Source organism: Thermomonas beijingensis, from assembly GCF_020034655.1.
Taxonomy (GTDB): Bacteria; Pseudomonadota; Gammaproteobacteria; order Xanthomonadales; family Xanthomonadaceae; genus Thermomonas; species Thermomonas beijingensis.
Window position 1 is genome coordinate 112,558 of sequence record NZ_JAIQDJ010000002.1, and the last position, 56,684, is coordinate 169,241.

The window sequence follows — 56,684 nt, forward strand, 5'->3', positions numbered from 1 at the left end:
GGCGGGGGTTGCCCGGCTCATGCCACAATGCCGGCATGTCCTATCTCGTGCTTGCCCGCAAGTGGCGTCCCAAGCGTTTTGCCGAATTGGTCGGGCAAGAGCATGTGGTGCGTGCGCTGACCAACGCGCTGGAAACCGGCCGTGTTCACCACGCATTCTTGTTCACCGGCACGCGCGGGGTGGGCAAAACCACGATTGCGCGCATTTTCGCCAAATCGCTCAATTGCGAGCGCGGCACCTCGTCTGATCCGTGTGGTGAATGCGAGACCTGCCAGGCGATTGATGCCGGCCGTTACATCGACCTGCTGGAGATCGATGCCGCGTCCAATACTGGCGTGGACAACGTGCGCGAGTTGATCGAAAACGCGCAGTACATGCCCAGCCGCGGCAAGTACAAGGTGTATCTGATCGACGAAGTGCACATGCTGTCCAAGCAGGCCTTCAATGCGTTGCTGAAGACATTGGAAGAGCCGCCCGAGCACGTCAAATTCCTGTTCGCCACCACTGACCCGGAAAAATTGTTGGTGACGGTGCTCAGCCGCTGCTTGCAGTTCAATTTGAAGCGTTTGGATGAAGCGCAGATTGGCGGCCAGATCCACAAGATTCTTGCGGCGGAAGGCATCGACAGCGAAGCCGATGCGGTGCTGCAGTTGGCCAAGGCAGCCGATGGCAGTTTGCGTGACGGGTTGTCGCTGCTCGATCAAGCCATCGCCTATACGGGAGGCAAGCTGGATAGCGCTGCTGTAGCGACGATGCTGGGCACGGTAGACCGCAGCAGGATTCAATCCCTGCTGATGGCGCTGGCCGAGTCTGATGGTGCGCGTCTTATGCAGGAAGCGGGGCACTTGGCGGAGTTTTCGCCAGATTGGGCCAGCCTACTGGATGCGCTGTCGGCGGCCTTGCATCGAGTACAGGTCAAGCAATTGGTGCCGGCTGTGGATGTGGGGCAAGACGCAATTGATGTGGAGGCGCTGGCGGCGCAGTTGCGCCCCGAACTGGTGCAGTTGTGGTACCAGATGGCGCTGAACGGTCGCCGTGATTTGGGCTATGCCCCCAGTCCGCGCAGTGGGTTTGAAATGACTTTGCTGCGGATGCTGGCGTTTCGGCCTGATGCACCCGCGCAAACTGCTGCGCCGCGTGCGGCCACACCCATGGCACCACCTATCAGTGCGTTGCCACAAGCGCGGCTAGAGGCGGCGGCCCGCGCCCGTGCGGCAATGGCCGAAGCGCCTGTTACTGCGGCAGAGCCAGTGAAGTCGCCGGCGGTTGTACCTGCGAGCCTGAGTGAGCCGGCACCTGTGCCTGGACCGTCGCGCCAAGCCAGCAGTACTTTGTTGGTGACGGATAGTGAACATTGGCTGGAACTGGTGATGCGCAGTGGCCTGAAAGGCGCCCCCAAGCTGCTGGCCGATAATGCTGCGTTCGTGGCACATGCCGATGGCGTGTTGCATTTGGCGTTGGCACCCGAACAGGAGCACCTGAAGTCGGCGAACCTGGTGCTGCAACTGAGCGATGCCATCGGACAACAGCTGGGGGGGGCGGTGCAGGTACGCTTTGAGATTGGGCAAGGGCGTGGCGAAACCGCAACCGTGCGCAATGCGCGTGAGCGTGATGTCCGTCAAGCCGATGCGGAAAGCGGCTTTGCTTCGGACCCTGGCATTCAACGGCTGGTGCAGCAGCATGGTGCGCAGATCGTGCAGGATTCGATCCGTCCGTTGGACACTCTCTGACCCATTTTTATTTTTGCATAACGGAAGACAGCACTATGCGTGGAAATATCGCCCAGCTGATGCAGCAGGCCCAGCAGATGCAAGAAAACATGCAGCGTGCGCAGGAACAAGTCGCCGCGCTGGAAGCTACCGGCAATGCGGGTGGCGGGATGGTCAGCGTGACCTTGGGGGGGCGCATGGATTGTCGCAAGGTGCGCATTGATCCGGCAGCCTTGAGTGACCCGGAAATGGCCGAGGATTTGATTGCCGCAGCGTTCAATGATGCGGTGAACAAGATCAATCTGGCATCGCAGGAAAAGATGGCCGGAGCGACCGCGGGCATGCAATTGCCGCCAGGCTTCAAATTGCCGTTCTGATGGCTGCGTTGCTTGAGCAATTGATCGACGCCCTGCGGGTACTGCCGGGGGTGGGTCAAAAATCCGCCCAGCGGATGGCCTACCATTTGCTGGAGCGTCAGCGCGATGGCGGCAAACGGTTGTCCGATGCCTTGCTGCAGGCGATGGAGCAGATTCGCCATTGCACGCGATGCCGCGACTTCAGCGAAACCGACGTGTGCGCCACCTGCGCCAGTGGTGCGCGTGATGCACAGCTACTGTGCGTGGTGGAAACCCCGGCAGATCGGTTGGCAATCGAGCAGGCCACGGGCTTTCGCGGCTTGTATTTTGTGTTGCAAGGTCGGTTGAGCCCGCTCGATGGCATTGGTCCACATGAGTTGGGCTTGGATCAACTTGCGCAGCGCCTGCAGGAAGGCGAGGTGCGCGAACTCATCGTGGCCACCAATCCCACCGTGGAAGGCGAGGCCACGGCGCATTATCTGGCGCAGTTGGCGCGTGCGCGTGGCGTGCACCCCAGCCGCTTGGCGCATGGCGTGCCGTTGGGCGGCGAATTGGAATATGTGGACCGCGGCACCTTGCAGCATGCATTCGGCAGCCGTATCGAAATTCCATCCGACAAATGACCGTGGAGGTTGCGTCATGGGCGACACCATTTTTCACAAGATCATCCATCGGGAAATCCCGGCCGATATCGTGTATGAAGATGCGCATATGGTTGCGTTTCGCGACATTGCACCGCAGGCACCGGTACATGTGTTATTCGTGCCCAAGCAAACCTTCGCCACGCTGAACGATGTGCCCGAAGACAGCGCGCTGGTGATTGGCCGCTTGGCCACCGCAGCGGCTCGCTACGCCAAGGCGCAGGGCTTTGCCGACGATGGCTACCGCATCGTGATGAATTGCAATGGCGATGCTGGCCAGACCGTGTTCCAAATCCACCTGCATCTATTGGCAGGCGCGCCATTGGGGCGGTTTGGCACGCCCTGAAATCAAGGCCGATGCCGGCGTAAATCGCGCAGCAGCCGGGTCAATGCGCCACGCTCATCCGCACTGGCGTAACGTGCATTCGATACCCGGCGTGCCAGTATGCCGAGGTGCTCACCCGCAGCGGGCTGATCGGCGGCTACTCTGGCGGCCCACACTTGCGCAGGCTCATGTACTGCGCGGCCATGGCCCAGTTTTCGATAGCGCGCCTCCAGCGCATGCCACGCACGCAGCAGTGGGTCGCGTTGGCGCTCGCCACGCGCAATCAGCCAGCTCATCCACAGCACGGCAAGGCCTGCGATCAATGCAAACAGTGCCACCAGATCACGCGGTTGCAGTGCATCGATGCCGAGTGGTTTGAGCAGGTCACGCTGGCGCTGGGCATTGAAGCCCAATACAAAATCATTCCAGCCCCGGCGTAGCCAATCGCCGGCATTGAACACCGGTACCAGCCCGCTGAAATTGCCAAACTGTCCTGGGCGGCGGTCCGCCAGGGTATCGTGTACGCGCTCGGGGGCGACGGCAGCGGTGGGATCCACGCGGACCCAACCGCGCTTGGGCAACCAGATTTCACTCCATGCATGGGCATCGGATTTGCGTACCAGCCAATAATTTCCGATCGGGTTGCGATAAGCGCCGCTATAGCCGGTGACAACGCGCGCCGGGATGCCGGCAGCACGCATCAACACCACGAATGAGGAACTGAAATGCTCGCAATAACCTGCCTTGCGGTCGAATAAAAAGTCATCAATTTCATTGCGCCCGGTCAGCGGTACGTTGAGGGTGTAGGTAAATTCGCGCCTGATCATCGCCAGCGCCCGCTCGGCAATTGCCGCATCGCTGCGACCTTGGCTGTCGCTGCCGGCTTCGCGCCGCCACTGCTTGCCCAGTGCAACAGTACGTGGGTTATAGCCTTGCGGCAGCAGCAGGGCGCGCATGCGCAAGGGATCTGGCAGATCCGCTTCAAGTGCGGCTACCGGTTGCGACTGCATGCGCCAACGCGAGACGTTGTACTGCGGTGACTCTGCCCACGGGGTGTAATCCAGACTGATGCGGGCCCCTTCGGGTAATTGGGTGGGGACATCCAGTGCAATCAGCTGCCGGTTTTCACTGGGCTCCAATTCAATTTGGTAATCCCAACGTGGGCCGCCGGCTTGCATCGGTGCGGGGCTGAAGCCTTGCAGGGCCATGGCCTGATGCCACGTGCGACCATCGAAATCCCATAGCACCGGGCCGCGCCAATACATCTGATCCGGACGTGGGGCGGGGCCAAAAAACTGCACGCGTGCAGCGGGGCTATCGTCCAGCAGCATGTCGATCATGCCGCCCGGGGTCATGCTGTCGGACAGGCCGGGCTTGGCAACACTGCGCTCGGGTAGTCCCCACAGCGGCGTGGGCAGGCGAGGAAACAGCCAGAACGCGGCCAGTGCCAGCGGCAGGCCCAATGCGAACAGGTGCAATACATTGAATACGGCTTGGCGTTGCCAATTGGTTGCATGAGCCGCGTCATGTCCTTGGCCTGCATCGCCCTGGTCTGGCATGGCTTGCCCTTCATCCATTGCCAAACGCTGCAGTGCCAGCAGCGCTAGCAGCACCGCTGCCAGTGCCAGCAGCAGGCTGACCGGACCTTGATCCAGCAGGAAGGTGGCGAACGGGCCAAACAGGGCAAACCCGACCAGGCTGCGACCATCGCGCAGACTTACGGTTTCTGCCGGCTTCAACGCCAACATCGCAGCTAACACGGCACAGGCACTGTCGCGGCCAATCCCCGGTGCTACCGCCAATACCGCGAGCAAGGCGGTTCCGCCCAGCAGCAAACGCAACAGCAGAGGCAGTGGTTTTCGCTTCGATGCGGCGGCCACTGCCAGCGCGCCCAGCCCATAGCCAATACCGAGTGACATCGGCAATTGCAGCAACAGAGGCAGCAAACACGCGGCTGCCGCCAGCAGCACATGTTTGCGGGCGTGGGTGGTCATGGCCGGCGAGTGGATGCGCTTAGCCATGCCGTGCCTCATCGGGCATCAGCGCGAGTGCACGCAGGCACAAGTGGCGATGCTGTGCCCCATGCCCAAAATCAATCCTGGGTGTTGCCGGCAGATGCAGGGCATAGCGTTGCCCGGCGCGTTCGGCATCGTCCACCCAGCGTGCCAGGCGGCGGATGCGCTGTTCATACGGCAGGCCTTGGGTGTGCTGCCAGTCCAATGTCAACTCGCCGCCGCGGGGCAATTCGTATTCGCGCACCAGTAGCGTGTCGCGGCGGGCCGACGCTTTCCACGCCACGGCACGGGGTGGATCACCTTGGCGATAACTGCGCAAATGGTGTGGATCTTCGCCCGTACGTGCCAATTGTGGTTGGCTCTGGCCACCGCTGGCGAAGGGTAGGGGCGGGGCTTGTGTTTCTGCTGCGGGATATACCAATACGCTTTGTGCGGGCCATACATAGCCCCATGCACGCGCCAGTCCGAGCGGTTGCACGGTGCGCAGTTCGATGCGTGAAAGCGCCAGCAAGCCACGACGCCGGGTGGGGACATGCAAAAGCGCGGTGCAGCCATGTGCATCCACGCGGGTATGCGTGATTGCAGCGTCTAGTGCAAGCCGCAAACCGCGGCGTACGCGGGTATCACTCGCCATCAATGCAATGCGCAATTGCAGGTTGTCGCCGACACTGCAAGGTTCGGCCGAAATCGCCTCGATGCGCAACCCGGACAATTGCAGGTGCGCGGCGATCAAGCTGGCCAGTGTGGTGCCAGCCAGCAGCAATGCCAGTAACAAGGCAGGGTTATTGTTGAAGTTGAGTGCACCCAACAGCATGGTGCCCAACAAAAGTGCGAAGAACAGCCCACTGGCGGTGGGCAACACGTAGATGCGATGGCGATCCAGTTGTACCGGCAGCGCTTCCGGCCCGCGTGGCCGCATCCACGCCTGCAAGCGCCGGCGCATGTTCGCCAGCATCGTCAATCCACCGCTACCGCGTGCAGGATCTGTTTGGCCAGTGCGGTGGGAGTGGCCTCGGCTTCGGTGACGAGGCGATGTTCTGCCACCGCCGGAAACAGTGCTTGCACGTCCTCTGGCAGTACATGCTCACGCCCCAGCAGCAGTGCGTGCGCGCGCGCCGCCCGCAGCAGCGCCAACCCGGCGCGGGGCGACAGGCCTACCCGCACGCCCGGGTGTTTGCGGCTGCGTGCCAGCAAGGCTTGCAGGTAGTCCAGCAGGGCATCGCTGGCGTGGATCGCTTGCACGGCTTGCCGTAGAGCCAAGATGTGCTGGGCATCCAGCAATGGACTGACCTGCGCGATCAGCTCGCGGCGGTCACGTCCGGCCAGCAGGGCGCGCTCGGCGACATCATCGGGATAACCCAGGCTGAGCCGCAGCAGGAAGCGATCGAGTTGCGAATCCGGCAGTGGATAGGTACCCGACAAATCCACCGGATTCTGGGTGGCGATCACCAGAAACGGATTGGGCAGGGCGCGGGTTTGGCCATCCACCGTCACTTGATGTTCGGCCATCGCTTCCAGCAGGGCGCTTTGCGTGCGGGGCGGTGCGCGGTTGATTTCATCGGCCAGCAAGACATGCGCAAACACCGGGCCTGGGTGAAACTCGAAATTGCGGGTCTGTGCTTCGTAAATCGACACGCCCAGGATGTCGGCGGGCAACAAATCCGAGGTGAATTGCACGCGCGAAAACCCAAGACCCAAGGTCGCCGCCATCGCGTGCGCCAAGGTGGTTTTGCCCAGCCCGGGCAGGTCTTCGATCAATAAATGTCCATCCGCCAGCAGCGCCACGAAAGCCAGCCGTACTTGTTGCGGCTTGCCCAGCACCATGCTGTTGACCTGCGCTTGCGCATCGCGCAAGGCCTCATGCAGTGCATCGGGTAGCATCGCGGGTTGTGTGGCAGGTTGCGTCGCTGTGGATGCAGACATGGCGGCCTCGATGAATTTTGAATCAGTGTAGCGGGGTGGGATGCGAATGCGGGATGTGCAGCAAGTGGATTCCGCAAAACGCGGGTTCATCATCCTGTGGCTGGTGCTGACACTGCTGAAAGTAGTGTTGGCAATGCGCCTGCCACTGTTTGTCGATGAAGCGTTCTACTGGCAGGAAGGGCAGCATCTGGCATGGGCGTATTCGGATTTGCCGGGACTGACGGCATGGCTGGCGTGGCTGGGTCATGCACTTGTCGCGGGCAGTGCCCTGGCGCTGCGGTTGCCGTTTTTGCTGCTGGGCGCGGCCATTCCGTGGGTGATGGTGCGGATGAGTGCGCGCGAATTGGGTGCGCGTGCAGGTTGGTGGGCCGGAAGTTTGTGTGTGCTGATGCCGTTAGCCGGCAGCCTGGGGGTGCTGGCGTTGCCGGATGTGCCGCTGTTGTTTGCCAGCGTACTGTGCCTGGATGCAGGTCTGCGGGTGTTGCACAGGGTGGATACGCTGGCCACCGCTGAGCTGGCATTGGGGCTGGCGATTGGCGGATTGACCCACTATCGGTTTGCAGCGGTGATCCTGGTGGGGTTGGTGACGCTGTTGGTGCTGTGCGAAGGGCGCCGAGCATTACGCTCCCCGCGGCTATGGGCCGCGATTGGGGTGGGTGCATTGGCATGGCTGCCGCTGCTGTGGTGGAACCTGCACAACGCAGATGCCGGCCTGAAGTTTCAGCTGGTAGACCGCCACCCGTGGGTACTTAGCCGGGGCGGCTTTGAACTGGGTCTGCTGCAGTGGCTGCCGACCACTCCAGTACTGTTGTTGGTGATGGCGGGCGTCGCAGTGCGTGGGTTGCGCGATACGCGCACTGCGGCACGCTATTTGGCGATCAGCGGCATGGCCATTGTGCTTGGATTTTTCCTGCTGGGTTTTTTTACCGACCAACAACGGGTCAGCTTTCATTGGCCGGTGCCGGGGTTCGTGGCCTTGTTGCCACTGGCCGCGTTATCGCTGATGAATAGCGGACGCATACTGCGTCACATCACACTGGCGGTGACGGCAATGGGCTTGCTGGCGGCACTAGGTTTTTTTGCCGTAGCCAGCGTACCGCAGTGGCGCACGTTGGCGGCACTGCGCGGGGTGCAATTGGGGAATTTTGCTGGGTGGGATGTGCTGGCCGATGCAATCCGCACGCAGCAAGCGCGCTTGCCTGCGGGTGCGCGCGTGTTGGCGGGAGATTTCAAGATCGGCGCGGAGATGGGCTTTGCCTTGGGCGATGCCAATCTGCCGGTGCTGGCGCATCCGTTGAACGAAAAGCATGGTCGTGCGGTGCAGTTGTCATTGTGGAATTTGTTGCACGCATCACGCGATGCTTTGGGGCCTGGCCCCTGGCTGCTGGTTGCCAGCCCGTCGCATGCGGGCTTTGACAGCGACCGCATCTATCAGGACAAGTTGCAAAAACAGCTCGGGCCGCTGCCAGCACCGCAGGTGTTGCAGGTGGACGGTGGTAGCAAGCAATACTGGCTGTTTGTGTTGCAGTAACCTGTGGGAATCCGGCTCAAGGCAGGTTGAAGCCGGCCTGGCGCAGCAAGCGCGCCGTGGCGATCAGCGGCAATCCGATCAGTGCAGTGGGGTCGCGATTGTCGATGGCATCGAACAGCGCAATCCCCAGGCCTTCGGATTTGAAGCTGCCCGCGCATTCCAGCGGCTGCTCGGTGTCGACGTAGCGCTCGATTTCAGCGCGACTCAGCGCACGAAATTGCACGCATGTCTCATCTCGATCGGCCCATTGACGGCCATCCGGATGCGCCAGGCACAGTGCCGTGTGAAACCGCACCAGGCGCCCCGACATGGTGGTGAGCTGGGCGATCGCGGCAGCGCGGGTGCCGGGCTTGCCCAAGGCGCGACCTTCGCATTCGGCGACTTGGTCCGAACCCAGCACCCAGCAGTCTGCCCCGATATGTAGGTCAGCGACCCCCCGGGCTTTGGTGGCAGCCAGGCGAATCGCCAGGGCTTGCGGCGCCTCACCGGGAAGCGCGGATTCATCTACCTCCGGGCGGACCACCGCAAACGGTAGCTGCAGGCGGTTCAGCAATTCGCGGCGATACACCGATGTCGATGCCAGAATAAGCAAGGTCACGGCAGTTGACCTGCGCGCGCCTGTTCGATTTTCTGCAGCTGAGCGTCCAGGCTGGCGCTAGCACTGTCTAGACTCCGGCGTACATCCTCCAGCTGCGCAAGGCTGGCCCGTTGCGCGTTGTCTTGTAACCACAGCCGCTGTTGCAGCAAGTCCTGCATGGCGGAACGCACCGGATTTACGTGGTCACCGGCAATTGCTTCGATTTCGCTGCGCACCGCGCGCAACCTGGCTTCCAGCGCATCCGCGGCATCCAGTAATTGCGAAATGACGCGCTGGCGATGCAGGCTGTCGCGACGCTGACGCAGCGCCAGCCACAGGCCGCCAGCGGCGAGTACTGCAAGAATGAGTAACGATGCAATTTTCATTTGTGCAGTCTGCGCGAGCACCGAATATGGCGCAATTCCCAAGCAGAATGCCGGGTTGGTGCCCTATGGATTTGGGGGCAGGTGTAATTTGACAGTGGGCGTGGCACTCTGTAGTATTTTTCGGCTTATGTCGAACCAGTTGACCAGTCAGGTTCCGGAGAGCTTGGATGCTTGGCGCATGGTCGCTGCATCATGCGAGTTCGCGGGGCGCATTCCGTTGCGGGCGATGACTCGGCTGCGCGGAAGCTTGCTGGATGGCGAGGGCGAAGTTCGCTATGTGTTGGGGTTCGGCACTGATGCGTTGCGGGTGCCGTTTGCCCAGCTGCAAATCGAAGCCGAGTTGCCGTTGGAATGCCAGCGCAGTTTGCAGCGATTCGTGCTGCCGGTGCGATTGCAGCAGCGCTTGGGTTTGATCCGCGACGAGGCCGATGAAGCGGCCTTGCCGCCGGATTACGAAGCCTTGCTGGTGCCTGCTGACGGCATGCTGCATCCGGCTGAGCTGGTGGAAGATGAGTTGATTCTGGCGTTGCCGGTAGTGCCGGTGTCGCCCGAAGCCGAAGCGGTGACGCGCGAATTTGCGCCAACTGCCGAGGAAGTGGCCAAGGCCAGCCCGTTCGCGGGGCTGGCGGGCCTGAAGACAAAATAAGTGCGACAATGTCGCGTTGAGTGTTGCTGCAATAATCTTTTGGAGTTGTTCCCATGGCCGTTCAGAAGTCCCGCGTTTCTCCGTCCCGTCGTGGCATGCGTCGTGCGCATGACGCCCTGTCTGCCAAGCAGTTGGCTACCGACCCGACCAGCGGCGAGACCCACCTGCGTCACCACGTCACTGCTGACGGTTACTACCGCGGCAAGCAGGTCATCGCACCGAAGAGCAAGGTTGCTGACGAAGAGTGATCTTCGAGGCGTTGATCCTTCGGTCGCATGTCGTGATCGCGGGGTCTTCGAGCACAATGCCATTGCCACGCATGACGTCAGGCCGCGCCACAAAGCGCGGCCATTGGCGTTTTGACGCGTGCCATTTTACGTAGCGCCATCGCTCCGGCCAGATCAATCCGGACTTGAGCCCAGATCGGCTACCCTTACCGATCTTGCTGACTGGTACTTGCCAGACTTGATCGTGGAGTTTGCAAACACATGATTCATACCGATAACCGCATCTTCGCCCGCATCGCCGGTACCGGCAGCTATCTGCCGCAGCAGATATTGACCAATGAAGACCTGGTCAAGCGTGGCGTGGATACCAGCGATGAGTGGATCGTCAGCCGTACCGGCATCCGCCAGCGGCATATCGCGGCCGCAGGCGAGCTGACCTCCGATCTCGGTTACCAAGCGGCGCTGCGCGCACTGGAAGCGGCAGGCGTTTCGGCGGACGAAATTGACCTGATTGTGGTCGGCACCACCACGCCGGATCTGATTTTCCCCTCCACTGCCACCATCATCCAGCGCAAGTTGGGTGTGGCCGGCTGCCCGGCCTTCGATGTCAATGCCGCTTGCTCTGGCTTTGTCTATGCGCTGACCGTGGCGGATAAATTCATCCGTAGCGGCGCATCCAGGACCGCGTTGGTCATTGGCGCGGAAACCCTGACCCGGATGCTGGACTGGAATGATCGCAACACCTGTGTGTTGTTTGGCGACGGTGCCGGCGCAGTGGTGCTGAAGGCCGACGACAGTACCGGCATCCTCAGCACGCATATGCACGCCGATGGCGGCAAAAAAGACTTGCTGTGGAATCCGGTGGGGGTATCGGCCGGCTTCAAGCCGGACGAGCCCAATGCCGGTGTGCGCGTGATGATGGCAGGCAACGACGTCTTCAAGTATGCGGTGAAGGCGCTGGATGCGGTGGTCGATGAAGCCCTAGTGGCCAATGGGTTGGACAAGACCGCACTGGACTGGCTGGTGCCGCATCAAGCCAACCTGCGCATTATCGAAGCTACCGCCAAGCGGCTGGATATGTCGATGGAGCGCGTCATCATCACCGTCGACAAGCACGGCAACACCTCATCCGGCTCGGTGCCGTTGGCACTGGACGAAGCCGTGCGCTCGGGCAAGGTGCAGCGCGGGCAGTTGATCCTGCTGGAGGCCTTCGGTGGCGGGTTTGCCTGGGGTTCGGCGCTGATCCGCTACTGATCCGGCGGCGGCTTGGTGGTCGTGAACGGGGTCAGGGGCCAGCCAAGTCCGAGGCTGGGTGCCGGTATTGAGCCTCTTCCATACGCCCAAGTACAGACAACCTAGAGTGTTTGCTCGTATCATGCTCGGCCCACTGCGGGCCGTTGGCCTGCGTCTTTTCAGTATGGTTTTCATCGCGTGAACGCAGCCAATCAACCCCACGCACTCGCCTTGGTGTTTCCCGGCCAGGGCTCCCAGTCAATCGGCATGTTGGCCGAACTGTCGGAATTGCATCCGTCGATCAAGGCAGCCTTCGAAGAAGCTTCGGACGGCGCTGGCGTGGATTTGTGGGCGCTCTCGCAGGCGGGGCCGGAAGAAATGCTGGGCCGCACCGAATATACCCAGCCGGCATTGTTGGCGGCGGGCATTGCGGTGTGGCGCTTGTGGCAGCAGCAGGGTGGCGCAACGCCTGCCGTGCTGGCGGGACATAGCCTGGGGGAATACACGGCTCTGGTGGCAGCCGGTGCGCTGTCGTTGAAAGACGGCGCACATTTGGTGCGCATTCGCGGCCAATTGATGCAGGACGCTGCCCCGGCTGGGGTGGGTGCAATGGCGGCCGTGTTGGGTGCGGACGATGCACTGGTGGAAGCCGTGTGCATGGAGGCTTCGGGTGCACAAGTGGTGGTGCCCGCCAATTACAACTCGCCGGGCCAGATCGTGATTGGTGGCGATGCGGCGGCGGTGGATCGTGCGCTGGCGCTGTTGGTTGAACGCGGCGTGCGCAAGGCCGTCAAGTTGGCGGTCAGTGTGCCCTCACACACGCCCTTGATGCGCGAAGCGGCGAACCGCTTGGCGCAGACCATGGTCGGCCTGGATTGGAACGTGCCGGCGCTGCCGGTGGTGCAAAACGTGGATGCCCAGGCACATGCCAGTGTGGACGCGATCCGCGACGCGCTGGTGCGCCAGTTGTATCTGCCGGTGCAGTGGAATGGCTGCGTGCAGGCATTGGCCGCACGCGGCGTTGACCGCATCGGCGAATGTGGGCCGGGCAAGGTGCTGGCCGGCCTGATCAAGCGCATCGACAAATCGCTTGACGCGCGTGCGTTGGGCACACCGGCGGATTTTGCCGCCGCCATCGAGGAATGGAACGCATGAATGGATTGTTGCAGGGCGAAGTAGTCCTGGTGACCGGCGCATCGCGCGGGATCGGTGCGGCGATTGCCTATACGCTGGCCGCACAGGGCGCAACCGTGATCGGTACCGCCACATCGGATGCTGGCGCGCAAGCGATCGGCGAGCGCTTGGCTGCTGCGGGTGGCCACGGCCGCCGTTTGAACGTCAATGAAGCGGGCGCAATCGAAGCGTTGGTGGAGGCGGTATCCAGCGAATTTGGCAATATCTCCATTCTGGTCAACAACGCCGGCATCACCCGCGACAACTTGTTGATGCGGATGAAAGATGAGGATTGGCAGGTCATCCTCGATACCAATCTGACCTCCGTGTTCCGTGCCTCCAAAGCCGTGCTGCGCGGGATGATGAAGGCGCGCAAGGGCCGCATCATCAATATCGCCTCCGTCATCGGGCTGACCGGCAATGCCGGGCAGGCCAACTACGCCGCGGCCAAGGCCGGCATCATCGCGTTTTCCAAATCGTTGGCCAAGGAAATCGGCTCGCGCGGGATCACCGTGAATGTGGTGGCCCCCGGTTTCATTGCCACCGATATGACCGCCGACCTGCCGGATGCGGCCAAGGACGCGATGCTGGGCCAGATCGCGCTGGGCCGCTTGGGCGAGCCGGCCGATATTGCCAATGCGGTGGCCTTCCTTGCCAGTCCCAGCGCCAGCTACATCACCGGCGAAACCCTGCACGTCAACGGCGGCATGTACATGCCTTGAGGCGTGCCCTTGTTTTTCACGCCGGGCGGGCGATGTTGCAGCGCACGGCTTTCACGTAAACTTGTCCACTGAACCCGATTCCCGGGAGGAGCAACCAGACATGAGCACCATCGAAGAACGCGTCAAGAAGATCGTCATTGAACAACTGGGCGTCAAGGAAGAAGACGTCACCACCAGCGCATCGTTTGTGGACGATCTGGGTGCGGACTCGCTGGACACCGTGGAGCTGGTGATGGCGCTGGAAGAAGAGTTCGAGTGCGAAATCCCGGACGAAGATGCCGAGAAGATCAGCACCGTGCAGGCCGCGATCGACTACATCAAGGCCCACGTCAAGGCGTGAGTCTTGCCCCGCAAGGGGTACCTGCGCAATCACCTCGCGGCTTGGCTGTGTGCGTGATTGCCGCTGCACCGGGGCCGCTTCTGCGGCCCTGCGTGTTATGCCGTATTGAATGTCCAACGTGTTGAATGATGGATCGAGGAGTCACCATGTCGAAGCGCCGCGTCGTCGTCACCGGGATGGGCATCATCTCGCCGCTGGGGTTGGATCTGGCCAGCAATTGGGATGGTATCTGCAACGGCCGTTCCGGCATCAGCATGGTCGAAGGCTTTGATGCCGCCACCTATCCGACCCGCATTGCGGGTGAAATTCGCGGCTTCGACATCACCCAATGGGTGAACCCGAAAGACGCCAAAAAAATGGACCACTTCCTGCACTACGGCATGGCCGCCTCGCTGATGGCCAAGGACGATGCCGGCCTGGAGGTCACCGAGGCCAATGCCGAGCGCATCGGCGCGCTGATTGGTGCGGGCATCGGCGGGATCTGGGGTATCGAAGAAACCGCGATCAAATTGCATGAGGGCGGGGTGCGCAAAATCAGCCCGTTCTATATTCCGTCCACCATCATCAACATGATGCCGGGTCAGTTGTCACTGGCCACCGGGATCAAGGGGCCTACGTTCTCTGCGGTGTCCGCCTGCGCCACCGCCAACCATTCGATTGGCATGGCAATGCGCATGATCCAGTACGGCGATGCCGATGTGATGTTTGCCGGTGGTGCCGAGCGCGGCAGCTCACCCACGGCGATGGGCGGCTTCTGCGCGATGAAGGCGATGAGCACCCGCAACGACGATCCCACCCGCGCTTCGCGGCCATGGGACAAAGACCGCGATGGTTTTGTATTGGGTGATGGTGCCGGCATTTTGGTACTGGAAGAATACGAACACGCCAAGGCCCGCGGCGCGCGCATTTACTGCGAGCTGGCCGGCTTTGGTGCAAGCTCGGATGCCTTCCACATGACCGCGCCCAGCGAAAACGGCGAAGGCCCGGCGCGCTGCATGGCGATGGCGTTCCGCGACGCCGGGGTGAACCCGGAGGACGTGGGCTACCTCAACGCGCACGGCACCAGCACCCCGCTGGGCGATCTGGCGGAAACGCTGGCGATCAAGCGTGCACTGGGCGAGCACGCCCACAAGGTGATGGTGTCGTCCACCAAGTCGATGACCGGCCACTTGCTGGGTGCTGCGGGTGGGGTGGAAGCGATCTATGCGATCAAGGCGCTGCAAACCGGCATCATCCCGCCCACCATCAACCTGGAAACCCCCGGCGAAGGCTGCGATTTGGACTATGTGCCCAACGTGGCGCGGCAGGCCAAGGTGGATGTGGTGGTGTCCAACGGCTTTGGCTTTGGCGGCACCAATGGCACCTTGGTGTTCAAACGGATGTGATGATTTTCGGATCGTTTGCAGTCGTGCTCGTCATTCCCGCGCCGGCCGGAATCCAGTTTTATCGTTCGCAGCAATCACTGGATTGCCTTGGCGTGGGAATGGCGGTTAGAGATGATGCAAACGCACACGCTTTCCGCTGATATCGACCTGCTGGCACTGCATCGATTGGATCCATTGCGCTACCCGGTGCTACTGGAATCCACCAGCGGTGGTGCATTGGGGCGTTGGGACATGCTGCTGGCGCACAGTGGCGAAGGCTTCGCGCTGCATCGTGATGGCATGGTGCGCACGCTGGCCGGTGAGATCATCCCAGGCCATTTTCTGGATGTGCTGGACGCCCACTGGCGCGGCATTCGCTGCGAACAAGCGCCGGCGGCCGAGATGCCGCCGTTTCGTGGTGGCTGGGCGCTGCTGCTGGGCTATGAATTGGCGCAACAGATCGAGCCGGTGTTGCAATTACCACAGGCCGATGGTGCGCTGCCGATTGCAGTGGCGTTGCGATGCCCGGCGGCGGCGCTGCGGGATCGCGCCAGCGGCGCATGCATCGCACTGGCAGAACACGCTGCCGACGGTGTCCTGCAGCGCATCGTGGACGATACCGAACGTGCCCGCAGCGTGCCGCCATTGCCCGCATGGTCGCCACCCACCTGCATCGACGAAGATCCGGCGCAGCAGTATCTCGATGGCGTCATCCGGGTGCTGGACTATCTGGCCAAGGGCGATGTGTTTCAAGCCAATTTGTCGCGCGGTTGGCGAGCGCACTTTGCTGCCGCGCTGGATCCGGCGGCGCTGTTTCAGCAATTGCGCACGCACAATCCGGCTCCGTTCGCCGGCATCTTCCGCAGCCCGTGGGGCAGTGTGGTCAGCGCCTCCCCCGAGCGCCTGCTAGCTGTGCGGCAAGGCATTGCGCAAACCCGCCCAATTGCCGGCACCCGCCCGCGCTTTGCCGGCGACGATGATGCCGAGCGCATCCAGGAATTGGTCGGGCACCCCAAAGAACGCGCCGAACATGTGATGTTGATCGACTTGGAGCGCAATGATCTGGGCCGTGTGTGCGCAGTCGGTAGCGTGCAGGTGGATGAGTTGATGGTGGTGGAAAGTTATGCGCATGTGCACCACATCGTCAGCAATGTGCGCGGCCAACTGCGCACGGATGTGACGCCAGGCCAGGCGATTGCGGCGGTGTTCCCGGGCGGCACCATTACCGGCTGCCCGAAGGTGCGCTGCATGCAGATCATCGCCGAGTTGGAAGGCGTGGGCCGCGGCGCCTACACCGGCGCGATGGGCTGGCTGAATCGCGATGGCGCGATGGATTTGAATATCCTGATCCGCAGTGCCGAACTGGCAGACGCAACGCTGCGTTTTCGCACCGGGGCCGGCATCGTGATGGATTCCGACCCGCAACGTGAGCTGGACGAAACCCGTGCCAAGGCGCGTGGCATGTTGCGGGCATTGGGGGTGGAGTGATGCGCGCAGTTGTTTATCGTGTGCGGACATCATGGGCTGTCTGCGAGTTGCAGAAGTAATCGGGAGCGGATGCCATGGGGTTCGACGCACAAAGCGAGTATCGGGGAGCGGCTGCGGTGAACCCCATGGTGTCCGCTGTGTATGCGGGGTGTGCACGGATTGATTGCGTTTCCTCCGACAACCGCGGACTCAATTACGGCGATGGTGTGTTTGAAACCATGCGCGTGGACCATGGTGGGTTGCCGCTGTGGCCGCGCCATCTTGCGCGCCTTGGTGAAGGTGCGCAGCGACTGGGTATCGCCTTGCCGGAGCGGGCCTTTATCGAAGCGCGCCTGCATGAAATCTGCGCCGGTGTGGACGCCGGCGTGATCAAGCTGTTGCTGACCCGTGGCGATGGTGGGCGCGGGTATGCGCCATCGGTGGATGCGCCGCCGGTGTGGGTGTTGTCGTTGCATCCGTTGCCACCCAAGCAAACCGCGTTGCAGTTGCATGCGTGCAACACCCGTCTTGCCACGCAGCCCTTGTTGGCCGGGATCAAACATTGCAACCGCCTGGAACAGGTTCTGGCGCGAACCGAAGCACAACGTGCGGGTTGCGATGAGGGCCTGATGCGGGACATGGCCGGCAACGCCGTGTGTGCCACGGCGGCCAACTTGCTGGCGTATTGCGACGGGCGCTGGTTGACGCCGCCGATCGAGCACTGCGGTGTGGCCGGCGTGTTGCGTGGCTGGTTGTTGGAACAGGGGATGCTGGAGGTGGCTGAATTGTCGATGGACGCGCTTGCCGCAGCTGACGCGCTGACCCTTTGCAACGCCGTGCGCGGTATCCTGCCAGTGGCACGATTGGGTGCGCGCAGCTGGCGCGCGCAGCCGGCAGTGGCAGCATTGCAAACCGCCTTAGCGAAGGACTATCCGATGTATTCCAACACTGTGGAGTTGGCGTGAAATTTCGCACCTTGTTGCTGTGCTGTGGGTTGATCGTGGCGGCTGTACTGGGGGGCTACGGCTGGCGCTATTTGCGGTTTGCCGATACGCCGCTGCCCGGCATTGCCGCCGATGCGAGCGTGGTGGTGGAACGCGGCGACAACCTTGGCAAAGTGCTGAACAAATTGCGCGCGCAACGCATCGAGATCGGCGCTGGCGTGTACTGGCAAGTCTTGGCGCGACAAACCGGTGCAGCCGGGAAATTGCAGGTGGGCGAATATGCGCTGGCCACCGACACCACCCCGCGCAGCCTGCTATCGGCGATGCGCGATGGCAAGGTGATCCGTCGCAGCTTCACGATTGTGGAGGGCTGGACTATGCGCGATCTGCGCGCCGCACTTCGTAAAGTCACGGTGCTGAAGCAAGCTTTGCCCGAACTCGATGATGCCGCGTTGATGCAGGCGCTGGGGCATGCCGGGCAACATCCGGAAGGCCGCTTCCTGCCGGAAACCTATGCGTGGACGCGTGGCGACAGCGATCTGGATATCCTCAAGCGCGCCTATGCAGGGATGGAAAAAACCCTGGACGCCGAATGGCGCACGCGCGCCGAAGATTTGCCGTTCGACCGCCCGGAGCAGGCATTGACCCTTGCATCCATCATCGAAAAAGAAACCGGCAATGCCAGCGAGCGTGTACAGATTGCCGGGGTGTTCGTGCGCCGCTTGAAAACCGGCATGCGCCTGCAAACCGACCCCACCGTGATCTACGGTATGGGATCAAGTTATGCCGGCAATATCCGTCGCGTCGATTTGACCACCGACACGCCTTACAACACCTATACCCGCGACGGTCTTCCGCCCACGCCGATTGCGATGCCGGGCAAGGCGGCGCTGCACGCAGCCACCCATCCTGCCCCCGGCAATGCCTTGTATTTTGTAGCGATCGGCGATGGCAGCGGGCGGCACGTATTCAGTGCCTCGCTGAGTGAACACAATGCTGCCGTGCGTGATTACGTGGCGCGCTACCGTGTGCAGCGGCAGGCAGAAAAGCAATGACCGGGTGGTTGACGCAGCCGCATTTTGTGACACTGGAAGGCGGCGAAGGTGCCGGTAAAAGTACCGTGCTGGCGGCACTGCGTGATGCCTTGCAAGCCGACGGTTGCGATGTGGTCAGCACCCGCGAACCCGGGGGCACGCCGCTGGCCGAGCGCATTCGCAGTCTGCTGCTGGATGCCGGCGATGAAGCGGTGGCACCGCATGCGGAGTTGTTGCTGATGTTCGCCGCACGCGCCCAGCATGTGCAGGAGATCATCCTGCCGGCTTTGCAGCGCGGGGCGTGGGTCATCTGCGACCGTTTCACCGATTCCAGTTATGCCTACCAAGGTGCAGCACGTGGCATGGATGTGCATTTCATTGCCGAATTGGAGCGCCATGCGGTAGGCATTGAACCGGGACTGACCCTGCTGCTGGATCTGGACGTGGCGCATGCGCGGCAACGCACGCGTGGACGTGACTTGCTGGGCGGTGCGTCACCCGACCGCATCGAGCGTGAACGCGACGAGTTTTTTGAACGTGTGCGTGCCGGCTTTCTGACACGGGCCGCCCAGCACCCACAGCGTGTCCACGTGCTGGATGCCAGCCCCGAGGCGGCCGCCGTGGCCGCAGCGGCACGCATGCGGTTGGCGGACTACCGCAAGGCGCTGGCATGAGCACGTTGCCAGCCCTCGCACCGTGGCAGCAGCGCGCCTATGCGCAGGCCGCAGATGCAATCACCGCCGGCCATTTCGGCCATGCCAGCTTGATCACCGGGCCTGAGAAAATCGGCAAGCGCCTGTTGGCCGAACACTTGGCGCAGCGCGTGTTGTGCCTTGCCCCGCGCACGGATGGTGAAGCGTGCGGGCAGTGCAAGAGCTGCCAGCTGTTTGCTTCACGCGCACAAATGGACACACTGGAAGTGCGCCCGGATGGCAGCCCGGCGCATCCGTGGGGCCGCAGCGCGCATCCGGATCTGTATTTCCTGGGTTATGAAATCAACGCTAAAACCGGCAAGCCGCGCGCCGAGATTGTGATCGAACAGGTGCGTGCACTGACCGAGAAGTTGGGACTCACCGCGCAACTGGGTGGCGCGCAGGTGGTCATCATCGAGCCGGCCGATGCCGTCAACTGGCACGCGTGGAATGCGGTACTGAAGTCACTCGAAGAACCGCAGCCGGGCCGCTATCTGTGGTTGTTGTCCTGCAACCCTGCGCGTTTGCCGGCCACCATCCGTAGCCGTTGCCAGCGACTGGATGTGCGCCTGCCGCCGCAGCCAGAAGCGCTGCATTGGCTGCGCCAGCGCGGGCATGCCGAAGCGGTGGCGAGCGAGGCCTTGGATGCGGCACGCGGCCACCCAGGGCTGGCCGATGCGTGGGTGGCGGGGGATGGCTTGGCTCTGCGCCGTGAGGTCTTCAAAGATGCGCAAGCCTTGCAGCACAAGCAGATTGAGCCGGTACAAACGGCACAGCGCTGGGTGGCTGATGTCCATGCCGGCGAGCGCTTGCGCCATCTGGCTGAATTTGCCCTGCGTGAGGCCGCAGGCTTGACCGATCCTGCCGCAACCCGCAGGCTGGCTGCGCGGTTTGATGCGGCTAATCGTGCCCGTGATTTGCTGCGCACCGCGGTGCGTGCCGACTTGACGGTATTGGACGCGCTGCTGCCGTGGCATTGATTCAAGCGGAGAACGTATGACCGATCCTTACAATTCAGCTGCCACGATTACGGCACCACGTTCCGGCATCCTGCTGGATGACAGCATGGTGACCACGGCATCGGAATTACCCAACTACCGCATCGTGCGTAACCTTGGTTTGGTACGCGGCATCGTGGTGCGTTCGCGCTCTGTGGTGGGCAATTTCTTCGGTGGTTTGCAATCGCTGTTGGGCGGCAACATCACCATCTATACCGAACTATGCGAGCAAGCGCGCCAGGAAACCCATCGCGACATGGTGATGCATGCCCGCCAGTTGGGCGCAAACGCCATCGTCGCGGTGCGCTACGATGCCACCGAAATCATGACGGGCCTGTCTGAGGTGCTGTGCTACGGCACGGCGGTTGTGGTGGAACACGGCAATCATTGAAAATGGATGTACGGATAGTTTGCTTGGTGCAATCAAGCAGGGGGAAGGATGAGTAATCCAACAGGTGGGGCGCGGCAAGGCATCTTGTCGCTGGCAATCAAGGACAAGGCTGCGCTGTACGGGGCCTATATTCCCTATGTCAAGCAAGGCGGCATTTTCGTGCCCACCACGCGGCGCTACTTCATCGGAGATGAGGTGTTCCTGCTGCTGACTCTGCCGGATTCTTCCGAACGTTTGCCGGTGGCAGGCAAAGTGGTGTGGGTGACTCCCGCTGGTGCACAGGGCAACCGCCCCGCCGGGATTGGCGTGCAGTTTGCCGACACCGCCGAGGGCGAAGCGGTGCGCAGCAAAATCGAAACCACCTTGGCTGGGACCTTGGGTGGCGATCAGCCGACGCAGACGATGTAAGCGTCGATCAGCTCCACCTGTTGCCGCGCGCTTGCCGGGAATCTTTACGCTGATTCCATTTTCTGATTGATTCGCGCCCGCTTGGCGCGGCTTTGTCGCGCCTGTGGCGGTTTCGTCGCATTCGGCTGGACGCTGGCGGACACGCTGCCCTGTACTGCTGCCACTAGTACAGGCAGGACAGCGCGTACATGGTTCGAACTCGGCCCTTGATGATCCAAATTGCGACTGGCGACCCGCGCCCGATCGGCCGCCAGATCGTGGATGCCGTGCGCATGAAAGTTGCGACGGGTGAGCTTGACCACGGCGATCAATTGCCGAGCGTGCGCGGGTTGGCGCAGCAGCTGATGATCAACCCCAACACGGTGGCCAAGGCCTATGCCGAGTTGAGTACCGAAGGCTGGCTGGAATCGCGCCAGGGCATGGGCTTGTATGTGGCGGCAAAACGTCAGCGCTTGTCCGATGCCGAGCGCGAACGCCGGCTGGATGACGCCGTGGGGCGTCTGGTCAATGACGTGGTGCCGCTGGGCTTTGCGCCCGCGCAGGTGCAGGCGCGGATCACTCACGAATTTCAATTGCTGCTTCCCCGTAAATCCGCATAAGTCGCCGCGCCGGCGGCATTGGAATTGCTATGTTCACCCATTCTGATTTTGTCATCGAAACCCACGCGCTCAGCAAGTGTTACGGCCGCAAGCTGGCGCTTGACCAGCTCGACCTCGCGATTCCGCGTGGTCGCATCCACGCCATCGTCGGCGCCAACGGCGCCGGCAAGTCGACCTTGTTCCGTATCCTGCTGGGTTTCATGCCGCCGACCTCGGGGCAGTCCCGCATCCTCGGCAAGGACAGCCAGCAACTCAGCCCGCAAGATCGCAGCCGGATTGGCTTCGTCAACGAGGAGCACACCCTGCCGAACTGGATGCGAGTGGCGCAGGTGATGGCGATGCAGCGTCATCAGTACGGGCGCTGGAACCAGCAGGCCTTCGATGGCGTGATCGGGCACTACAACGTGCTGCCGGAGCAGAAGATCGGCCAGCTTTCGCGCGGCGAACGCGCTGGCTTCAACCTCGCGCTGGCCTTGGCGCAAGGCCCAGAATTGCTGGTATTGGATGAGCCAACCTTGGGGCTGGACGTGGTCGCCAAGCGCGCCTTCCTCGAATCGCTGTTGCAGAGCAACGCTGCCGATGACTGCACGGTGATCTATTGCTCGCACCAGATGGAGGAGATCGAACGCGTTGCCGACAATTTGATCATCCTCGAACGCGGCCAGCTCAAGCACATGTCGGCCCCGGAGGCGTTCACCGCGCGGGTCAGCCATTGGGTGGCCGACCTGCCGTTCAAGGGGCCGGATCTGCGCTTGGTGCCGGGTTTGCTGGAAACCCAGCGCATCGATGGCTTGCAGCACTTTTTGGTGCTGGATCAGGACGCGGACTTCGAACATTTCCTGCGTGCCTGTGGCGCGCGCAATGCGCAGTCGATGCCGGTCAGCCTGGACCGCGCGGTCAACGCATTCCTTGCCAAACACCACGCCGCGCCGGCCACGGCCTGAGGACACCGACATGAACGATCTTTTCAAGGGCGAGCTGCTGCGCTTCCGCCTGTGGGCCGGCATCGCCGCCATCGTCAATCTCGCCGTGCTGGGCTTTCTCAGTCGCATGGTGGACATGGCGCAGCAGCCGCTGTTCGTCTACCAAGTATTCGCCGCAGTGTATGCCGTGGCCGGTGCCCTGCTGGGCATGTACCAGATGGGCACGTACCGCAAGCCGAACCAGTGGCTGAGCCTGCTGCATCGCCCGCTGCACCGCCTGCGCATCGCCGGCGCGCTGAGCGGCGCCGGCATGATATTGCTGCTGGCCGCGGTGGCGCTGCCGATCGCGCTGGTTGCGCTGTACCAGGACACGATGACTGCGCGCGTGGTCGACCTGCGCCACTGGCTGCTGCCGATTGCGGCATGGCTGATCGCGGTGTCTGGCTACCTCGCCGGCGCGTACGCGATGGCCGGCAATCGCCGCTATTCGTTCGCCGCATTCCTGCTGCCGAACCTGTTCATGTATGCGCAGGCCTCGGGCGTGGCGATGCTGGGCCTGCAACTCGTCGTCATCGCCTTCCTCGCGGCGATGCTGGCGATCGCGTTCAAGCCGGACCCGGCCGCGCCATCGCGCAATCCCGCGGCGGTGCTGGTGATCGCGCTGCCGGTGCAACTGGGCGCGTATTTCCTGGTGTGGATGCTTGGCTACGGCGTGGAAGTGGCGTGGACGGTCGCTGGTACGCACCCGCTCAACATGCCGGTTCCGCCCATGGACGGCACCATCGAGGCCGATCGCGCCGAAGGCAAGGACATGCTGCTGCTCGGCATCAAGAACAGCCGCGACCCCGAGGCCGCACTGTGGCGCGAACAGATCGCATTGTCCGACGTTTACACGCGCTATCCGCTGCGCAACCTGCCGGTGCAGGGCAGCATGACCAACCTGTCGCCGCTGGAATTCGGCGACGACGAGAACAACCTGTGGCTGGTGTACAGCCACGACCGTGCGCGTTTCGTCACCCGCGGCCTGCGCGACCAGCGCCGGATCGGCGAGATGGGCGTGGGCGAGCAGCAGGCCGCATTCCCCGCGCCGACCATGCCCTACGGCGCCACCTACCTGTACAACGCGGACGCCGCCTACCAGTACGACAGCGAACAGCAGCGCATGTTCGAGCGCATTCGCCTGCCGCAGGGCGAAGTGATGGCCAGCCCGCCGCAACCGGCCGGCGACAACATCCTGGTGCTCAGCAACCGCGCCGCCTATTTCTATCCCGGCCGCGAGGCGATGAACGGGCTCGACCTGCTGCAACCACTGCTGCGGGTGGCGATGCCAGGCCAGGTCGGCAATCTCAGCCGGATGGACGTGATCGAACTGCTGGACGGTTACCTGGTGTCCTACACCTACACCTGGGGCGTGTGGAGCGGTGAATTGCAGCATCCGTTCCAGCAGGTGCTGCGGGTGGACAGCAAGGGTCGTGTGCGGATCGTTGCGCGCCGCGCGTTGTCGATCGACCTGCCATCGGTTTACACCAACCGCAACAGCTGGCTGTCGCCGGTGCTGCGCGCGCTCTGCCTGGGTGCGCAGGATCTGTTCGCGGCGCAGGATCCGCTGCGCGCCAAGCCCGAGCCGATGCCGGCGTCGGTGCTGTGGCTGGCGGGTGCGTGTTGCCTGCTGTCGCTGCTGGGCGCGGTCTGGCTATCTCGCAGGTTGCAGCTTTCGATGCGTGGCCGCATCGGCTGGGTCGTGCTGTGTGGCGTGGTCGGGCTGCCGGCGCTGGTCAGTCTGTGGTTGCTGTACCCGCGTCGCGAACCCTTGCCGATGGCTGCACCGAGCGCGCAGCCGGTCGCGGCCTGAGCCGGCAGGGACGAGGACACGACAATGACAATACTTCGAACCCTGTGTGGCATGCTGGCGCTGTGCGCCCTGCTGCTTGCGCCGCACACCTTGCACGCGCAAGCCATTGAAAGCCTGCGCGCCGCAGAGACCGCACAGCGCGCCTTGCCGCTAGCACCACGCCTGCCGCGCGTGGCCTTCCTCGAAAACCGCACGCTGGTGGCCGCCGAGCTTTCGCCAGCCGGCGATGCGGTGGCCTATCTGCGCGAGCAGAAGGATTCGCGCGCGCTGTGGCTGTTGCCGACCTGCGACGGCAACCCGCACATGCTGGTCGGCAGCACTCAGGCTGAACAAGTCATGTGGTCGCGCGATGGCCGCTGGTTGTTCCTGCGTGCGCCACGTGCGCTGACCATTGTCGGCATTGACGGCCGCAGCGGTGTGCGCGTGCCGCTGGGCGGCAGTGAGCGGCGGCGGGTGATCAAGCTCGATCTGTCGCAGCCGGCCGCCGTGTTGCTGGGCGAACGCGTCGCCGCCGGCAAGGGCGAACGCTGGCCTGCCGTTCGATGGCGAATCGTGCGTATGGACGCATATGGCAAGCGCACCGTACTGCGCGAAGATACGCGCTGGATCCACGACATCGCACTGGATGCACAAGGCCGTGTCGTCGCGCTGACACGTTTCGAGGGCGGCCACGATGCGCTGTATCGGCTGCACACCGACGCAACGCTGCGCGAAGTGCTGCGCCTGCGGCCGATGCAGCGACTGGACCTGCTGGCGGCGCGTGCCGATGGCAGCCTGCTGATGACCGGCAATCCCGGCGACGGATTCGATGGGAATTTTCGCCGCGTGCTGCGCTTGGACGCAAACGACAGGTTGCAGACCCTGCACCAGGATCCGCGCGGCGAGGCCGACCTCGATGACGTGGTGATCGATCCACGCACCTTGCAGCCGCTGGCGGCGAGCTACCGCAGCACCGTCGCCGCGACGTACGGAATCGGCGATGCGCAGGCCACGGTGGCCGCCATCGCCGCGAAATTCCCCGGCCGCGACATCGGCCTGCAAGCCGGCAGCGGTCCTTCGGCGCATTGGCTGGTGCGCGAACGTGCGGCGAACCTGCGCGATCCGCGCTGGTACCTCTACGACCCGCGCAACGGCGACCTGCGACGGATCCTCGACGATCCCGGGATCACCGCCAACTCGCCGCCCGAATCGAACCTCGCGCGCAAGCTCGCGGTGTCCTATGTCGCCTCCGATGGGCTGCGCGTGCACGGTTTCGTGCTGCTGCCGCCGGGCGTGGACGCCGCGCACGCACCACTCATCGCGCAAGTGCACGGCGGCCCGATCAACCACTTCCGCGCGGGTTACGACGGCACCGCGCAGTTCCTCGCCAATCGCGGCTACGTGGTATTCCAGTCGAATTTCCGCGGCTCCACCGGGCATGGACGCGCGTATACGTTTTCTTCGAACGGTGATTACGGCAACGGCCGCGTGCAGCAGGACATCGTGGAGGGCGTGCGCTGGCTGCTGGCGCAGGGCATCGGCGACAAGGCGCGGGTGGGCATCGTCGGCCATTCCTTCGGCGGGTATTCGACGCTGCTGGGCCTGACCTTCCAGCCGGAGCTGTTCAAGGTCGGCGTGGCCGGTTCACCGCCCGCTGATTTGGGCTGGGCGATGCGCTGGTTGGTCGAGTCCGGCGAGCAAGGCGACCTGCCCGACCGGTCGTTGCGGCAGACGCTGCGCGCGTTGTCGTTGGATGGCGGTGATCCTGCAACCTATGCGCGCCTGCATGCACAGTCGCCCCGGGTGAACGTGGCAAGGATGCGGCGTCCACTCTTGATCATGGCCGGCAGTGCCGACCGCACCGTCGCAATTCGTGACGTGACTGACTATGTGGCGCGCTTGCGCACGCTCGGGCAGCCGGTCAGCTTGTTGGTGGAACCGGGTGGTGGGCATGCGCCGGTCGATCCGATCCCGCGCGAGGCCTATCTGTTCGCGATGGAAACCCTGTTGCAACGCCATCTCGGTGGGCCGCCGCCGGAACCGGCCGGGCCGCGCTTGCGTGCCTATCTGCGCGCAAATCTGCGGCTGGCCGGGCCGGAGTTCTAAACAAAAGCGGGGTCAGAGTCGACTTTCGCAACCCTGCCTCCCAAGTGCTTCGAGAGTTCATCGCAAAAGTCGACTCTGACCCCGCGTTTCCTTCAAGCCACGGGTTCGCGCAGCACGGCGTTGTCCCAACCTGCGCGCGGTGCGAAGCGTTCGCCGTACTTGGCCTGCAATGCCATGAGCCGCGCCAGCAGCGCGTCAGCACCCACCGTGCGGATATGCTGAATCGGGCCGCCCCGGAACGGCGCAAAACCGGTCCCGAAAATCACCCCGGCATCCAGCAGGTCGGCATCACTGACCACGCCGGCCTGCAAGCAGGCTACCGCTTCGTTGAGCAGCGGCAGGATCAGGCGGTCTTCCAAATCATCCGGTGCAGCGTAGCCAGCCGGCAGCTCGGGTTTTTTGGCTTTGCCGTTTTCCCAAGCGTAGATGCCTTGGCCGTCTTTCTTGCCGCGCTTGCCTGCGTCCACCGTGGCCAGTGCTGCCGGGATTTGCAGGCCAAGGAAGGGCGCCAGCTCCTTGCTGACACCAGCGGCCACATCCAAACCTACGGTGTCGATCAGCTCGATCGGCCCCATCGGCATGCCGAATTTCACCGCAGCCTTGTCGATGGCCGCACCCGGAATGCCTTCGGCATAGGCAGTGGCGGCTTCCAGCATGTACGGGAACAGCACCCGATTGACCAGGAAGCCGGGCGTACCCGCCACCGGCACCGGGAACTTGCCCAGCGCCTTGCAGAACGCCGCCAGGCGGCGTTCGGTCTCGGGATCCATGCCGTCGTGATGAATGATTTCCACCAGCGGCATTTGCGCCACCGGGTTGAAGTAGTGCAGGCCGGCAAACTGCGCCGGGCGCGCGATGTGCGGGCGCAGTTCGTCCAGCGGGATCGACGAGGTATTGGTGGTCAGCAGCGCATCGGTCTTCATGCGCGGTTCGACCGCCTGATACAACTCGCGTTTGGCATCCGGGTTTTCGATGATGGCCTCGATCACCAAATCGGCGTCTGCCACGCCGTCGCCGTTCAAATCGGACTTCAGGCGCGCGGCGACTTCCGGGCGCTTGGTTGGGTCTTTGACTTTCTTGTCGAACAGGGCTTGCGCACGTTGCAGCGCGCCGTCGATAAAGCGTTGCTCGCGATCTTGCAAGGTGACGTCGAAGCCCTTGTACGCGGCGAACGCGGCGATGTCGCCACCCATCACCCCGGCGCCCACCACATGCACATGGCGGATATTGGCATCGCCCTTGCCCAAGCCCTTCATGCGCTCGGTCAGGAAGAAAATGCGAATCAGGTTGCGGGCGGTGCTGCTGCCGGCCAGTGTGACCACGGCCTTGCGTTCGGCATCCAGGCGCACGCGGATCGGTTTGCCTGCGCTGCGCTGCCACGTTGCAATCAGCGCATACGGCGCGGGATAAAACGCCTTTGGCGCTTTGCGTGCCACCTGCTTGATCATCTGCGGCGCCAGCAGTTTGCGCGCGGCCAACGTATTGCTGGACCACGCCAGCAGGCGCTGTTTGAATGGACGAACGCGCCCTTTCAATGCCAGCGTGGCCGCCGTGTCGATCAGGTTGGCCGGCGCGCTGACGTTGTCTACCAAGCCAATCCCCAGCGCCGCCTTGGCCGACAAGGCGCGGCCGGTCAGCATCATGTCCATCGCGGCGGGCGCGCCCACCAAGTGCGGCAGGCGTGCGCTGCCGCCCCAGCCGGGAAAGATGCCCAGTTGCACTTCCGGCAAACCAATGCGGGTGGAGGCATCGCTGCTGGCCACGCGGTAGCGGCAAGCCAGCGCGATTTCGGTGCCGCCGCCCATGCAAAAGCCGTGAATCGCCGCCACCGTGGGGCAGCGCAACTGCGCCAGCCGCTGGAACATGGTTTGCCCGCGACGGATGGCATCGTCCACCGTGCCCTTGCGGTCAAATTCCTGAAATTCCTTCAGGTCCGCACCGGCAATAAAGCCGCTGGTTTTACCCGAGGCAATCACCAGCGCTTTCGGCAGTTCCAGCGCAATCCGCTCCAGCACATCGCCCAGCTCGATCAGCGCATCCTGCGAGAACGCATTGACCGCCGCGTCGGCGCGGTCGAAGTACAACACCAGCACGCCATCGTCACGCAGCTGGGGTTTCCAGTGGCGCAGCGGCAGCCCGGCAAAGCGGTCGGCAGTGGGGTTGGTCATGGAAATCGCCATGCGCATGCCATCCATTCAATCGAAAGGCCTATCCTAGCCCGGTGAAACTTGAATACTTGCCTAATTGCCATCAGGTCGCTCCCGGCGGCAACACGCGGCTGCGGAACTTTCGCGGCATCCTGCTGTCACAACGCTCGGACTCTGCCGGGCTCATTTTCGAGGCCGGCGCGCAATGACGGAGGATCGGGTGTCGCAAGCGCTGGATCATGACCTGGTCGCCAGGGTGCAACGGGGCGATACCGCCGCGTTCGACCTGTTGGTGCGCAAATACCAGCACCGCATTGCGGCGGTGATTTCACGCTATATCCGCGATTGGTCGGAAGTGCAGGATGTGGCGCAGGACACGTTTATCCGCGCCTATCGCGCGATCAAGAATTTTCGTGGCGATGCACAGTTTTCGACGTGGCTGCACACCATCGCAGTGAATACCGCGAAGAATCATTTGGCTGCCAATAACCGTCGCCCACCCGGCGAAGATATTGATGTGGAGGATGCCGAGCAGTTTGAATCGGGTTTGCGCCTGCGCGATACCGATACGCCCGAGCGTGAACTGATGCGTCAGCAGCTGGAACAAACCGTCGTCGCTGCGGTCGAAGCCTTGCCACAGGATCTGCGCGAAGCGATCACCCTGCGCGAAGTGGAAGGGATGAGCTACGAGGACATTGCCGAACGCATGGGCTGCCCTATTGGCACGGTGCGTTCACGCATCTTCCGCGCCCGCGAGGCCATCGATGCCCGCATGCGCCCCTTGCTGGATCACGATGAATTGCCCAAGCGTTCGAAAGCCTCATGAAGACCGAAACCGACCGCCACTGCATCGACCTCACCCAACTGTCCAGCCGTGAGCAACTCTCGGCGCTGATGGATGGCGCCTTGCCTGCAGACCAGACCCGCTTCCTGTTGCGCCGCTTGCAACACGACACCGAGCTGGCCGCCAACTGGGAGCGCTGGCGTATTGCCGGCGATGCCATGCGCGGCATTGCGCCAACGCAGCACCTGTCGGTGGATTTTGCGCAGCGGGTAGCAGCCTCCCTGCACGGTGTAGACCTGTCGTCGCAGGCGCAGCGCAGCACACAACGCCCGCCGCGCTGGCTGCGGTGGGGCGCAGGTTCCGCGGTTGCAGCGGCACTGGCGGTGGTGGCGCTGATGGGGCGTTCGCCATTGCCGGCAGCGCCGGCAACGGCCAGCGGGGCACAAGTGGCCGTGCAGGTGCCCGCGTCGCCCGCACCCACACCCACGCCCATGCCTAGGCACGCACCCGAAACGCCACAAATCCCTGCCGCATTGACGCCGGCACCGGCCGTCTTGGCCGCTGCGGCCACGGTGGCGGTGGCCAAGCCTGTACGGCGCAATGTTGCGCGTGTGGTTCCGCTGACAGCGCCCGCATTGGAATTGGCGCAAGCAGCACCGGTCGCCCTGCCGCAAACCGGAATCACCAGTCGTCCGTGGCCGCGCAAAATCCTGCCGCAATACGACAACGCCAGCGGCTTGACCGTCGGCTTTGGTGAGCATGCCTCGCCCGCGCTTGCGCCCAATCCGTTTGTACCGCCGGTGTTTGCCACGCCCCCCAAACTGCTGTCCAGCGATGTGCCTGCGCAGCTGAAATCGCATGCGCCTGCAGAGCTGCAATCGCAGCCTTGAGTGCGCTGAAGGTCGCTGTGGTCTGCGGCAGATGTGTTGTGATTTTTCCCCCACGATCTCCGTGAACGAGGAGTGTTTGTTTATGCCTGCAACTCAGATCATTCGCCTGCGTCCGCTGTTGCTGGTCGCCGCTTTGGCCGTCGCCGGAGTGGGGGCGTGCAGTGGCCAGAATCCCGCCAATGCGGGCATGCCGCAGCTCGCGCAGCCGGCCGCACCTGCGCCGGAATTGGTCGGCAATCTGCCGGATTTCACGCGTTTGGTGGAGCAAGTTGGCCCGGCCGTGGTCAGCGTGCAGGCCGAGATTGGCAGCAAGCTGCAGGCGCGGCGTGCGCAGCAACAAATGCCGCAGGACGATGAGGATGATGGCTCCGGCGATGCGCAAATTCCCGAATTCTTTCGCCGTTTCTTTGGTCCGGGCATGACCCCGATGCCGGGGATGCCTGGCATGCCTGGCATGCCCGGTGCACCTAATGCGCGCCCGCGCGGCACCTCGCTGGGAACGGGGTTCATCATCTCCAGCGATGGCTATGTGCTGACCAACCATCATGTGGTCGACGGCGCCGATACCGTGCGCATCAAGCTGTCGGATCGTCGCGAGTTCACCGCCAAGGTGGTGGGCAGCGACGAGCAGAGCGACGTGGCCCTGCTCAAGATCAATGCCACCGGTCTACCGGTGATGCGTGTGGGGGATTCCAAGCTGCTCAAGCCGGGTCAATGGGTGGTGGCCATTGGTTCGCCGTTCGGATTGGATCACTCGGTGACGGCGGGGATTGTCAGCGCCGTGGGGCGCGCCAATCCTGGTGCCGACCAGCGCTACGTGCCGTTCATTCAAACCGACGTGGCGATCAACAAGGGCAATTCCGGCGGCCCGTTGCTGGATACGCGTGGGCAAGTGGTGGGGATCAATTCGCAAATCTTCAGCAATTCCGGCGGCTATATGGGCGTCAGCTTCGCCATCCCGATCGACGTGGCGATGAATGCCGTCAAGCAGCTCAAAGCCACCGGCAAGGTGACGCGTGGCCAGTTGGGCGTGCAGATTCAGCCGATGGATCGGGATACGGCCAAGGCACTTGGCTTGGCCGATGCAAGCGGTGCGCTGGTGGCGCGTGTCGAGCAGGGCAGCCCGGCCGAACGTGCCGGCGTGCTGCGCCAGGACGTGATTCGCAGCGTCAACGGTCAGCAAGTGTATGACGCCAGTGACCTGCCGCCGATTATTGGCGCGATGGCACCGGGCACCAAAGTGACCTTGGACGTGATCCGTGACGGCAAGCCGCACAGTTTGAGTGCGACCTTGAATGCACTGGATGACAATGTGGCCGAGGCCGGCAACGGCCGCAATGCTGCGCCTGACAAAGCCCCTGCCAATGCGGCCGGGAATGCGCTGGGCATCCTTGGCAAGGATTTGCTGCCCGAGCAGCGCGCCCGGCTGGGCCTGCAAGCAGGCGAGGGCGTGCTGGTGGCGCAAGTGAAAGGCGATGCCGCACGCAATGCCGGCTTGCAAGCTGGCGATGTGGTGTTGGCGGTGGGGCGTACCGATGTGGGCAGCGTGGCCGCATTGGATGCCCAGTTGCGCGCCGTAGGCACCGGCAAGCCGGTGATGCTGCTGGTGCAGCGCGGTGGCGGTACCCGCTACATGGCGATCAACCCGGCAGAAGGCTGAGGCCGGGGTAAGGCTGAACCGATCCGCGCGCGTCCACCAAGGCGCGCACGGGCCTGTGCGATAATGAACGGCTCACTTTCGGCGGGCCGCAATCCGCCCCCGTTCCTCTATCGAAGCCCCCCATGCAGCACGACGCCATGCGGTTTATCCGCAACTTCTCCATCATTGCCCATGTCGATCACGGCAAGTCCACCTTGGCCGACCGCATTATCCAGCTGTGCGGCGGCCTGCAGGCGCGCGAGATGGAAGCGCAGGTGCTCGACTCCAATCCCATCGAGCGCGAGCGTGGCATCACCATCAAGGCGCAGTCGGTTTCGCTGCCGTACACCGCCAAAGATGGCCAGACCTATTTCCTGAATTTCATCGACACCCCCGGCCACGTGGATTTCAGCTACGAAGTCAGCCGCTCGCTGGCTGCCTGCGAAGGCGCGTTGCTGGTGGTGGATGCCGCACAAGGCGTGGAAGCGCAGTCGGTGGCCAACTGCTATACGGCGGTCGAGCAAGGCCTGGAAGTGGTGCCGGTGCTGAACAAGATCGACTTGCCCACCGCGGACATCGACAAGGTGAAGGAAGAAATCGAAGCCGTGATTGGCATCGATGCCGAGGACGCGGTGGCCATCAGCGCCAAGACCGGGCTGAATGTGGGGGATGTACTGGAGGCGATTGTCAAACGCATTCCACCGCCACAGCCGCGCGACACCGACAAGCTGCAAGCCCTGATCATCGACTCGTGGTTCGATAATTATCTGGGCGTGGTCTCGCTGGTGCGGGTAATGCAGGGCGAGCTCAAGCCCGGTGACAAGATGCTGGTGATGAGTACCGGCCGCGCGCATCAGGTTGATGCGGTGGGCGTGTTCACACCCAAACGCAAGGTGCTGCCAGCGCTGAAAGCCGGTGAAGTGGGCTGGATCACCGCCAGTATCAAGGACGTGCATGGCGCGCCGGTGGGTGACACCCTGACCTTGGCCAGTGACCCGGCGCTCAAGCCGTTGCCGGGGTTCCAGGAAATGCAGCCGCGTGTGTTCGCCGGGCTGTTCCCGGTGGATGCCGAAGACTACCCGGCGCTGCGTGAGGCGCTGGACAAGCTGCGCTTGAACGATGCTGCTTTGCGCTTCGAGCCGGAGTCGTCGGAAGCGATGGGTTTTGGCTTCCGTTGTGGTTTTCTTGGCATGCTGCACATGGAGATCGTGCAGGAGCGCTTGGAGCGCGAATACAACCTCAACCTGATTTCCACCGCGCCCACGGTGATCTACGAGGTGTTGAAAACCGATGGCAGCATCGTCTCGATGGACAACCCAGCCAAGTTGCCGTCGGCGAATCTGGTGGACGAAATCCGCGAGCCCATCATTCGCGCCAATATCCTCACCCCGCCGGACTACATCGGCAGCGTGATCAAGTTGTGCGAAGACAAGCGCGGCGTACAGATCGGCATCACCTACATGGCCAGCCAAGTGCAGGTCAGCTATGAATTGCCGATGGCCGAAGTGGTGCTGGATTTCTTCGACAAACTCAAATCCGTCAGCCGTGGCTATGCTTCGCTGGATTATCACTTCGTGCGCTTTGAAGCCGGCGCATTCGTGCGTGTGGATACCTTGATCAATGGCGACCGCGTGGATGCACTGTCGATCATCGTGCACCGCTCGCAGGCCGACCGCCGCGGCCGGGAACTTTGCGAGAAGATGAAAGATCTGATTCCACGGCAGATGTTCGATGTGGCCATCCAGGCCGCCATCGGTGGGCAGATCATCGCCCGCACCACGGTCAAGGCGTTGCGCAAGAACGTGCTGGCCAAGTGCTACGGTGGCGATGCCACCCGCAAGAAAAAGTTGTTGGAGAAGCAAAAAGAAGGCAAGAAGCGGATGAAGCAGGTGGGCCGGGTGGAAATCCCGCAGGAAGCCTTCCTCGCCGTGTTGCAGGTGGATAGCAAGTGATGTTTTTTTCCTTCTCCCGCGGGAGAAGGTGCAAAAACCCGTTGGAGTACATCGCATGATGGTGTGGTTCGAAACAATTTTGGTGGTGCTGACACTCCTGTCCGGCCTGATCTGGTTGCTGGACAAGTTGTTCTTCGCCAAAAAACGCATGGCTGCTGCCGAGGTCGGTGAGGCCAAGGATCCGATCCTGGTGGATTACGCCAAGTCGTTTTTCCCGGTGCTGGCTTTGGTATTGGGCTTGCGCAGCTTCGTTGCCGAGCCTTTCCGGATTCCGTCCAGCTCGATGATGCCCACCCTGCTGATCGGCGATTTCATCCTCGTCAACAAGTTTTCCTATGGCCTGCGTTGGCCGATCACCAACAAGAAGTTTTTGAGCAATGGTGAGCCGGCGCGCGGCGATGTGGTGGTATTCCGACCGCCGCAGCACCCGAAGGAAGACTGGATCAAGCGTGTGATTGGCTTGCCTGGAGATCGCATTGGTTACCACGACCACAAGGTGTACGTGAATGGTCGGCCATTGCCGTATCGATCCGAGGGGGTGTTCACCGGAGTCGGCCAAGGGGCTGGTGAAACCGGCGACAATAAATTGACCGAAGGCTTGCAGAATCACCCGCATTTTGTGCTGGAACGTGAAATCAGCATGGCCGATGGTGACTGGACGGTGCCGGCAGGGCATTATTTCGTCATGGGTGATAATCGCGGCAATAGCGAGGACAGCCGGTTCTGGGGGTTCCTGCCGGAAGCCAACCTGCGCGGCAAGGCGTTCCTGGTGTGGATGAATATCGACACCGATGCCGATCACTGGGTGGACGTTTCCCGTATTGGAACGCGTATTCCTTGAAATGAATGTTGGGCAGTTTGCAGTTCTCAAGCCAAAGGGGAAGCACCAATGAAGCAGATGCAACGTGGCATTACCATGATCGGGTTCCTGATCACCCTGACTTTCGTTATTTTCTTTGCTTACTGCGGCATGAAGATTGGCCCGATGTACATGGAATTTTTCTCAGTCAAGAAAGCACTTGCCGGGATTGCCAGTGACCCCGAGGCCGCCAACGCATCCAAAGACAAGATCCGCATGCTGCTGAACAAGCGCTTCCAGATCGACTATGTGTCGGTGGTCAAACCCGAGATGCTCAAAATCGAAAATACGGAAGGTGGCTACAACCTTGTCATGGATTACGAACGCCGCGAGGAGCTGTTTGCCAACCTTGATGTGGTCGGCAAATTTCATGCCGAGCAGGCTTTGACGCGTGGTGCAGGTGCCAGCAATAACTGACCCTGCGCTGCGTGCATTTGCTGGCCATGCCTTCATCACGCCGGCACTGCTGGCGCAGGCATTGACCCACCGCAGCGCCGGCAGCCTGAACAACGAGCGTCTGGAATTTCTCGGCGATGCGCTGGTCAACCAGTTCATCGCCGAGGCCTTGTATCGGCACTGGCCCAAGGCGGATGAAGGTGCGTTGACCCGTGCGCGCGCCGAATTGGTGCGCGAATCGGCACTCGCTGGCATCGCCCGGCAACTCGACATCGGCAGCCAGCTGGTGCTGGGGCCGGGTGAAATGAAAACCGGCGGGCATCGCCGCGATTCGATTTTGGCCGATGCGGTGGAGGCCTTGGTGGCGGCGATTTATTTGGATGCCGGCTTTGCGGCCTGCCGCACGGTGGTGCTGCCATGGTTTACCGACATGATTGCCGCGCTGCCGCCACCCAACAAAGTTGGCAAAGACGCCAAAACCCGGCTGCAGGAATGGTTGCAAGCTCGGCAACGGGGGCTGCCGGTCTATGCGCTGCTGCACGAAGGCGGGGAAGACCATGCGCGGGTGTTCCAGGTCAGTTGCACACTGGCCGAGCCTGCGCTTGTCACCACCGGTGAGGGCAGTTCACGGCGGACGGCAGAACAACAGGCGGCCGAGGCCGCCCTCAAGGAATTGGAAACATGAGCAGCACATCTTCACGCAGCGGCGCAGTGGCCGTGATCGGCCGGCCCAACGTCGGCAAATCCACCTTGGTCAACGCGCTGGTGGGTGCCAAGATCAGCATCACCTCCAACCGGCCGCAGACCACGCGGCATCGGTTGTTGGGGATTGCCACGTTTCCACGCGGGCAACTGCAGTTGGTGGACACCCCTGGCATCCATGGCGAGCAGGGCAAGCGCTCCGGCAAGGCGATGAACCGGATGATGAATCGCGCTGCGCGCGGTGCCCTGGAAGGGGTGGATGTGGCCTTGCTGGTGATCGAAGCGGGTCGCTGGGACAACGAAGACGGTCTGGCCTATGACGCCCTGCATGATGCGGGCCTGCCGGTGGTGCTGGTGGTCAACCAGGTGGACAAACAGAAAGACAAAACCGCCCTGCTGCCGTTTATCACCAAGGTGACCGAGGGCCGCGACTTTGCCGCCGTGCACCCGCTGTCGGCACTCAAGCGCAGCGGACTGGAACAACTGGTGGCAACCTTGATGGACTTGGTCCCCGAGGCCGAGCCGATGTACGGTGAGGATGAAATCACCGACAAGAGTCAGCGTTTTCTTGCCGGTGAATTGGTGCGTGAACAATTAATGCGCCGGCTGGGCGAAGAACTGCCGTATTCGACCACGGTAGAAGTAGAAAAATTTGAAGAAGAACCTTCCCCCAAAACAGGCGTGATGTATCGCATCGACGCGGTGATCTGGGTGGAGCGTGAAGGTCAGAAAGCCATCGTTATCGGCAAAGGCGGCGAGCGCCTGCGCGACATCGGCAAGCACGCCCGTCAGCAGATGGAACGGCTATTCGGCGCAAAGGTGTTTCTGCAAACCTGGGTGCGCGTGCGCGAAGGCTGGAGTGACGACGAAGCCGCTTTGCGTGCGCTGGGTTATCACGATTGAATCCTGGGTTGCCTTCGCAGGAGCGCAAATACGTTCGCGAAATTACTGCAGGTAGCATCGCTACCCCTGCGGGGCGCTCCTACAATGACGCATGCGCTACATCACCGAGCCCGCCTTTGTCCTGCACGCCCGCCCGTGGCGTGAAACCAGCTTGCTGGTGGAAGTATTAAGCGCTGAACACGGCCGTATCGGGCTGGTGGCACGCGGGGTACAAGGCCCGAAAAAGCATCTGCTGCGTGCGGCTTTGCAACCTCTACAGTCGATTCGCTTCGATGGCGAGCAACGCGGTGAACTGGCGCAGCTGCGCGCTGCCGAAGCGGTGGATGCGGCGCCGTTGCTGCACGGCGATGCCGCGCTGGCGGGCTTCTACATCAATGAACTGTGCCTGCGGCTGGCACCACGGCAGGCACCGCAACCCGAACTGCATGCGGTGTATGCGCAGGTACGTGAGCGATTGCGTGCTGGCGAGCCGTTGGCATGGACGCTGCGCCGTTTCGAGCGCGATGTCCTGGATGCGCTGGGCGTGGGCTTGGACTATGCGTTGGCCGGTGAAGGCGATGCGATTGATCCGGCGGCACGTTATCGGCTGGATCCCGAGCATGGCCCGCGCCGCGCGCTGGGCGAGCGCGCAGGCGAACGCCGCGAACTGGCCACCGGGCGCGCGCTGTTGGCGTTGGCAAGCGACGCGCAGCCAGGCAGTGAGGATTTGGCCAGCCTGCGCCTGCCCTTGCGTGCGGTGCTACTGCACCATTTGAGTGGGCGCGGGTTGAAGTCGTGGGAGATGCTGGGCGCGCTGGGACGGCTGACGGCCGCTCAGCGATGCAGCGCGCCCGCAGCTTCCGGTTGATAGCGAATCGACAGCACGTGCAGGCGCGCGCTGCGCCCCCCCGGCATTGGCCAGTCGATGCTGCTGCCTGCGCGCAGACCGAGCAGGGCGCTGCCTACCGGCGCAAGGATTGACACCTTCTCGCCGCTGCCATCGGCATCCCGCGGGTACACCAAGGTCAGCTCGTATTCGTGCACTTGCTGCTGGTCATCCACGACTTTCACCAGTGCGGTGGAATTCATGGTGATGACATCGGCCGGCATGTTGCCGGGTTCGGTCAATTCTGCACGCGCCAATTCCTCGCGCAAGGCCGCCGTGTTGATGCCGCTGTATTGCGGGCGCTCCAGCAAATCCTCGATGCGCTCCACATCGACGCGGGACAGCAACAGGGCGGGGCGTTGGGCATGGGTGGTCATAGGGTGCGGCTCCTGCAAAGCAAAACGGACGGCGCGGCAGGCGCGTCGCCCGTGGGTTCACGAATTGAAGCCTATTCTCCGCCGACGGTGCTGCCCGCGGCAACCTCGGGTGGGGCGGGGAACAGAAAGCCTGCGACCACCCGCCGTCCTTCGCCCGCCAGAATGGAATAAGTACGTGCGGCGGCGGCATTGGTCATCACTTCCAACCCGATCCCTTGTTGCAGGCAATGCGCCATCACCCGTGCGGGTGGGAACTGTTGGCTGGCACCTGTACCGAGCACAATGAGTTCAGGCTGCAATGCCAGCAAGGCATCCAGATCGGACGGCTGCATCAGGCGCGCATCGACGATTGGCCAGTGTTCCTGCAGGGTCTCGGGGGCAATGATGAAACTGCGGGTCAAGCGCTGGGCATTGACCAATGCAGCGTTGCCATCGGCACCGCGCAGGAAAAACGGGTAATCGGGGCGTTCCAGCAGCAGGTGCATGGCCGGCTCAGGCGCGCGGCAGCACGATATGCCGTTTGTCCTTGCTGGGGCGATACAGCGTAGCGGTATGCCCAATCCGCTGCACCAGCACTGCGTTGGCGCGTTCGGTCAAGTCCACGATCATGGCGTCGCGTTGTTCGCGATCGGCGCCGCCTACTTTCACCTTGATCAGCTCGTGGTGCTCCAGGGCCAGCTCGACTTCGGTCACCAATGCATCGGTGATGCCCTTGCCACCCACCTGCAGCATTGCCTTCAGATCATGTGCCTGGCCACGCAAAAAACGGATCTGGGCATTGGTCAGGGCGATCGACATACGGCACACAGCAAACGAATGGGGGCGTGCAGGGTATCATGCACACCCTGTCTCACGCGCTTTCGGCGGCCATGGCCACCCGCAGTCAATCCAGCCAACGCTGGCTCAAAGAGCATTTTTCCGACCCCTACGTGAAAAAAGCGCAGGCCGAAGGCATGCGTTCGCGTGCCGCCTACAAGCTGGAAGAACTGGCCGAGCGTGACCGCCTGCTCAAGCCGGGCATGGTGGTGGTGGATCTGGGGGCTGCCCCCGGCGGTTGGTCGCAATGGGTGCGGCAGGAGCTCAACCGGCTGGACCCGTCCAAGCCGGGGCGGGTGATCGCCAGCGACATCCTGGACATGCCCGGTTTGGCCGGGGTGGACTTCCTTCACGGCGACTTCAGGGAAGATGCCGTGTTATCGCAGTTGCTGGACATGCTGAACGGGGATACGGTGGACCTTGTCTTGTCCGACATGGCCCCCAATAAGAGTGGAATGGATGCGGTGGATCAACCGCGTGCGATGCACTTGGTGGAGCTGGCCATGGACTTTGCCGATGGTCATCTCCGCACCGGTGGTAGCTTCCTGATCAAGCTGTTTCAGGGGGCAGGTTCGGATGACTATCTGCGGGAACTGCGGCGGCGTTATGCCAAGGTGGTGATCCGCAAGCCGGCGGCCTCGCGCAAGCGATCGCCGGAGGTGTACGTGCTGGCCACCGGCAAGTTGGCGAAAATGAAGTGATACGGGCGACATAAGGACGACATGAACGATCTTGCGAAAAACATATTGCTCTGGGTAGTGGTGGCTGTCGTGTTGATGGTCGTGTTCCAGAGCTTTTCGCCCAAGCTGGCGGCGAGCCAGGACGTGGTCTATTCGCAGTTCGTGCAGGATGTGGAAAACGACCGCATCAAGTCGGTGGATATTTCCAGCAATGAGCGCAGCCTCGATTTCGTGCGCGCCGATGGCAGCAAAGGCACCACCACCGCACCCGTGCGTGACCGTGATCTGATCAATGATTTGATCCAGCACAAGGTTGAAATCAAGCAGGCCGCGCCGGAGTCGGGCGTGTCGTTTTGGTCGTTGGTGCTGAACTTCCTGCCGGTGCTGCTGATCATTGGCTTCTGGCTGTTCATGATGCGGCAGATGCAAGGCGGCGGTGCCGGCAAGGGTGCGATGTCGTTCGGGCGTTCGCGTGCAAAATTGCAAGGTGAAGACCAGATCAAAGTGACCTTTGCCGATGTGGCCGGTTGCGATGAAGCCAAGGACGAAGTGGGCGAGCTGGTGGAGTTTTTGCGTGACCCATCGCGCTTCACCAAGCTGGGCGGCAAGATTCCGCGCGGCGTGCTGATGGTGGGCCCACCCGGTACCGGCAAAACCTTGCTGGCACGCGCGATTGCGGGGGAAGCCAAGGTCCCGTTCTTCAGCATTTCCGGTTCGGATTTTGTGGAAATGTTCGTTGGCGTGGGCGCATCGCGGGTGCGTGACATGTTCGAAACCGCCAAGAAGCACGCACCGTGCATCATCTTCATCGATGAAATCGATGCCGTCGGCCGCCACCGTGGTTCCGGCATGGGGGGGGGGCACGACGAGCGCGAACAAACCCTCAACCAGATGCTGGTGGAGATGGACGGGTTTGAAGGCGGCGAAGGTGTGATTGTGATCGCCGCCACCAACCGTCCCGACGTACTGGACAAAGCACTACTGCGCCCGGGCCGCTTCGACCGTCAGGTCATGGTGGGCCTACCCGACATCAAGGGCCGTGAGCAAATCCTGAAAGTGCATATGCGCAAGGTGCCGTTGCACGACAATGTGCGCGCTGATGTGCTGGCACGCGGCACCCCGGGATTCTCCGGTGCGGATTTGGCCAATCTGGTCAACGAAGCCGCGCTGTTTGCGGCGCGCCGCAACAAGCAGCAAGTGGACATGCGTGATTTTGAAGACGCCAAGGACAAGATTTACATGGGCCCGGAACGGCGCAGCATGGTCATGCGCGAAGATGAGCGCCGCAATACCGCGTATCACGAGTCTGGCCACGCCGTGGTGGCGATGTCGCTGCCCAAGGCCGACCCGGTGCACAAGGTCACCATCATGCCGCGTGGCTGGGCATTGGGCGTCACCTGGCAGTTGCCCGAGCACGACCACATCAGCAAGTACAAGGACCGCATGCTGGAAGAGTTGGCCATTCTGTTTGGTGGCCGGATTGCCGAAGAAATCTTCGTCGGCCAAATGTCCACCGGCGCATCCAACGACTTCGAGCGTGCCACCCAGCTTGCGCGTGGCATGGTGACCAAGTACGGCATGTCCGATGTGATGGGCACCATGGTGTACGCCGATGCCGAAGCCGGGTATGGCATGCACAGCAAGACCATTTCCGAAGCCACCCAGCAAAAAGTGGATGCGGAAATCCGGCGCATTCTTGATGCGCAATACACGGTTGCACGCGACATTCTGGAATCCAAGCGCGATGTGGTGGAAGCAATGGCAGCTGCCCTGCTGGAATGGGAAACCATCGACGCCGAGCAAGTCAAAGCGCTGATGGAAGGTCGTACGCCCAACCCGCCGCTGGGTTGGGAAGACAAGTCCGACAAGGGTAAGCGCGACAGCGATGCCGCACCGCCTGCCGCCCCGATCGGTGGGCCGGTGGTGCAGCGTTAAGCAATAACAGGCATCGGCGCATCTGACGCAAGGCCGGGAGCAATCTCGGCCTTGTGCTTTCGGGGCCTGCAGTTGCCGGCAATGCAGGCTTTGCCGATACTGCCCATGAATCCCTTGGGGTAAGTTCAATTGGGCAGATTGGCGCAATGGTTGCACCAGCTCAAGCGCCGCAACGTGCTGCGTGCGGCGGCGCTGTATATCGGTGCAGTTTGGGCGCTGGCGCAGGGGATTGCGCAATTGGCACCGGTGTTTGGCATTCCCGATTGGGCGGTGCGCTGGTTCATAATCGCGGGGGTGATTGGTTTCCCGTTCTGGATCGTCTTTGCATGGTTTTACGAGTTCACGCAGGGCGGACTGAAACGGGAAAGCGAGTGGGATACGGATGACCGGGCCGCGCGTTTGCACGACCGCCGCCTCGACAAATGGATCATCGGCGTCCTGTTGGTCGCAGTAGTTTTGCTGGTGACCAATCAGTTTGTGCTGCGTCGCGATGCCACCAGCCTGGCGGATGCGACGGCCAGCGCCGAACAGGATGGCACCGGCTTGAAGTCCATTGCCGTACTGCCGTTGGTGAATGCCAGCGGTGACCCGCAGCAGCAGTTTTTTTCCGATGGCTTGTCGGAAAATCTCATCGATGTGCTGTCTTCCATCGAAGGACTGCGGGTGAGTGGCCGCTCGTCTTCATTCCTGTTCCGCAACAGCAAGGACGACCCCCGCACCATCGGGGCCAAGCTGAACGTATCCTACCTGCTGACCGGCAGCGTGCAGCGCTCCAGCGACACGATCCGGGTGCGCGCGGAAGTGGTGGATACGCACACTGGGGCGTCGGTGTTTTCCAAACGGTTCGAACGGCCCGGCGGCGACCTGTTCGCCTTGCAGGACGAGCTTTCCAAGTCGATTGCCGATACGCTGAACGTCGAACTGCTGTCACCGACTGCCGACGTGATGGGCCATCGCCCGCCCAGTGGCAATCTGGAGGCCTACAACGCGTTTTTGCGGGCCAATTTCCTGGCTGATCTCGGCAGCGAGCACGATACTCGTCGGGCCATTGATGAGTACACGCATGCCACGGCGCTGGATCCCCGTTATGCGATGGCGTGGGCGTCCTTGTCGCGCAATTTGACGTCCTTGGCAGCGTTGTATTTGACTGGTGATGAAGCCCGTAGCGCCTATGCAAAGGCACGCGCTGCCGGTGACAAGGCGCTGGCGTTGGCGCCTGACATGGGCGATGCCCACGTGGCGCGTGGCTGGCTGCTTGAAAACGCCGACTTGGACTGGGCAGGGGCAAGTTTTGAATATGAGAAGGCACTGGCCCTGTCGCCCTCCAATCAGCAAACGAAGTTCAGCCTGGCCAGCATGAAGGCCCTGCAAGGACAGTTGGCGGAGGCAGTGAAGTTGAGCGGCAACGCGATCGCGCAGAATCAGTTATCGCCCAATTGGTGGAATTGGTATAGCGCCTACCTGTCGGGGCTTGGGCGAACCGACGACGCCGAGGCGGCGATCCGGAAGTCCATCGCGCTGCGCCCGCAGGGCAGTTCAACGTGGGCCCAGCTGGCCATCATCGAAATCCAGCGCGGTGATGCGAAAGCCGCGCTTGAGGCCGCCAACAACGAGCCCGAAGGTGTGTGGCATGACATTGCGCGCGCCATGGCGCTGCAGATCGGCAAGGATCGGCAGGCAGCGGATGCGGCACTGGCGTTGTTGATCAAGGACTATGGGGATGTCGCGCCGTTCCAGGTGGCGCAGGTGCAGGCATTGCGTCGTGACGACAAGGCCGTGTTCCAGTGGCTGGACAAGGCACACGAAGTACAGGATCCCGGCATCGGCAATCTGCTGATCGATCCGCTGCTCATGCGCTACAAGCAAGACCCCAGGATGGCGGACTTCTGCAAGACGGTTGGCCTGCCGATGCCCACCACCAGTGAAGCCGTTGGAATCTGATCCATGTTCGATACCTCCCCGCAACTCGACTGCGCCGGCCGCCTCCTCAAGCTCGATCGTCCCCGGGTCATGGGCATCGTGAATGTCACCCCGGATTCGTTTTCCGGTGGCGACGCGCATGCCGATGCAGCGGTGGCGCACGGGCTGCGGTTGGCGGAGGAAGGCGCGGACATCCTCGACATCGGCGGCGAATCCACCCGGCCAGGCGCCGATGAGGTTTCGCTTGAGGAAGAATTGCGCCGCATCCTTCCGGTGGTTGAACGGTTGGCGAGGGATACGTCGCTGCCGATCAGCATCGATACCTCGAAACCCGAGGTCATGCGCGCCGCGGTTGCTGCGGGAGCCGGGATGATCAACGATGTGTATGGGTTGCGTCGCGAAGGGGCGCTGGATGCTGCCGCTGAGCTGGGCGTGCCGGTGGTGTTGATGCACATGCTGGGCGAGCCGCGCTCGATGCAGGACGCGCCGTACTACGACGATGTGGTGGGGCAGGTGCATCGTTTCCTGGCCGAGCGCATTTTCTCCGCCGAGATGGCGGGTATCGACAGAAAACGCATCGTGGTCGATCCGGGCTTCGGGTTCGGCAAGACCACGCAGCACAACATGCAGCTGCTGGCGCAACTGCGCCGTTTCACCGAATTGGGCGTGCCGGTGCTGGCGGGGCTCTCGCGCAAGCGCAGCATCGGTGAATTGACCGGCCGCGAGCTGCCCCAAACACGGGTGGCCGGCTCGGTGGCCGCGCATCTGATCGCAGCACAACATGGCGCCATGCTGCTGCGTGTGCACGATGTGGCTGCCACCGTGGATGCGATGAAGGTCTGGCAGGCCGTGGCCAGCGTACCCGCACCGCGCAAGGATGCGGGCCATCCATCCATCATTTGGCCGGACGATGTCTGACCTTGCCAAGCGGTAGTCGCATTGGCGCACGCAATCCTCCACACTGCGCGCTTTCCATCCATCGAGGCGAGACTTCCATGCAGACTTGGCTGCGGCGTAAGGATATCGACCAAGTCACCGTGCACGAAGAAGGCCGGCGGCTGGTGCCTACCCTGAGTTGGCCGCATCTGGTGGCACTGGGGATTGGCGCCATCGTGGGCACTGGCATCTACACGTTGATTGGCGTGGCCGCCAATCTGGCCGGGCCGGGGGTGTTGATTTCATTTCTGGTCGCAGGTGTGGTCTGCGCCTGCGCGGCCTTGGCCTATGCCGAAATGGCCACCCTGATGCCGGCCGCCGGCAGCGCCTATACCTACAGCTATGCCGTGCTGGGGGAAGCCATTGCGTGGGTGGTGGGCTGGAGCCTGATATTGGAATACACGTTGGTGGTCAGCACCGTGGCGGTGGGATGGTCTGGCTATGCGGTGGGCTTCCTCAAGGGGGCCGGGATCGACGTGCCGCTGGCGATCAGTGTGGGGTCACATTCGGGCGGTTTGATCAATCTGCCGGCGATCCTGATTACGTGGGTGGTGGCTGGTTTGTTGATGGCCGGCACCCGCGAAAGCGCGACGCTCAATGCGGTGTTGGTGGTGGCCAAGCTGATCGCGCTGGCGGTATTCGTGGCGATTGCACTGCCGGCATTTGATGCCAGCAACCTGCACCCGTTCATGCCGCACGGCTTTACCGAAAGTTTGGGGGCCGATGGCAAGAAGTATGGCGTGATGGCGGCCGCAGCCATTATCTTTTTCGCGTTCTATGGCTTCGATGCCATCTCCACCGCCGCCGAAGAAACCAAGAATCCGGGGCGCAATCTATCCATCGGGATCGTGGGTTCGATGGTGGGCTGCACCTTGATCTACATGCTGGTGGCGCTGGCTGCGGTGGGCGCGATGCACTACACGACCTTTGGCCAAAGCCCCGAGCCACTGGCGTTGATCATGCGCGAATTGGGGCATGGCGCGGCGGCCAAGGTTGTGGCGGCAGCGGCGGTGATCGCCCTGCCCACCGTGCTGCTGGCGTTTTTCTATGGCCAGAGCCGCATCTTCTTCGTGATGGCGCGCGATGGCCTGTTGCCGCGCAGCTTGTCGAAGGTGGGCAAGCGCGGCACGCCGGTGGCCATTACCGTATTCACCGCACTGGTGACCTCGGCGTTGGCTGGGGTGGCACGGCTGGATGAAATCGCCGCATTGGCCAATGCCGGCACCTTGGTGGCATTTGTCGCGGTGTCGGTGTGCATGTTGGTGCTGCGCAAGCGCGACCCGCACCGCCCGCGTGTGTTCCGTGCGCCGCTGGCGTGGGTCATCGGGCCGGTTGCCATTCTTGGCTGTGCCTATCTATTCTCCAGCCTGCCGACCAAAACCCAGTTGTGGTGCGTGGTGTGGAATGCATTTGGCCTGCTGGTGTATCTGGCCTATGCGCGTCGCAACAGTGTGTTGGCCAAAGGCGTCAACGCCTGAGTGGAACGATAGATGGGAGCAGATCCGCGCCCGCGTGCGATCGCGTTGATGGGGCCCACCGCGTCGGGCAAAACCGCGTATGCGCTGGATTTGGCGCAGCGCATGGATGGCGAAATCATCAGCGTGGATTCGGCGCTGGTCTATCGTGGCCTGGACATCGGTGCAGCCAAGCCGACACACGCAGAGCTGGCGCAGGCACCGCACCATCTGATCGATATTCGCTCGCCTTGGCAACCGTATTCGGCGGCGGAGTTTGCACAGGACGCACGCGCGGCCATCGCTGCCATCGTGGCGCGCGGCAAGCTGCCGATTCTGGCGGGTGGCACTGGCTTGTATTTCCGCGCGTTGCTGGAAGGCCTGTCGGGGATGCCGCAGGCCGATGAAGCGACGCGCGCGGGGATTTCGGCGGAAGCGCAGGCGCATGGATGGGCGGCGCTGCACGCCGAGCTTGCCGGCATCGACCCTGACGCCGGCGCACGCATCCACGCTACCGATGCCCAGCGCATCCAACGTGCACTGGAGGTGTATCGCCTCAGTGGCCGCACCATCAGTGATTGGCAGCGCAATGTGCGCGGTGCACGCTTGCCGTTGAAGGTGCTGAAGTTGGTGCTGGCGCCGCCGGAGCGCGCCATCCTGCATCAACGCATCGAGGCGCGCTTTGATGCCATGCTTGATGCGGGCTTTCTCGATGAAGTGCGCGCCCTGCGTGCGCTGCCGGAGTTGGCTGCGCATCCACACCCCCTTGACCTGCCGGCACTACGCGCAGTGGGCTATCGGCAGGCGTGGGAGTTTTTGGATAGCCAGGCAAGCAGCCAGCAATTTCGTGAACGCGCCATTGCCGCCACCCGGCAACTGGCCAAACGGCAATACACCTGGCTGCGCGGCGAGCTGGATGCGCGTTGGTTTGATCCCATCACCCAGCGTGCCGGCTTGGATGCGGCTGTCATTGATTTTCTCGGGATACCCCTACGCTGATGCACGCAGCGTGGCGCTGCGTTAACATCGACTGTGCCCGCCGCTGCCGGACGGGCGCGGGGCCGGGGATATGCCATTGGCATCGGCGCATGCAAACAACAACAACATCACGACAGCCACGGGGAATCCATGTCGAAGTCGCAATCCTTGCAGGATCCATTCCTGAACGCCCTGCGCCGCGAGCGCGTGCCGGTGTCCATCTATTTGGTCAACGGCATCAAATTGCAGGGGACGGTCGAATCGTTCGACCAATTTGTGGTGCTGCTGCGCAATACCGTCAGCCAGATGGTGTACAAGCACGCCATTTCCACCGTGGTGCCGGCGCGCAATGTGCGTTTGAGCGTGGCGGGGCAAGATGGGGCCGAGGTCGAGCCTGAATCGGCCGAATGATGGGGTGCAGGCCGGGCTTGTAAATGCGCGCCACTGCCCGCATCTGTCAGCCAATGTCCTCTCAATTGTTCGAACGTTCGCGCGGTGGTGAAAACGCGCTACTGATCCAACCCCATGCCGGCGGTCCGCCGGCCGATGGCGTGCTGGAAGAGTTTTCCGAACTGGCGCGCTCGGCCGGTGCCCGTGTGCTGGCAGTGTTGCCGGCGCGCATCGACAAACCCAATCCGTCCATCCTGATCGGCAGCGGCAAGCTGGAAGAAGTCAAAGCGGCTTGCGATGCCGTAGGCGCGGATCTGGTGCTGATCAATCACGCCCTTTCGCCGATCCAGGAGCGCAATCTGGAAAAAGCGCTGGAGCGCCGGGTGGTGGACCGTACCGGGCTGATTCTGGATATTTTTGCCCAGCGCGCACGCAGCCATGAAGGCAAGTTGCAAGTGGAGCTTGCCCAGTTGCGGCACATGGCGACCCGGTTGGTGCGTGGCTGGACCCACCTAGAGCGCCAGCGCGGTGGCGCCATTGGCCTGCGTGGCCCCGGCGAAACCCAGCTGGAAACCGACCGTCGCCTGCTGCAAAAACGCGTGGAGATGCTGCAAAAGCGCTTGGAAAAAGTGGAGGTGCAGCACACCCAGATGCGCCGCGCACGGGTGCGTAGCGAGCTGCCACGGGTGGCCTTGGTGGGCTATACCAATGCCGGCAAGTCCACCCTATTCAATGCCTTGACCGGGGCCGATGCATACGCGGCAGATCAACTCTTTGCCACGTTGGACCCCACCGTGCGCAGGATTGAATTGGCCGGTGGTGGCGTGGTGCTGGCCGATACCGTGGGTTTTGTGCGCGATTTGCCGCACGAGCTGGTGGCTGCATTTCGCTCCACCTTGAGCGAAGCCCGGGAGGCCGATTTGCTGCTGCACGTGATCGACGCCGATGACCCACTGCGTGATGAACGCATGGCGCAGGTGGATGCGGTGTTGCAGGAGATTGGTGCTGGCGACATCCCGCAGTTGTTGGTGTTCAACAAGATTGACCGCATCGAAGGGGCACTGGCACGCATTGACAGCCGTGGTGAAGACCAGCAAGCGGTGTGGTTGTCCGCACGCGATGGCGCTGGCCTAGAGCTGCTGCGCGAAGCACTGGGTGAGCGGCTGGGTCTGCGCAGGGTAGCCGGTGAAATCATCCTGCCCACCGACGCTGGCCGGCTGCGTGCACGCTTGCATGCCTTGGACGCAATTCGCAGCGAAACCCACGACGGCGACGGTTGGCAATTGCAAGTGGATTTGCCGCTGATTGACGCCACGCGCCTTGCCGCACAATCCGATGGCGCACCGCTGCGCCCCCTTTTGCCGGCAGCAGAGCCGGCGCATCCCGTAGAATCCCCGGCATGACCATAAAAGACAGCAGCCCGCGTGGGCTCAAAGCACTCTGGATGGCCTGGAACAGGCCTGGTGGCAGTACCGGCAACGGGGGTAGTGGAATAGGTCGCATCCTGAATTCCCTGCCCAGCTTGGGTGGCGGTAGTCCGCTGCGTTGGGTGGGCTTGGTGTTCGCGTTATGGCTTGCGTTCAACTGCTTTGTCCTGATCGCCGAACAGCAGCGCGGCGTGGTGCTCCGGTTTGGCCAGTTCGATCGGGTGATGCAGCCCGGCCCCAACTTCAAATTGCCGTGGCCGGTTGAAACCGTCACCAAGGTCAACGCCACGCAAATCAAGAATTACGAGGCCAGCGTGCCGGTATTGACCCGCGATGAAAACATCGTGGATGTGTCGATCAACGTGCAATACAAAGTGGCCGATCCCAAGCTGTATCTGTTCGGCACACGCAATGGCGATGAAGTGCTCAAGCAGGCGGCGCTCAGCACTGTGCGTGAACAAGTGGGGCGTTCCGATTTGGACACCGTGCTGGGTGCGCGTGAGCAACTGGCCGTGTCTGCCCGCGAGCGCCTGCAAAAATCGCTGGAGGCCTACCGCACGGGCCTGCAAGTGACCGAGCTCAACCTGCCCGATGCGCGCCCGCCGCAGCAGGTCAAGCCGGCCTTCGATGACGTCAACAGCGCGCAGCAAGACCAACAACGTTTGATTTCCGAAGCGCGCGCCTATGCCGCCAAGATCGTGCCCGAAGCGCGTGGTCAGGCGGCCCGCGTGCGCACCGTGTCGGAAGGCTACAAGACCGCCGAGATCGCCCGCGCCACCGGCGATGCCGAGCGCTTCAGTCTGTTGGTGGCGCAATACAAAGGCGCGCCGGACGTCACCCGCAAGCGACTGTGGCTGGAAACCGTGCAAGACGTGTTGGCGAAGAACCGCAAGGTGGTGGGCGGTGATGGCCGGCAATTGATCTATGTGCCGATGATCGATGCGGCCAAAGCCGTGACGCCAACGCAGGCTCTGCTGCCAGATCTGGTGTCGCCCGCCGTGCAGGCAACCGAACAAGCAACCGAACAAAACTCGGCGCGCCCGGCCCGTAGTGGCCGTCCGGCGGGTCGTGAGGAGGTGGTGCGATGAAATTTCCGGCATGGATGGCGGCAGTGGTCGCGGCCTTGGTGTTGCTGATGGGTTCGATGTTCGTGGTCAGCGAAGGGCAAACCGCAATCGTGTTGAACCTGGGGCGCGTGGCGCGGGTCAACCTGCAACCCGGCTTGCACTTCAAATGGCCGCTGATGGAAAGCGCCCGCGTGTTTGATCGTCGCTTGCAGGTGTTGCCGGCCGAGCCCGAGCGCTACCTGACCTCCGAGCGCAAGGACGTCAGTGTGGATTTCTTCGCCATTGGCCAAATTGAAGATGCGCGTGCGTTCTATCGCGCCACCGGCGGTGATGAGTCGGCTGCCGTGGCGCGTTTGGCACCCATCATCAAGGATGCACTGCGCAATGAAATCAATGCGCGTACTTTGCAGCAGGCGGTGTCGGGCGACCGCACCACCATCGTCAAAAGCCAGTTGGGCGTGATCAATCGCGGTGCCGCCACATTGGGCATTCGCATTCTGGACCTGCGCATCAAACAGCTCGACTTGCCGACCGATAGCCGAGTGATCGACGACGTGTACAACCGGATGCGCGCGCAGCGCCAACAAGTGGCCAGCCGTTTGCGCGCCGAAGGTGAAGAGCAGGCCAACGAAATCCGCGCCGGTGCCGACCGTGACCAGCAAGTGATCATTGCCGAAGCCGAACGCGACGCGCAAAAACTGCGTGGTGAAGGCGACGCCGAAGCCGCCCGCATTTATGCCGAAGCCGCCAATCGAGACCCGGGTTTCTACGCTTTCCAGCGCAGCCTGGAGGCCTACCGCAAAGCATTTTCCGGTGGCGACAGCGTGATCGTGCTGGAGCGCAATGACCCGTTCCTGCAGTACATGCGCAGCGATCGTTGATGGCCGAGTTATGGGCGGCGCTGTGCCTGGTGGCCATCCTCGAAGGCCTGCTGCTGTTTGCCGCCCCCGCCGCATGGAAGCGGACGGTGGAACACATGCTGCAAATGAGCGATGAGCAAGTGCGCCGCATCGGCGCAGTGGTGCTGATGCTGGGGCTGGTATCGCTGTGGGTGGTGCGGGGCTAATCCCGTGCCTGCATCAGCGCAGTGGGCGAGGGTGCCGAAGGCGCGCTTGCGGGCAGGGCAAGCGGGGGCAGGTGGAACCCGGTAGAATGCACAAAAGCCGGGGCTCGCCTCGGCTTTTTCCGTGTTTGCTGTTGCAGCGTTGCAGGCCGCCCCGATGGCGGTATGCGGATGGCGTTGCCGGAGTGAGTACACCCGTCCAGCGGCCCCGATGGCCGCCAGAAAATTTCAGGAGTGTGGCGTATGGGCCAGTCAGTGGTGGTGTTGGGCGCGCAGTGGGGCGATGAGGGCAAGGGCAAGATTGTGGACTTGCTCACCGAGAACATCGGCGCGGTGGTGCGCTTTCAGGGCGGGCACAATGCCGGCCATACGCTGGTCATCAACGGCAAGAAGACGGTGTTGCACCTGATTCCGTCCGGCATCCTGCGCGACGATGCGCTGTGCCTGATCGGCAACGGGGTGGTGATCTCGCCGGCCGCACTGCGCAAGGAAATCGAGGAATTGGAAGCCGCTGGCGTGGAAGTGCGCCCACGGCTGAAGATTTCGCCCGCCGCGCCGCTGATCATGCCGTACCACATCGCATTGGATCAGGCCCGCGAAAAGGCTGCCGGTGGCAAGGCGATTGGCACCACCGGGCGCGGGATTGGCCCGGCGTATGAAGACAAGGTGGCGCGTCGCGGTATCCGCATTGCCGATCTGCACTATCCCGACGCGCTGGCCGAAAAGCTGCGTGCGGCGCTGGATTACCACAACTTCGTACTGACCCAATATCTGGGCGTCGAGGCGGTGGATTTCCAGCAGACCTTCGATGAAGCGGTGGCGTTTGGCGAATACGTCGAGCCGATGAAATCCGACGTGGCCGGCATCTGCCACGAGCTGCGCAAGCAGGGCAAGCGCGTGTTGTTTGAAGGTGCGCAAGGTGCGCTGCTCGACATCGACCACGGCACCTATCCGTATGTCACATCGTCCAACACCACCACCGGTGGTGCGCTGGCCGGGGCTGGCGTGGGCGCCGATGCCATCGATTACGTGCTGGGCATTGCCAAGGCGTATGCCACCCGTGTGGGTGGCGGCCCGTTCCCGACCGAGTTGGATGATGCCATCGGTCAAGGCATTCGCGACCGTGGTGCCGAGTATGGTGCGTCCACTGGCCGCCCGCGCCGCTGTGGCTGGATGGACATCGTGGCGCTCAAGCGTGCGGTGGCGATCAACGGCATCAGCGGCCTGTGCATCACCAAGCTCGATGTGCTGGACGGCATGGAGAAGCTGAAGATCTGCATCGCTTACGAATACCACGGCAAGCGCAGCGAATACGCACCGCTGGACGCGCAAGGTTGGGAAGAATGCACGCCAGTGTATCTGGAGTTCCCGGGCTGGAACGAGAACACCCACGGTGTGACAGAGTGGGACAAGCTGCCGGCGGCCGCCCGCGCCTACTTGCGTGCGCTGGAAGAGCTGGCCGGTTGCCCGATCAGCATCGTGTCCACCGGCCCCGACCGCGACCACACCATGGTGCTGCACGACCCGTTCGCCTGATCGCGCTTGATACCGCCACGCATTTCGCCCGGCCTGGTGCCGGGCGCATTGTTTTGCAATGTTGCTTGCAGATGTTCACGCGCAGGCCATGCCCATACCCAATGGTATGCTGGGCAGATGCGCACACTTACTGCTCCATCGGCATCGCTGCCGCTCCCTGGCATTCAGCAAGCCCGCGAAGAACTGGCCAATGCGTGGACCCACGGCGTGGGCGCGGCGGCGGCACTGGCCGGCGGTGCGGTGCTGGTCACCCTGACCGCAATTTTTGGCGATGGCTGGCAATTGGCCGGGGCCATCGTGTTCGGAGTCGCGCTGCTGCTGCTGTACACCGCTTCCACCCTGTACCACGCAATTTCACACCCGGTGCTCAAAGGCCGCTTGAAGGTGTTTGACCACTGTGCGATTTATCTGCTGATCGCCGGCACCTATACCCCATTCACCTTGGTGGGTTTGCGTGGACCTACCGGCTGGTGGCTGTTTGGCACCATCTGGACATTGGCACTGGCCGGCGTGGTGTTCAAATTGTTTTTTACCGGCCGCTTCAAGCGGCTGTCCACCGGTATTTACATCGGCATGGGCTGGCTGATTGTGTTGGCGATCAAACCCATGCTGCACGCACTCGGCACCGCATCCCTACTGTGGCTGCTGGCCGGTGGCGTGGCATACACGGCGGGTACGTTTTTCTACATGCGCCCACAACTGCGTTATTCGCATGCCATTTGGCACGGGTTTGTGATCGCCGGCAGCACTTGTCATTACATTTCGGTCATGCAGCATTTGCTGTAGCCCACAGGGTTCTATGACTTCCGGCGGTGTGCGCGGGGCGGCATAGGCGGGATGATCGGCATCTTCGCCGTTCCTCCCTGAGGTTTTCCCATGCGTTGTATCTTGGCTTCCGCCATTGCCCTGGCCCTGTCCACCGGCAGTTTTGCCGCCGCTGCACAGTCTGCCGCAGCTCAACCTGTTTCTGCGTCGATGGATGCGGTCACCACGCAGCTTCCCCGCAATGTGCGGCCGTCGCACTACACCATCGAAGTGACTCCGCATGCCGAAGCGATGACTTTCGATGGCAAGGCGAGGATCGACATCGAGGTACTGGAAGCCACCAATGCAGTGGTGTTGCAGGCCATCGACATGACGTTTGCCAACAGCATCGTGATCAATGCGAAGGGCAAGCCCATGCTGGCCAAAGTGAGTGTGGACGCGCAGGCGCAGACCGCTACGTTTGCGTTCGATAAACCTTTGGCACCCGGCAACTATGTCCTCTCCACCGATTACACCGGCAAGATTGGCACCCAGGCCAACGGCTTCTTTGCGCTGGATTACCCCACTGCCAACGGCAAGCAGCGCGCGCTGTACACCCAGTTCGAAAACTCCGATGCGCGTCGCTTCATTCCGTCCTGGGATGAACCCAACTTCAAGGCCACCTTCGATTTGACCGTCAACGCGCCCACCGGCCAGATGGTGGTAGGCAATATGCCCGCCAAAGATGTCAAAGACCTGGGCAATGGGCTGACCCGCACCACGTTTGCCACCTCGCCGAAAATGTCCACCTACCTGCTGTTTCTAGGGGTGGGTGATTTCGACCGCGCAACATTGAACACCGATGATGGTGTGGAAGTGGGCGTCATCGCGCAGAAAGGCAAGGCCGAGCAGGCGCGCTTTGCACTGGAGGCCAGCCGCGATGTGTTGCGAGAGTACAACGAATACTTTGGGGTGAAGTATCCGCTGCCGAAGCTGGATAACATCGCTGCACCCGGGCGCAGCCAGTTCTTCAGTGCAATGGAAAACTGGGGCGCGATTTTTACCTTCGAATATGCGCTGTTGCTGGATCCTGCCACGTCCAGCATTGGTGATAAACAGTCTGTCTTTACCACCGCGGCGCATGAAATCGCGCATCAGTGGTTTGGCGATTTGGTCACCATGCGATGGTGGGATGATTTGTGGTTGAACGAAGGCTTTGCCACTTGGATGGAGGGCCGCACCACACGTAAATTGCATCCGGAATGGGATACCAGCGGCGTGGATGCGGCGTTTACCAGCCGTGGTGCAATGGGTGGCGATGCGTATGCCACCACTCATCCCGTGGTGCAGCACGTGGCTACCGTCGAGCAAGCCAGTCAGGCGTTTGACGGCATCACCTATGGCAAAGGCTCGGCGGTGATTTCGATGCTGGAAGACTATGTGGGTGAGGACGCATGGCGCAGCGGCGTGCGTAGCTATATCAGCAAGCATGCCTACGGCAATGCGGTGACCGATGAGCTGTGGCAGGAAATGGAGAAAGCCGCACCGGGCAAGCAATTTGTGCAGGTGGCGCACGACTTCACTTTGCAGCCCGGCGTGCCGCTGATCAAGGCCAGCCAAGTTTGCGTGGATGGCAAAACCCAGCTGGCGTTGGAGCAAGGCGAGTTCACGGTCGATCGCCCCAACAAGACACCATTGCGTTGGCGCGTGCCGGTCACCGTGCGTGCGGGCGACGGTAGCGAGGTGCGTGTGCTGGTGGACGGCAAGGCCAGTGTCAGCGTGCCGGGGTGCAATGCGCCGGTGCTGATCAATGCCGGGCAGAAAGGGTATTTCCGCACCCAATATTCGCCGGCGCAATTCAAGACTCTGAGTGCCGGCTTCAGCAAGTTGCCGGTCGTCGATCAAATGGGCGTGATGATGGATGCCAGCGCACTGGCAGCGGTGGGTTTGCAGCCCGAATCGGATACCCTGGATCTGGCCATGCAGGTGCCAATGAGCGCTGCTCCGGAGTTGTGGCAGATGGTGGCCGGCAGCATGGGAGGGATCGATGACATGCTCAAAGGCAACGACAAGCGGCAAGCTGCGTTTCGCAAATTCGCGTTGGCCAAACTTGCGCCCAAATTTGAGCAACTGGGATGGAATACCCGTGCCGGTGAATCCAGCTCCACCAAACAGTTGCGCACCAGCTTGATTGGCATGTTGGGCGGGCTGGGCGATGCCAAGGTATTGGCCGAAGCGCGCCGTCGTTTTGCGGCCGCGGCCACCGACCCGCAAGCATTGCCGCCAGACCTGCGGCGCACCGTGCTTGGCCTGGTGGCACGTAATGCCGATGCCGCCACGTGGGACAAGTTGCACGCGATGGCGAAAACAGAAAAATCGGCAATGTTGCGTGATCAATACTATGGCCTGCTGGCACGCAGCAAGGACAAGGCATTGGCGCAGCGTGCGCTCGACATGGCATTGACCGACGAGCCGGGCGCTACCAATTCCGCAGGGATGATCTCGGGGGTGTCATGGGAGCATCCGGATCTGGCCTTCGATTTCGCGGTGGCGCATCGCGAGCAGGTGGACAAACTGGTGGATAGCACCTCGCGTGCCCGCTACTACCCTGGCTTGGGCGGCGCAGCGCGTGACTTGAAAATGGTCGACAAGATCAAAGCATTCGCCGACAACTACATTGCAGCAACCTCGCGCCGCGATGCCGAGCAGGTGATGGCAGGCATCCAGACCCGCGTCAAACTGCGTGCGCAACGGATGCCGCAGATCGATGCGTGGTTGAAGCAGCACGGTATTTGATCGCACTGGTTTGAAACACAACAGGCCCCGCGCATTGCGGGGCCTGTTGTCATTTGCGCGAGTGGAACGGCTTAGAACGCATATTCCGCCATCAGGTTGAATGCACGGCCACGAGGGTCGGCCACACGTGCTTCCCAACCAGCACCATCGCCATCATCTAGGTAGCGCAGGGTGAACGGCGGATCGGTATTGAGCAGATTGCGGATGCCAAAGGTCAGCTTCAACTTGTCGATACCGGTCCAGCTCACGCTGTAGTTGTACAAGGTGTAGCTGTCCACCTTCGGGTTGTATTCGGCAGGGGTATAGCCGTTCGCAATTCCCGGCGGCACCCAATCCCTGTAACCGCCGCGATAGACCTGGGTTAGCGAGTGCGCCCAGTTGCCCTTCTGCCAAGCAAATCCAAGTGTGTGCTTCCACTTGATCGGCAGGTTGAAGTAGCGCTCGTATTCGCCCACCAGGTTGCCGGTGTAGGGCAGGCTGTCGAAACTCTTGGTCTTGAACGTATCCAGGTAGTTGCCATTCAGATGGATGTTCCAATTGCCTCCGGCAAGCTCGCCGCGCAAGTTGGCATCCAGCTCGATACCACTGGTCAAGGTGCCGCCGGTATTGATGTAGCGCTGGTCGATCTGGATGATGTTGCCACTGCTGTCACGAATGAAGTTGGACGCATACATGGGGTAGTTGGCGGTCATCGTGGATAGATTGAATCCGCTGCGGATGGTGTTGAAGCGCTCGATTTGCCACCAATCCACGCTGACATTGAAGTTGGCCGTCGGTGCGATGACAAAGCCCAAGCTGCGCTGCTTGGCTTCCTCCGGCTTCAGGTTGGGGTTGCCACCGGTGACGATGTCCGGGCGAATTTGCACA

The 56,684-nt window shown here is 62.3% G+C and carries 56 protein-coding genes (1 of these 56 running past the window's edge); 46 read left to right on the forward strand and 10 right to left on the reverse strand.

The window, feature by feature from the left end; all coding sequences use genetic code 11:
• The first annotated feature begins 35 nt into the window (after positions 1-35).
• Genes dnaX through K7B09_RS06360 form a run of 4 tightly spaced genes read left to right on the forward strand, consistent with a single transcriptional unit; the run spans position 36 to position 3,052 of the window.
• On the forward strand, positions 36-1,730 hold the full coding sequence (gene dnaX / locus K7B09_RS06345; protein WP_223627984.1) for a DNA polymerase III subunit gamma/tau: 1,695 nt from the start codon (positions 36-38) through the stop codon (positions 1,728-1,730).
• Positions 1,731-1,765: 35 nt separating this feature from the next.
• Positions 1,766-2,086: a YbaB/EbfC family nucleoid-associated protein gene (locus tag K7B09_RS06350; RefSeq protein ID WP_223627986.1), complete on the forward strand. Its 321-nt coding sequence runs from the start codon at positions 1,766-1,768 to the stop codon at positions 2,084-2,086.
• A complete protein-coding gene (recR, locus tag K7B09_RS06355; RefSeq protein ID WP_223628719.1) occupies positions 2,083-2,688 on the forward strand; it encodes a recombination mediator RecR in 606 nt (201 codons plus the stop codon). The genes K7B09_RS06350 and recR overlap by 4 nt, the downstream gene beginning before the upstream one ends.
• A 16-nt stretch (positions 2,689-2,704) precedes the next feature.
• Complete coding sequence (locus tag K7B09_RS06360; protein ID WP_223627988.1) at positions 2,705-3,052, forward strand: histidine triad nucleotide-binding protein; 348 nt, start codon at positions 2,705-2,707, stop codon at positions 3,050-3,052.
• 2 nt (positions 3,053-3,054) lie between these two features.
• On the opposite strand, the gene K7B09_RS06365 is transcribed toward K7B09_RS06360, so the two are convergent.
• Genes K7B09_RS06365 through K7B09_RS06375 form a run of 3 tightly spaced genes read right to left on the reverse strand, consistent with a single transcriptional unit; the run spans position 3,055 to position 6,969 of the window.
• Positions 3,055-5,052 carry a transglutaminase TgpA family protein gene (locus K7B09_RS06365; RefSeq protein ID WP_223627990.1) on the reverse strand — a complete coding sequence of 666 codons (1,998 nt, stop codon included), beginning with the start codon at positions 5,050-5,052 and terminating at the stop codon, positions 3,055-3,057.
• Entirely contained in the window at positions 5,045-6,001 is a 957-nt protein-coding gene (locus K7B09_RS06370; protein WP_223627993.1) for a DUF58 domain-containing protein, read from the reverse strand. The genes K7B09_RS06365 and K7B09_RS06370 overlap by 8 nt, the downstream gene beginning before the upstream one ends.
• A 2-nt stretch (positions 6,002-6,003) precedes the next feature.
• Positions 6,004-6,969 carry an AAA family ATPase gene (locus tag K7B09_RS06375; RefSeq protein WP_223627995.1) on the reverse strand — a complete coding sequence of 322 codons (966 nt, stop codon included), beginning with the start codon at positions 6,967-6,969 and terminating at the stop codon, positions 6,004-6,006.
• A 46-nt stretch (positions 6,970-7,015) separates the two neighbouring features.
• Between K7B09_RS06375 and K7B09_RS06380 the strand changes: the two genes are divergently transcribed.
• Positions 7,016-8,500 carry an ArnT family glycosyltransferase gene (locus tag K7B09_RS06380; protein WP_223627997.1) on the forward strand — a complete coding sequence of 495 codons (1,485 nt, stop codon included), beginning with the start codon at positions 7,016-7,018 and terminating at the stop codon, positions 8,498-8,500.
• A 16-nt stretch (positions 8,501-8,516) separates the two neighbouring features.
• Here K7B09_RS06380 and K7B09_RS06385 read toward each other — a convergent pair whose 3' ends face one another.
• Complete coding sequence (locus K7B09_RS06385; protein ID WP_223628000.1) at positions 8,517-9,098, reverse strand: Maf family protein; 582 nt, start codon at positions 9,096-9,098, stop codon at positions 8,517-8,519.
• On the reverse strand, positions 9,095-9,463 hold the full coding sequence (locus K7B09_RS06390) for a hypothetical protein (protein ID WP_223628002.1): 369 nt from the start codon (positions 9,461-9,463) through the stop codon (positions 9,095-9,097). Before K7B09_RS06390 ends, K7B09_RS06385 begins: the two co-directional genes overlap by 4 nt.
• A gap of 139 nt (positions 9,464-9,602) precedes the next feature.
• On the opposite strand from K7B09_RS06390, the gene K7B09_RS06395 reads away from it, so the two are divergent.
• From K7B09_RS06395 to K7B09_RS06480, 18 genes are all read left to right on the forward strand, one after another.
• Positions 9,603-10,109, forward strand: a complete 507-nt coding sequence (locus K7B09_RS06395) for a YceD family protein (protein ID WP_223628724.1) — start codon at positions 9,603-9,605, stop codon at positions 10,107-10,109.
• A 53-nt stretch (positions 10,110-10,162) separates the two neighbouring features.
• A complete protein-coding gene (gene rpmF, locus K7B09_RS06400; protein WP_223628004.1) occupies positions 10,163-10,357 on the forward strand; it encodes a 50S ribosomal protein L32 in 195 nt (64 codons plus the stop codon).
• Between the two features lie 240 nt (positions 10,358-10,597).
• Positions 10,598-11,590, forward strand: coding sequence for a beta-ketoacyl-ACP synthase III (locus K7B09_RS06405; RefSeq protein ID WP_223628006.1), 993 nt, complete (start codon positions 10,598-10,600; stop codon positions 11,588-11,590).
• Positions 11,591-11,767: 177 nt separating this feature from the next.
• Positions 11,768-12,724, forward strand: coding sequence for an ACP S-malonyltransferase (gene fabD, locus K7B09_RS06410; RefSeq protein ID WP_223628009.1), 957 nt, complete (start codon positions 11,768-11,770; stop codon positions 12,722-12,724).
• Positions 12,721-13,464 carry a 3-oxoacyl-ACP reductase FabG gene (gene fabG, locus K7B09_RS06415; RefSeq protein WP_223628010.1) on the forward strand — a complete coding sequence of 248 codons (744 nt, stop codon included), beginning with the start codon at positions 12,721-12,723 and terminating at the stop codon, positions 13,462-13,464. Before fabD ends, fabG begins: the two co-directional genes overlap by 4 nt.
• A 100-nt stretch (positions 13,465-13,564) precedes the next feature.
• On the forward strand, positions 13,565-13,804 hold the full coding sequence (acpP, locus tag K7B09_RS06420) for an acyl carrier protein (protein WP_223628012.1): 240 nt from the start codon (positions 13,565-13,567) through the stop codon (positions 13,802-13,804).
• 146 nt (positions 13,805-13,950) lie between these two features.
• Complete coding sequence (fabF, locus tag K7B09_RS06425) at positions 13,951-15,189, forward strand: beta-ketoacyl-ACP synthase II (protein ID WP_223628014.1); 1,239 nt, start codon at positions 13,951-13,953, stop codon at positions 15,187-15,189.
• 111 nt (positions 15,190-15,300) lie between these two features.
• Positions 15,301-16,656 carry an aminodeoxychorismate synthase component I gene (locus K7B09_RS06430; RefSeq protein ID WP_223628016.1) on the forward strand — a complete coding sequence of 452 codons (1,356 nt, stop codon included), beginning with the start codon at positions 15,301-15,303 and terminating at the stop codon, positions 16,654-16,656.
• A 74-nt stretch (positions 16,657-16,730) separates the two neighbouring features.
• Positions 16,731-17,600 (forward strand): aminodeoxychorismate lyase, encoded by an 870-nt coding sequence (gene pabC, locus K7B09_RS06435; protein WP_223628018.1) that lies wholly within the window; start codon positions 16,731-16,733, stop codon positions 17,598-17,600.
• A complete protein-coding gene (mltG, locus tag K7B09_RS06440; protein WP_223628020.1) occupies positions 17,597-18,634 on the forward strand; it encodes an endolytic transglycosylase MltG in 1,038 nt (345 codons plus the stop codon). Before pabC ends, mltG begins: the two co-directional genes overlap by 4 nt.
• Complete coding sequence (gene tmk / locus K7B09_RS06445) at positions 18,631-19,287, forward strand: dTMP kinase (RefSeq protein ID WP_223628022.1); 657 nt, start codon at positions 18,631-18,633, stop codon at positions 19,285-19,287. The genes mltG and tmk overlap by 4 nt, the downstream gene beginning before the upstream one ends.
• Positions 19,284-20,285: a DNA polymerase III subunit delta' gene (locus K7B09_RS06450; protein WP_223628024.1), complete on the forward strand. Its 1,002-nt coding sequence runs from the start codon at positions 19,284-19,286 to the stop codon at positions 20,283-20,285. The genes tmk and K7B09_RS06450 overlap by 4 nt, the downstream gene beginning before the upstream one ends.
• 16 nt (positions 20,286-20,301) lie before the next feature.
• On the forward strand, positions 20,302-20,694 hold the full coding sequence (locus K7B09_RS06455; RefSeq protein WP_223628026.1) for a YbjQ family protein: 393 nt from the start codon (positions 20,302-20,304) through the stop codon (positions 20,692-20,694).
• Positions 20,695-20,742: 48 nt separating this feature from the next.
• On the forward strand, positions 20,743-21,102 hold the full coding sequence (locus K7B09_RS06460; RefSeq protein ID WP_223628028.1) for a PilZ domain-containing protein: 360 nt from the start codon (positions 20,743-20,745) through the stop codon (positions 21,100-21,102).
• Positions 21,103-21,311: 209 nt separating this feature from the next.
• Positions 21,312-21,701: a GntR family transcriptional regulator gene (locus tag K7B09_RS06465; protein ID WP_223628735.1), complete on the forward strand. Its 390-nt coding sequence runs from the start codon at positions 21,312-21,314 to the stop codon at positions 21,699-21,701.
• Between the two features lie 29 nt (positions 21,702-21,730).
• A complete protein-coding gene (locus K7B09_RS06470; RefSeq protein WP_223628030.1) occupies positions 21,731-22,645 on the forward strand; it encodes an ABC transporter ATP-binding protein in 915 nt (304 codons plus the stop codon).
• A 10-nt stretch (positions 22,646-22,655) separates the two neighbouring features.
• Entirely contained in the window at positions 22,656-24,476 is a 1,821-nt protein-coding gene (locus K7B09_RS06475; protein ID WP_223628032.1) for a hypothetical protein, read from the forward strand.
• 24 nt (positions 24,477-24,500) lie between these two features.
• A complete protein-coding gene (locus tag K7B09_RS06480; protein ID WP_223628034.1) occupies positions 24,501-26,561 on the forward strand; it encodes a S9 family peptidase in 2,061 nt (686 codons plus the stop codon).
• A gap of 92 nt (positions 26,562-26,653) precedes the next feature.
• Here the strand turns inward: K7B09_RS06480 and K7B09_RS06485 are convergent, their stop codons facing one another.
• Entirely contained in the window at positions 26,654-28,729 is a 2,076-nt protein-coding gene (locus tag K7B09_RS06485; protein ID WP_223628036.1) for a 3-hydroxyacyl-CoA dehydrogenase NAD-binding domain-containing protein, read from the reverse strand.
• A 184-nt stretch (positions 28,730-28,913) separates the two neighbouring features.
• On the opposite strand from K7B09_RS06485, the gene rpoE reads away from it, so the two are divergent.
• The 9 genes from rpoE (at position 28,914) to recO (ending at position 37,680) form a co-directional block, all read left to right on the forward strand.
• A complete protein-coding gene (gene rpoE, locus K7B09_RS06490; protein WP_223628038.1) occupies positions 28,914-29,534 on the forward strand; it encodes an RNA polymerase sigma factor RpoE in 621 nt (206 codons plus the stop codon).
• Positions 29,531-30,382 (forward strand): sigma-E factor negative regulatory protein, encoded by an 852-nt coding sequence (locus tag K7B09_RS06495; RefSeq protein ID WP_223628040.1) that lies wholly within the window; start codon positions 29,531-29,533, stop codon positions 30,380-30,382. The genes rpoE and K7B09_RS06495 overlap by 4 nt, the downstream gene beginning before the upstream one ends.
• 82 nt (positions 30,383-30,464) lie before the next feature.
• Positions 30,465-32,042, forward strand: a complete 1,578-nt coding sequence (locus tag K7B09_RS06500; protein WP_223628042.1) for a DegQ family serine endoprotease — start codon at positions 30,465-30,467, stop codon at positions 32,040-32,042.
• 137 nt (positions 32,043-32,179) lie between these two features.
• On the forward strand, positions 32,180-33,973 hold the full coding sequence (gene lepA, locus K7B09_RS06505) for a translation elongation factor 4 (protein ID WP_223628740.1): 1,794 nt from the start codon (positions 32,180-32,182) through the stop codon (positions 33,971-33,973).
• 58 nt (positions 33,974-34,031) lie between these two features.
• The gene (gene lepB, locus K7B09_RS06510; RefSeq protein WP_223628742.1) at positions 34,032-34,814 is read left to right on the forward strand and encodes a signal peptidase I; all 783 of its coding nucleotides are present in this window, start codon (positions 34,032-34,034) and stop codon (positions 34,812-34,814) included.
• 48 nt (positions 34,815-34,862) lie between these two features.
• The gene (locus tag K7B09_RS06515) at positions 34,863-35,249 is read left to right on the forward strand and encodes a DUF4845 domain-containing protein (RefSeq protein WP_223628044.1); all 387 of its coding nucleotides are present in this window, start codon (positions 34,863-34,865) and stop codon (positions 35,247-35,249) included.
• Positions 35,242-35,913 (forward strand): ribonuclease III, encoded by a 672-nt coding sequence (gene rnc / locus K7B09_RS06520; protein ID WP_223628745.1) that lies wholly within the window; start codon positions 35,242-35,244, stop codon positions 35,911-35,913. The genes K7B09_RS06515 and rnc overlap by 8 nt, the downstream gene beginning before the upstream one ends.
• The gene (gene era, locus K7B09_RS06525; protein ID WP_223628045.1) at positions 35,910-36,833 is read left to right on the forward strand and encodes a GTPase Era; all 924 of its coding nucleotides are present in this window, start codon (positions 35,910-35,912) and stop codon (positions 36,831-36,833) included. The genes rnc and era overlap by 4 nt, the downstream gene beginning before the upstream one ends.
• 91 nt (positions 36,834-36,924) lie before the next feature.
• Complete coding sequence (recO, locus tag K7B09_RS06530) at positions 36,925-37,680, forward strand: DNA repair protein RecO (protein WP_223628047.1); 756 nt, start codon at positions 36,925-36,927, stop codon at positions 37,678-37,680.
• On the opposite strand, the gene rnk is transcribed toward recO, so the two are convergent.
• The 3 genes from rnk to yhbY form a co-directional block, all read right to left on the reverse strand.
• Entirely contained in the window at positions 37,647-38,075 is a 429-nt protein-coding gene (rnk, locus tag K7B09_RS06535) for a nucleoside diphosphate kinase regulator (protein WP_223628050.1), read from the reverse strand. The genes recO and rnk overlap by 34 nt on opposite strands.
• Before the next feature lie 71 nt (positions 38,076-38,146).
• A complete protein-coding gene (locus K7B09_RS06540) occupies positions 38,147-38,560 on the reverse strand; it encodes an Mth938-like domain-containing protein (protein WP_223628052.1) in 414 nt (137 codons plus the stop codon).
• Positions 38,561-38,567: 7 nt separating this feature from the next.
• The gene (yhbY, locus tag K7B09_RS06545; RefSeq protein ID WP_223628055.1) at positions 38,568-38,873 is read right to left on the reverse strand and encodes a ribosome assembly RNA-binding protein YhbY; all 306 of its coding nucleotides are present in this window, start codon (positions 38,871-38,873) and stop codon (positions 38,568-38,570) included.
• Positions 38,874-38,944: 71 nt separating this feature from the next.
• Here yhbY and rlmE point away from each other — a divergent pair, with 71 nt between their 5' ends.
• The 14 genes from rlmE to K7B09_RS06615 all read left to right on the forward strand — a co-directional run bounded on the left by rlmE (position 38,945) and on the right by K7B09_RS06615 (position 55,817).
• Entirely contained in the window at positions 38,945-39,592 is a 648-nt protein-coding gene (gene rlmE / locus K7B09_RS06550) for a 23S rRNA (uridine(2552)-2'-O)-methyltransferase RlmE (RefSeq protein WP_223628747.1), read from the forward strand.
• 21 nt (positions 39,593-39,613) lie between these two features.
• Positions 39,614-41,506, forward strand: a complete 1,893-nt coding sequence (gene ftsH / locus K7B09_RS06555; RefSeq protein WP_317851750.1) for an ATP-dependent zinc metalloprotease FtsH — start codon at positions 39,614-39,616, stop codon at positions 41,504-41,506.
• Between the two features lie 138 nt (positions 41,507-41,644).
• Complete coding sequence (locus K7B09_RS06560; protein WP_223628057.1) at positions 41,645-43,447, forward strand: tetratricopeptide repeat protein; 1,803 nt, start codon at positions 41,645-41,647, stop codon at positions 43,445-43,447.
• A 3-nt stretch (positions 43,448-43,450) separates the two neighbouring features.
• Positions 43,451-44,344, forward strand: coding sequence for a dihydropteroate synthase (gene folP / locus K7B09_RS06565; RefSeq protein WP_223628059.1), 894 nt, complete (start codon positions 43,451-43,453; stop codon positions 44,342-44,344).
• Between the two features lie 77 nt (positions 44,345-44,421).
• Complete coding sequence (locus K7B09_RS06570) at positions 44,422-45,840, forward strand: amino acid permease (protein WP_223628061.1); 1,419 nt, start codon at positions 44,422-44,424, stop codon at positions 45,838-45,840.
• 12 nt (positions 45,841-45,852) lie between these two features.
• A complete protein-coding gene (gene miaA, locus K7B09_RS06575) occupies positions 45,853-46,815 on the forward strand; it encodes a tRNA (adenosine(37)-N6)-dimethylallyltransferase MiaA (protein WP_223628063.1) in 963 nt (320 codons plus the stop codon).
• A 129-nt stretch (positions 46,816-46,944) separates the two neighbouring features.
• Positions 46,945-47,205 carry an RNA chaperone Hfq gene (gene hfq, locus K7B09_RS06580; protein WP_223628065.1) on the forward strand — a complete coding sequence of 87 codons (261 nt, stop codon included), beginning with the start codon at positions 46,945-46,947 and terminating at the stop codon, positions 47,203-47,205.
• Between the two features lie 65 nt (positions 47,206-47,270).
• Positions 47,271-48,587, forward strand: coding sequence for a ribosome rescue GTPase HflX (hflX, locus tag K7B09_RS06585; protein ID WP_223628750.1), 1,317 nt, complete (start codon positions 47,271-47,273; stop codon positions 48,585-48,587).
• A gap of 41 nt (positions 48,588-48,628) precedes the next feature.
• Complete coding sequence (hflK, locus tag K7B09_RS06590) at positions 48,629-49,699, forward strand: FtsH protease activity modulator HflK (protein WP_223628752.1); 1,071 nt, start codon at positions 48,629-48,631, stop codon at positions 49,697-49,699.
• A complete protein-coding gene (gene hflC, locus K7B09_RS06595; RefSeq protein ID WP_223628067.1) occupies positions 49,696-50,559 on the forward strand; it encodes a protease modulator HflC in 864 nt (287 codons plus the stop codon). Before hflK ends, hflC begins: the two co-directional genes overlap by 4 nt.
• Positions 50,559-50,744 (forward strand): DUF2065 domain-containing protein, encoded by a 186-nt coding sequence (locus K7B09_RS06600; RefSeq protein ID WP_223628069.1) that lies wholly within the window; start codon positions 50,559-50,561, stop codon positions 50,742-50,744. The genes hflC and K7B09_RS06600 overlap by 1 nt, the downstream gene beginning before the upstream one ends.
• Positions 50,745-50,984: 240 nt before the next feature.
• Positions 50,985-52,277: an adenylosuccinate synthase gene (locus K7B09_RS06605; protein WP_223628071.1), complete on the forward strand. Its 1,293-nt coding sequence runs from the start codon at positions 50,985-50,987 to the stop codon at positions 52,275-52,277.
• 117 nt (positions 52,278-52,394) lie between these two features.
• Positions 52,395-53,063, forward strand: coding sequence for a PAQR family membrane homeostasis protein TrhA (gene trhA / locus K7B09_RS06610; RefSeq protein WP_223628073.1), 669 nt, complete (start codon positions 52,395-52,397; stop codon positions 53,061-53,063).
• A gap of 90 nt (positions 53,064-53,153) precedes the next feature.
• Positions 53,154-55,817 (forward strand): M1 family metallopeptidase, encoded by a 2,664-nt coding sequence (locus K7B09_RS06615; RefSeq protein ID WP_223628075.1) that lies wholly within the window; start codon positions 53,154-53,156, stop codon positions 55,815-55,817.
• A gap of 71 nt (positions 55,818-55,888) precedes the next feature.
• On the opposite strand, the gene K7B09_RS06620 is transcribed toward K7B09_RS06615, so the two are convergent.
• Positions 55,889-56,684 carry the end of a TonB-dependent receptor gene (locus K7B09_RS06620; RefSeq protein WP_223628077.1) on the reverse strand. The gene runs 2,084 nt beyond the window's last position, so the window shows 796 of its 2,880 coding nt (coding positions 2,085-2,880); its start codon lies off the right edge, out of view; it ends in the stop codon at positions 55,889-55,891.

What these genes read in the sequence shown, in the direction of transcription:
- lepA (WP_223628740.1), top strand. Translation starts at nt 32,180, where the DNA reads ATGCGGTTTATCCGCAACTTCTCCATCATTGCCCATGTCGATCACGGC.
- K7B09_RS06605 (WP_223628071.1), top strand. Translation starts at nt 50,985, where the DNA reads ATGGGCCAGTCAGTGGTGGTGTTGGGCGCGCAGTGGGGCGATGAGGGC.
- K7B09_RS06390 (WP_223628002.1), bottom strand. Translation starts at nt 9,463, where the DNA reads ATGAAAATTGCATCGTTACTCATTCTTGCAGTACTCGCCGCTGGCGGC.
- dnaX (WP_223627984.1), top strand. Translation starts at nt 36, where the DNA reads ATGTCCTATCTCGTGCTTGCCCGCAAGTGGCGTCCCAAGCGTTTTGCC.
- hflC (WP_223628067.1), top strand. Translation starts at nt 49,696, where the DNA reads ATGAAATTTCCGGCATGGATGGCGGCAGTGGTCGCGGCCTTGGTGTTG.
- fabF (WP_223628014.1), top strand. Translation starts at nt 13,951, where the DNA reads ATGTCGAAGCGCCGCGTCGTCGTCACCGGGATGGGCATCATCTCGCCG.
- K7B09_RS06615 (WP_223628075.1), top strand. Translation starts at nt 53,154, where the DNA reads ATGCGTTGTATCTTGGCTTCCGCCATTGCCCTGGCCCTGTCCACCGGC.
- K7B09_RS06365 (WP_223627990.1), bottom strand. Translation starts at nt 5,052, where the DNA reads ATGGCTAAGCGCATCCACTCGCCGGCCATGACCACCCACGCCCGCAAA.
- K7B09_RS06495 (WP_223628040.1), top strand. Translation starts at nt 29,531, where the DNA reads ATGAAGACCGAAACCGACCGCCACTGCATCGACCTCACCCAACTGTCC.
- ftsH (WP_317851750.1), top strand. Translation starts at nt 39,614, where the DNA reads ATGAACGATCTTGCGAAAAACATATTGCTCTGGGTAGTGGTGGCTGTC.
- rpmF (WP_223628004.1), top strand. Translation starts at nt 10,163, where the DNA reads ATGGCCGTTCAGAAGTCCCGCGTTTCTCCGTCCCGTCGTGGCATGCGT.
- era (WP_223628045.1), top strand. Translation starts at nt 35,910, where the DNA reads ATGAGCAGCACATCTTCACGCAGCGGCGCAGTGGCCGTGATCGGCCGG.
- K7B09_RS06515 (WP_223628044.1), top strand. Translation starts at nt 34,863, where the DNA reads ATGAAGCAGATGCAACGTGGCATTACCATGATCGGGTTCCTGATCACC.
- K7B09_RS06600 (WP_223628069.1), top strand. Translation starts at nt 50,559, where the DNA reads ATGGCCGAGTTATGGGCGGCGCTGTGCCTGGTGGCCATCCTCGAAGGC.
- K7B09_RS06380 (WP_223627997.1), top strand. Translation starts at nt 7,016, where the DNA reads ATGCGGGATGTGCAGCAAGTGGATTCCGCAAAACGCGGGTTCATCATC.
- rpoE (WP_223628038.1), top strand. Translation starts at nt 28,914, where the DNA reads ATGACGGAGGATCGGGTGTCGCAAGCGCTGGATCATGACCTGGTCGCC.
- K7B09_RS06430 (WP_223628016.1), top strand. Translation starts at nt 15,301, where the DNA reads ATGATGCAAACGCACACGCTTTCCGCTGATATCGACCTGCTGGCACTG.
- K7B09_RS06470 (WP_223628030.1), top strand. Translation starts at nt 21,731, where the DNA reads ATGTTCACCCATTCTGATTTTGTCATCGAAACCCACGCGCTCAGCAAG.
- K7B09_RS06455 (WP_223628026.1), top strand. Translation starts at nt 20,302, where the DNA reads ATGACCGATCCTTACAATTCAGCTGCCACGATTACGGCACCACGTTCC.
- K7B09_RS06540 (WP_223628052.1), bottom strand. Translation starts at nt 38,560, where the DNA reads ATGCACCTGCTGCTGGAACGCCCCGATTACCCGTTTTTCCTGCGCGGT.
- yhbY (WP_223628055.1), bottom strand. Translation starts at nt 38,873, where the DNA reads ATGTCGATCGCCCTGACCAATGCCCAGATCCGTTTTTTGCGTGGCCAG.
- hfq (WP_223628065.1), top strand. Translation starts at nt 46,945, where the DNA reads ATGTCGAAGTCGCAATCCTTGCAGGATCCATTCCTGAACGCCCTGCGC.
- rnk (WP_223628050.1), bottom strand. Translation starts at nt 38,075, where the DNA reads ATGACCACCCATGCCCAACGCCCCGCCCTGTTGCTGTCCCGCGTCGAT.
- K7B09_RS06480 (WP_223628034.1), top strand. Translation starts at nt 24,501, where the DNA reads ATGACAATACTTCGAACCCTGTGTGGCATGCTGGCGCTGTGCGCCCTG.
- rlmE (WP_223628747.1), top strand. Translation starts at nt 38,945, where the DNA reads ATGGCCACCCGCAGTCAATCCAGCCAACGCTGGCTCAAAGAGCATTTT.
- K7B09_RS06570 (WP_223628061.1), top strand. Translation starts at nt 44,422, where the DNA reads ATGCAGACTTGGCTGCGGCGTAAGGATATCGACCAAGTCACCGTGCAC.
- lepB (WP_223628742.1), top strand. Translation starts at nt 34,032, where the DNA reads ATGGTGTGGTTCGAAACAATTTTGGTGGTGCTGACACTCCTGTCCGGC.
- pabC (WP_223628018.1), top strand. Translation starts at nt 16,731, where the DNA reads ATGGGGTTCGACGCACAAAGCGAGTATCGGGGAGCGGCTGCGGTGAAC.
- K7B09_RS06370 (WP_223627993.1), bottom strand. Translation starts at nt 6,001, where the DNA reads ATGCTGGCGAACATGCGCCGGCGCTTGCAGGCGTGGATGCGGCCACGC.
- K7B09_RS06465 (WP_223628735.1), top strand. Translation starts at nt 21,312, where the DNA reads ATGATCCAAATTGCGACTGGCGACCCGCGCCCGATCGGCCGCCAGATC.
- tmk (WP_223628022.1), top strand. Translation starts at nt 18,631, where the DNA reads ATGACCGGGTGGTTGACGCAGCCGCATTTTGTGACACTGGAAGGCGGC.
- hflK (WP_223628752.1), top strand. Translation starts at nt 48,629, where the DNA reads ATGGCCTGGAACAGGCCTGGTGGCAGTACCGGCAACGGGGGTAGTGGA.
- K7B09_RS06375 (WP_223627995.1), bottom strand. Translation starts at nt 6,969, where the DNA reads ATGTCTGCATCCACAGCGACGCAACCTGCCACACAACCCGCGATGCTA.
- K7B09_RS06475 (WP_223628032.1), top strand. Translation starts at nt 22,656, where the DNA reads ATGAACGATCTTTTCAAGGGCGAGCTGCTGCGCTTCCGCCTGTGGGCC.
- fabG (WP_223628010.1), top strand. Translation starts at nt 12,721, where the DNA reads ATGAATGGATTGTTGCAGGGCGAAGTAGTCCTGGTGACCGGCGCATCG.
- recO (WP_223628047.1), top strand. Translation starts at nt 36,925, where the DNA reads ATGCGCTACATCACCGAGCCCGCCTTTGTCCTGCACGCCCGCCCGTGG.
- acpP (WP_223628012.1), top strand. Translation starts at nt 13,565, where the DNA reads ATGAGCACCATCGAAGAACGCGTCAAGAAGATCGTCATTGAACAACTG.
- K7B09_RS06350 (WP_223627986.1), top strand. Translation starts at nt 1,766, where the DNA reads ATGCGTGGAAATATCGCCCAGCTGATGCAGCAGGCCCAGCAGATGCAA.
- K7B09_RS06360 (WP_223627988.1), top strand. Translation starts at nt 2,705, where the DNA reads ATGGGCGACACCATTTTTCACAAGATCATCCATCGGGAAATCCCGGCC.
- K7B09_RS06485 (WP_223628036.1), bottom strand. Translation starts at nt 28,729, where the DNA reads ATGACCAACCCCACTGCCGACCGCTTTGCCGGGCTGCCGCTGCGCCAC.
- K7B09_RS06450 (WP_223628024.1), top strand. Translation starts at nt 19,284, where the DNA reads ATGAGCACGTTGCCAGCCCTCGCACCGTGGCAGCAGCGCGCCTATGCG.
- trhA (WP_223628073.1), top strand. Translation starts at nt 52,395, where the DNA reads ATGCGCACACTTACTGCTCCATCGGCATCGCTGCCGCTCCCTGGCATT.
- folP (WP_223628059.1), top strand. Translation starts at nt 43,451, where the DNA reads ATGTTCGATACCTCCCCGCAACTCGACTGCGCCGGCCGCCTCCTCAAG.
- miaA (WP_223628063.1), top strand. Translation starts at nt 45,853, where the DNA reads ATGGGAGCAGATCCGCGCCCGCGTGCGATCGCGTTGATGGGGCCCACC.
- K7B09_RS06405 (WP_223628006.1), top strand. Translation starts at nt 10,598, where the DNA reads ATGATTCATACCGATAACCGCATCTTCGCCCGCATCGCCGGTACCGGC.
- K7B09_RS06500 (WP_223628042.1), top strand. Translation starts at nt 30,465, where the DNA reads ATGCCTGCAACTCAGATCATTCGCCTGCGTCCGCTGTTGCTGGTCGCC.
- K7B09_RS06460 (WP_223628028.1), top strand. Translation starts at nt 20,743, where the DNA reads ATGAGTAATCCAACAGGTGGGGCGCGGCAAGGCATCTTGTCGCTGGCA.